We start from the raw sequence: 56,349 nt of genomic DNA on the forward strand, positions 1-56,349 counted from the left end.
GCCCCCGCCGGTGGTTGAGGTGCGAGGCCGCCCGCGGCCGAGCCCCCGCCGGTGGTTGAGGTGCGAGGCCGCCCGCGGCCGAGCCTCGAAACCACCCGCCCCGGTTCACCGGACTGTGCCGGGCACAGCCCGCCTCGTGGGGCCCGGAGGTTTCGAGGCTCGGCGCCGGGGCGCCCCGCACCCCAACCACCGGGAGTCCGGCGAAGCGAACCCAGGGCCTGCCGCCAGGCGGACTGTGCCATCCACCGGAGCCAACCGCGTGCGCGGCAGCGTGGTGCCCGCGCCGGAGGCGCGTCGAGGGCAAGTGCGGGCCGAGCCTGCGAGTGCCTGCGCGCCGCCCTCGACAGGCGACACGCTCGCGCCATCAGCCAGCGTGGCGCCCGCGCCGCAGGCGCGTCGAGGGCAAGTGCGGGCCGAGCTTGCGAGTGCCTGCGCGCCGCCCTCGACAGGCGACACGCTCGCGCAAATCAATCCAGGGGTGCCCCCGCCGGGACTCGAACCCGGAACTCGCCGCTTTTAAGGCGGCTTCCTCTGCCAGTTGGGATACGGGGGCGGGCGACGGCCGGGGCCGTGTCAGGTGTTCACAGGTAGGTCTGGCGGGGGTAGATCGCGTGGGCGCCGGCGACGCGGTCGAGGAAGAGGAAGCCGTCGGTGTGGTCGATCTCGTGCTGGAGGGCGCGGGCCTCGAAGGCGTCGGTGGAGAGCTCGACCTCCTCGCCGGTCAGCGGCAGCTGGCCGCGGACGGTGAGGCGGGAGGCGCGCTTCACGTCGCCGGTGAAGTCGGGGACGCTCATGCAGCCCTCGCGGGCCTTCTCGTTGCGGCTGGACGCGACGACCTCGGCGTTGCAGAGGACGAAGGTGCCGTGGTGGGTGCGGGTCTTGGGGTGCTCCGTGACGTCGACGCAGAACATCCGCACGCCGACCCCGACCTGGTTGGCGGCGAGGCCGACGCAGCCGGGGCTGACGCGCATGGTGGCGACGAGGTCGGCGGCGAGCTGGACCATGTCGGCCGCGGTGGGGTCGACGTCGGCGCCGCGCTCGGAGAGGACACCGGCGGGGGCCGTCACGACGTCGAGGACACGGCCCTCGACGCCGAGCTCGGCCTCGGTCCAGGCCGCGACACGTTCGCTGCTCACAGCTCGTCGGCCTCCACCGGGCGCAGCGTGGCGGTCACGCCGACCCGCTCCGCGGCGGCACGGATCGCGGCCTCGACGCCGGTGGCGTCGGCGCCCTCGGGCAGCGCGATCTCGGCGACGAGCAGGTAGAGGTCGCCGGAGAGGCGGGTGGTGAGGTCGGTGATGTTGCCGCCGGCCTGGGCGACCTGGCCGACGACCTCGGAGACGATGCCGGGACGGTCGCCGCCGTGGACGGTCAGCACCCACGAGGTGCCGCCGGAGCCCGGGGCGACCTCGTCCACGACCGGGCGGACCGACACGTCCAGGTCCCCGCCGGCGGCGAGCGGCGCGAGGGAACCCTCGACGTCGGAGGCCGCGACGGCGCCGCGGCACAGCAGCATCATCGCGAAGTGCCCGCGCAGGAGGGTCATCGTCGAGTCCTCGATGTTGAGGCCCAGCCCGGCGAGGCCCGCGGTGGTCTCGGCGATGATGCCCGGCCGGTCGTGGCCGATGACGGTGACGGCGTACAGGTCGTTGCTCACCGGGCCATCATCCCAGCCTCAGTCGCCGGCGAGCTCCCGGGCACGGCGGAACACCTCGTCGGTCATCGGCGCGGTGAGCCGGCCGGTGAAGGTGTTGTGCTGGCTGGGGTGGAAGCAGCCGAGCAGCGTCACCTCGCTGCGGCGGGTACGACGGGAGGCCGGTGCCAGCGCCACCTCGGCGCCGTGGCCGAACTTCGGGCGCGGGCGGGGCACGGTCCAGCCGGCCCGGCCGAGCGCGTGGAGGGAGGCGTTCCAGCCGATCGCGCCGAGGGCGACGACGACGCGCACCGACGGCGCCAGGATCGCCAGCTCGCGGTCGAGCCAGCCGGCGCAGCTCTCCCGCTCCTGGGGCGTCGGCTTGTTGGCCGGCGGGGCGCACCGCACGGGGGCGGTCATCCGCAGGCCGTGCAGCTCGAGGCCGTCGTCGATGCTGGTGCTGGTCGGCTGGTTGGCGAGGCCGACACGGTGGAAGGAGGCGACCAGCCAGTCCCCCGACTGGTCGCCGGTGAACATCCGGCCGGTGCGGTTGGCGCCGTGGGCGGCGGGAGCGAGGCCGATCACGAGGATCCGCGCGTCGACCGGGCCGAAGCCGGGGACGGGGCGGCCCCAGTACTCCTCGTCGGCGAACGCGGCCCGCTTCTCGCGGGCGACCAGCTCGCGCCAGGCGACGAGGCGGGGGCACTTCCGGCAGCGGACGACGCGCGCGTCCAGCCGCGCCATCGCCTCGCCGGGGTCGCTCACCGCAGCGACCAGGCGATCCCGTCGAGGATGTCGGTCTCGGCGACCCGGATCGTCGGCACGGCGACCTCGCCGVGCACCCGCGAGACGATGAGCGCGCCGGCGTCGATCACGTCGGCGCGGCCGGGGTGCATCCAGCCGAGGGCGCGCCGCTGGGCGACGCTCATGCCGAGCAGCCGGCCGACGAGGCGCTGCACGTCGGCGACGGCGAGCTCCTGGCCGTGGATGGCGTCGCGGTCGTAGGCGGGCAGGTCGAGCACGCCGGCGGCGATGGTGGTGCTCGTGCCGGCGACCGCGACGACCGTCGCGGCGGCGGCCGGGTCGACCGGGCAGGCGGCCAGCGCGGCCTCGACGTCGCTGACGACGTTGGCGATCTCCACCACGTCGATCGGGTCGTGCCGCACGTGGCGCTCGTGCAGCCGCACCGAGCCGACGTCCATCGAGTGCGCGGCGCTCGGCCCCGTGGCGGGGTCGCCGAGGATGAGCTCGGTGGAGCCACCACCGACGTCGACCACGAGCACCGGTCCGGCGAGGTCGGGACCGATGCCGCGGACGGCCCCGTCGAAGGCGAGCCGTGCCTCCTCCTCGCCGGAGAGCACCTCGGGCGCGACGCCGAGCCGGGCGAGGACGCCCTCGGTGAACTCGGCGGCGTTGCCCGCGTCGCGGGTGGCAGAGGTGGCGCAGAAGCGGACCTTCGTGGCCCCGGCGTCGCGGATGATCGCGGCGTACTCGTCGATCGCGGCGAACGCGCGGTCGAGCGCCTCGGGCGCGAGCACGCCGGTCGCGTCGACGCCCTGGCCGAGGCGGATCATCCGTGCCTCGCGGCGCACCCCGTCGGGATCGCCGGCGGGGTCGCCGACGAGGAGCTTGATGGTGTTGGTGCCGCAGTCGATCGCGGCGATCGGCTCGCCCATCAGCGGCTCATCAGTCGGCGGCGACGGCCTCGTCGACCGTCACGCACGGGCCCTTGGCCCACCAGTCGCCGAGCAGCTCGAGGACCTCGTCGCCGAGGGGGTTCACGCCCGGGCCGGCCGCGAGGGCGTGCGCGGCGAGCACGTGCAGGCACTTCACGCGGTTGGGCATGCCGCCGGCGGAGATGCCCTCGATCTCGGGCACGTCGAAGCCGCCGGCGCGGGCGACGGCGGCGCGGTCGGCGAGGTAGGCCTCGTGGGCCTGCTGGTACGCCGCGGCGAGCTCGGCGTCGGTGCCCAGCCGGTCCTGCATCTCCTTCATCACGCCCTCGGCCTCGAGGGTTCCGATGCGGGCGTTCGCGCGGGGGCAGGTCAGGTAGTAGGTCGTCGGGAACGGGGTGCCGTCGGGCAGCCGGGGCTCCGTGGTCACCACGTCCGGGTTGCCGCACGGGCAGCGGTGCCCGATGTCGTGCACCCCGCGCACGGGTCGACCGAGCTGGGCGGCCATCACCGCCTCGTCCTTCTCGCGCTCGGTCACTCTGACGGGTCCTCCAGGTCTTCCTTGGGCGCCCGGATCTCGTTCTTCGGGGCGGGCACCCTCGTGGGCGGGTTGCCGGCGACCTTCACCGAGTCCCAGGCGTCCTCGTACCACGCCCGCTCGTCGGGGTCGTCCAGCCGCGAGGGGTCGCTGAGCTCGGCGGAGGCGTCGATCGGCTTGCCGTCGGGCCCGATGGCGACGAACGGCGTCTCGCCGCGCGGCACGTACCCGAAGCGGGCGCGGGCCTGCTGGCCGACGTACGCCGGGTCCTGCCAGCGCTCTTTCTCGCGCTTGAGCTCGGCGATGTTCTCCTTGCGCTCGTCGATCTGCGCCTGGAGCTGGTCGATCTCCTCGCGCTGCTGCAGGTAGGCCCGCAGCGAGGACGCGTAGGAGACCGCCAGCACGGCGAGCACGAGCACCAGGATCGCCGCGCGGCCGGTGAGCCGGGAGCGGCGCTGGTGCTCGGCGCGGGCGCGGACGAGCGCGGCCTCCCGGTCGCGGGCGGCCTGCTTGCGCTGGGCCTTGAGGCGCTCGGCGTACCGCGGACCGGACCGCCCCGATGCGGGGCGGCCCGGCTTGCGGGACGTTCGGCGCTCGTCGGCCACGGCTGGCTCCGGGTCAGCCCTGGTAGCGCGGGAAGGCCGCGGCGCCGGCGTAGCGGGCGGCGTCGCCGAGCTCGTCCTCGATGCGCAGCAGCTGGTTGTACTTCGCGACGCGGTCGGAGCGGGCCGGGGCGCCGGTCTTGATCTGGCCGCAGTTGGTCGCCACCGCGAGGTCGGCGATCGTGGTGTCCTCGGTCTCGCCCGAGCGGTGGCTCATCATGTTGCGGTAGCCCGCCCGGTGGGCCAGGTCGACGGCGTCGAGGGTCTCGGTGAGCGAGCCGATCTGGTTGACCTTGACCAGCATCGCGTTGGCCTGGCCGCCGGCGATGCCGCGCTGGAGGCGCTCCACGTTGGTGACGAACAGGTCGTCGCCGACGAGCTGGGTCTTGTCACCGAGCTCCTCGGTGATGGTGCGCCAGCCCTCCCAGTCCTCCTCGTTGAGGGGGTCCTCGATGGAGACGATCGGGTAGGCGGCGACGAGCTCGGCGTAGTAGGCGGTCATCTCGGCGGCCGTGCGGGACTGGCCCTCGAAGGTGTAGGCGCCGTCGGCGTAGAACTCGGTGGCGGCCACGTCGAGCGCCAGCGCGACGTCGGAGCCCAGCGTGTAGCCGGCCTTGTCGATGGCCTCGGCGATCAGGTCCAGCGCCGCGCGGTTGGACTCGAGGTTCGGCGCGAAGCCGCCCTCGTCGCCCAGGCCGGTGGAGAGGCCCTTGGCCTTCAGCACCGACTTCAGCGCGTGGTAGACCTCCGCGCCCATCCGCAACGCCTCGCGGAAGGTCGGCGCGCCGATCGGGGCGATCATGAACTCCTGGATGTCGACGTTGGAGTCCGCGTGGGCGCCACCGTTGAGGATGTTCATCATCGGGACCGGCAGCAGGTGGGCGTTCGGGCCGCCGACGTACCGGTAGAGCGGGAGGTCCGCGGAGTCGGCGGCGGCACGCGCCACGGCGAGCGAGACACCGAGGATCGCGTTCGCGCCGACCTTGCCCTTGTTGGGGGTGCCGTCGGCCTCGAGCATGGTCTGGTCGATGAGCCGCTGGTCGGCGGCGTCGAGGCCCTCGATGGCCGGGCCGAGGGCCTGGATCACGCCGGTGACGGCCTGCTGCACGCCCTTGCCGGCGTACCGGTCGCCGCCGTCACGCAGCTCGACCGCCTCGAAGGCGCCGGTGGAGGCGCCGCTGGGCACCGCCGCCCGCGCGAAGGATCCGTCGTCGAGGAGGACCTCCACCTCGACAGTGGGGTTGCCGCGCGAGTCGAGGATCTCGCGGGCGCCGACGGCTTCGATGGCTGCCACTTCTCTTGTGCCTTCCGGTGCGGGGAACGTCGCACGCCAGCCTAGTGCTCCCGGGGCCCGCGTCCGGGAAGCGACCACCGCGCGTTCACCGGCGGGGTAACTTACCGACGAGTCACCCCTGCGAGGAGCTGCTGTGCACGACCTGCTCGACCCGATGAAGAACCCGGTCACCTACGCGGTGCCGTTCTTCTTCCTCACCATCGCCATCGAGCTGGCCGCCCTGAAGTGGCTGGACCACGACGACCCGGTCAGCGGCCGCGAGCCGACCGGCTACGAACGCCGTGACGCCCGGACGTCGATCTCGATGGGCGCCATCTCGCTCTTCTTCACGCTGGCCTTCAAGATCGGCTCGTTCGTCGTCTACTCGCTGGTCTTCGTCCACCTCGCGCCCCTCGAGCTGCCCACCGACGCGTGGTGGTACTGGCCGGCGGTGATCCTCGCCGTCGACCTCGGCTACTACGGCTCGCACCGGTTCGTGCACCGGGTCAACATCGGCTGGGCGGGCCACCAGGCCCACCACTCCAGCGAGTACATGAACTTCGGCACCGCGCTGCGGCAGAAGTGGAACCCCTGGTTCGAGTTCTTCTTCTGGCTGCCGCTGCCGTTCCTGGGCTTCGCCCCGTGGACGATCTACGTCGCGTTCGGCTTCAACCTGATCTACCAGTTCTTCGTGCACACCGAGACGATCGGGAAGCTGCCGCGGCCGATCGAGTTCGTGTTCAACACCCCGTCGCACCACCGGGTGCACCACGGCTCGGACCCGGAGTACCTCGACAAGAACTACGGCGGGATCCTCATCATCTGGGACCGGCTGTTCGGCTCCTTCCAGCCCGAGCTGCACCGGCCGACGTACGGACTGACGAAGAAGGTCGAGACCTACAACCTCCTCACGCTGCAGTACGGCGACTACGCGCAGATCACCCGCGACGTGCGGAGGGCCCGGTCCTGGCGCGAGCGGGCGGGCTACCTCTTCGGCCCGCCGGGCTGGACGCCGGAGCCGGTCGAGCACGCGGAGCAGGCAGAGCCGGCCGGGGCGGGCAGCCAGGGCTGACCGGGGAAGGAGCCGGGCTCAGGCGTCGAGGCCGAGCTCGCCCATCCGCTCCATGTGCCGCTCGGTGAGCCGGGTGAACATCCGGCCCATCGCGGCCAGGTCGAGGCCGGGGCGGTCGACCCCGCCGGAGAGCAGCGCGGTGAGCGCGTCGCGGTCGGCGGCGACCCGCTGGGCCTGGGTGAGCGCCTCCCCCATCAGCCGGCGCCCCCACAGGGCGAGCCGGCCGTGCAGGCGGTGGTCCTCGGCGATGGCCGCGCGCACCCGGTCGACGACGAACGCGGCGTGGGTGCCGGTCTCCATCGAGGTGATGACCAGGTCGCGGGTGGCCGGGTCGAGGTAGGCCGCGATCTCGCGGTAGAAGTCGTTGGCCAGCCCGTCGCCGACGTAGGCCTTGACGAGGCCCTCGTACCAGTCGGCGGGGGCGGTGTGGCGGTGGAACTCGTCGAGCGGCTCGCGGAAGGGCTCCATCGCCACGAACGGGTCGGCGCCGAGCTCGCGGATCCGGTCGGACAGCGCGTGCACCTTGGTGAGCTCGGTGCTCGCCATCGTCGCGAGGTCGACCTTGTCGGCCAGCGTGGGCGCCAGCTTGGCGTCCTCGGCAAGGCGCTCGAAGGCGGAGATCTCGCCGTACGCGATGACCCCGAGCAGGTCGACGACGGCCTCGCGGTAGGCCGGGTCGGCGTCGGCGGAGGACAGCGTCGCGTCGGCAGATTCAGCCATGGGAGCAGGCTACAAGTACACTGGAGGTCGGCGAGAGCCAGTCCGATCCCCCGATCCGGACCGGCACCGCCCGGGCACCCGCCCACGTATGTGCGCGGCTGAGTGTGAATCGGCCGCTTTGACTCTGGCGCCTGCCACCCCGGCCGACGACACTCACGAAAGCGAACAGAACACTGACTTCCAACGACATCACCGCTGCGTCCACCGAGCCCACCGAGACCGTGGAGACCACGGACCCGGCCGTGAAGCCCACCTTCCGCGACCTCGGTGTGATGCCGCAGATCTGCGACGCGCTCGACCGCGCCGGGATCACCCACCCGTTCGCCATCCAGGAGATGACCCTCTCCGTGGCGCTCATGGGCACCGACCTCATCGGCCAGGCCCGCACGGGCACCGGCAAGACCCTCGCCTTCGGCATCCCGGTCATCCAGCGCAGCATCGCGCCGACCGACCCCGACTACGCCGAGATCCCCGAGGGCAAGCCGCAGGCGCTCATCGTGGCCCCGACCCGCGAGCTCGCGCTCCAGGTCTCCAGCGACCTCCACCTCGCCTCGGCCGACCGCGGCCTGCGCGTTCTGACCGTGTACGGCGGCGTGGGCTACGAGCCGCAGATCGAGGCCCTCGAGACGGGCGTGGACATCGTGGTCGGCACCCCCGGCCGCCTGATCGACCTCGCGAACCGCCGCGTCCTCGACCTCTCCCACGTGCACGCCCTCGTGCTCGACGAGGCCGACGAGATGCTGGACCTCGGCTTCCTCCCCGACGTGGAGAAGTTGCTCCGGCTCACCCCCGAGACCCGCCAGACCATGCTGTTCTCGGCCACCATGCCCTCGGCGATCGTCGCGCTGGCCCGCATCCACATGCGCCACCCGATGAACATCCGCGCCGAGTCGTCGTACGAGAACGCGACGGTGCCCGCCACCGCGCAGTTCATCTACCTCGCCCACGACCTCGACAAGCCGGAGATCATCGGCCGGGTGCTGCAGGCCGAGGACGCCGGCAAGGTCGTCATCTTCACCCGCACCAAGCGCCAGGCCCAGCGCGTCGCCGACGACCTCGTCGAGCGTGGCTTCAAGGCCAGCCCGCTGCACGGCGACATGGCGCAGGTGGCGCGCGAGAAGGCGCTGACGAAGTTCCGCGAGGACAAGATCCAGGTCCTCGTCGCGACCGACGTCGCGGCCCGCGGCATCGACGTCGCCGGCGTCAGCCACGTCATCAACTACACCTGCCCCGAGGACGACAAGACCTACGTCCACCGGATCGGCCGCACCGGCCGCGCCGGCGCGTCGGGCATCGCGATCACGCTGGTCGACGCGACCGACGTGCACCGCTGGAAGATGATCAACAAGGCGCTGGACCTGCCGTTCGACGAGCCGGTCGAGACCTACTCCACCTCCGAGCACCTCTACCACGACCAGGGCATCGCGCCGGGCACGAAGGGGCGCATCGCTCCCCCGGCCCCGCCGGCTCCCCGTGGCGACCGCGGTGACCGTGGAGACCGTGGCGAGCGTTCCGGTGACCGCGAGCGTCGCTCCGGCGGCGAGCGCAACCGCAACCGGACGCGCACCCGGACCCGCACCCGCGGCGGCCAGCCGGTCGAGGGTTCGACCGAGGGCAGCGGCACGACCGAGGCGAAGGACGGCGGCTCCGAGCGACCCGCCGGCGCCAGCAGCAACCGTCGCCGTCGTCGCCGCAGCAGCGGTGGCGGCCAGGGCGGCCAGCAGCAGGCCCAGCAGCAGGCCCAGGGTGGTCAGGAGCAGGGCGGCTCCGCGGAGACGCAGTCGGCCTCGGCCTGACCTCCGGTCCTCCGGGACCACGAACAGCTGACCGCCCGGGGCTCCGGCCCCGGGCGGTCGTGTTTTTCCGGGTGCCGGGTCTGCCGGGTCAGGTCAGGGTCAGGCGGTGACGACGACCGTCGTACCGACCGGGGCGAAGTCCCAGAGCGCGATCGCGTCGCGGCGCGCCTGGCGGATGCAGCCGTGCGACTGCGGCGTGCCGAGCTCGGCGCGGGTCTGCACCGGCTTCCCGTCGTCGACCGGGATCGTGTGGAAGCCGATCGCCGCGCCGCCGGTGCCGTGGGTGAACCGCACGAAGTACTCCATCGTCCCGGAGTCGTCGATGCCGATCGCGTGGCGGCTGCGGGAGAACACCTCGTAGGTGCCCTCGAAGAGGTTGTCGGTCAGGCTGCCCGAGACGAGGTAGGTGCGCACGACCTTGCCGGCGTCGTCGACCAGCCACACCCGCTGCTGGCCCTCGCTGAACACGATGCGGCGGCCCTCGCCGGAGTCCGGCGGCAGGCTGGTCGTCCCGGACACCGCGGCGACGCGGGTGCCGTCGACGTCGACGAGCGCGCGGCTCGGCGTCGGCTTGCGGGTCTCCTCCGAGCGCGCGGAGGTGCCCGCGNNCCGCCACGGCGGTCACGGACAGGGCAGCACCGAACGCGGTGATCCGGCCGTAGCGCGGGCGGGTCCTGCTGGCCCTGCGCTTGCCGGCGACCGGCGCCTTGTGCCGCCCCTGCCGCGGGGCCCGGTGTGCACCCATCGGTCAGCGGGCCGCCCGGGCGAGGAGGGTGCCGGCGACCTCGCGGTAGGCCTGCGCGCCCTTGCTGGAGCGGCTCGTCGCGAGGATCGAGCGTCCGGCAGCCGGCGCCTCGGCGAACTTGATGGTCTTCGGGATCGGCGGCTCGACGACCTCGAGGTCGTAGGTCTCGGAGATCGTGTCGAGCACCGCGCGTGCGTGGTTGGTCCGGCCGTCGTACAGGGTCGGCAGCACGCCCCAGACCTCGAGGTCGCGGTTGGTGAAGCGCCGCACGTCGTGGACGGTGTCGAGCAGCTGGCCGACGCCGCGGTGCGACAGCGTCTCGCACTGCAGCGGGACCAGCACGCCGGTGGCGGCGGTGAGTGCGGCGACGGTCAGCACGCCGAGCGAGGGCGGGCAGTCGAGCAGCACCCAGTCGTAGTGCTTGCCGGCCGCGGCCAGGTCCTCCATGACCCCGCGCAGGACGTGCTCGCGGCCGGTGCGGGTGAGCAGGTCGGCCTCGGCGCGGGCGAGCTCGATGGTCGCCGGCAGCAGGTCGACGCCGTCGTCGGTGGAGATGATGACCTCGTCGACCGCGGTGCCCTTGGTGAGCACGTGGTGGACCGACAGCTCCAGGTCCTCGGGGTCGATGCCCAGCGAGAAGGTCAGGCACGCCTGCGGGTCGAGGTCGACCAGCAGGACCGACTGGTCGCGCTCGGCGAGCGCCGCACCGATCGACGCCACGGACGTCGTCTTGGCGACGCCGCCCTTCTGGTTGGCGACAGCCAGGACGGTGGTGCCGGGAGCCTTCGCGTTCATCGAGGACATCATGCCGGACGCCGCGCCGCCGCGGGCAGACGCCTCCGAACTCCGGTGGTGTTGACTTGGCCCATGCCGACCGCCCTCGTCACCGGCGCCACCGCCGGCATCGGACTCGAGTTCGCCCGCCAGCTCGCCGGCCGCGGCCACGACGTGGTCCTCGTCGCCCGCGACTCCGCCCGGCTGGAGGCGGTCGCGAAGGAGCTGCGCTCGACGTACGGCGTCGAGGCCGAGACCCTGTCGGCGGACCTCACCGACCTCGGGCAGCTCGCGACGGTCGAGGCCCGCCTCGCCGACCGCGGCCGGCCGGTCGACCTGCTGGTCAACAACGCCGGCTTCGGGCTCAAGGAACGCTTCCTCGACAACCCGGTCGACGTCGAGCAGGCCCAGCAGGACGTGCTCGTGCGGGCCGTGCTGCGGCTGACCCACGCCGCCCTCGGCGGGATGGTCGAGCGGCACCACGGCGGCGTCATCAACGTCTCCAGCGTCGCGGCGTACCTCCCCCGCGGCACCTACAGCGCCGCCAAGGCGTGGGTGAACTCGTTCAGCCAGTGGGCGCACGCCGAGTACCGCCGCGAGGGGGTCACCGTGATGGCGCTGTGCCCCGGCTTCGTGCGCACCGAGTTCCACGAGCGGCTCGGTGTCGACCGCGACTCCTCCGCCCCGCGGCCCCTCTGGCTCGACCCGGACCAGCTCGTCCGCGAGGCGCTGGCCGACTTCGACCGCGGCCGCGCGATCTCGATCCCCTCCAAGCGCTACAAGGCGATCGTCGGCGTCACCCGCCTCGTCCCCCGCTCCGCCCTCCAGGGCCTGCAGTCCCTCGGCCGCAAGTAACCCGTCGAGACGTCACTTCTGGCTCGTCGAGACGTCACTTGGGGCGGGTTGAGTGGTCACCTGTGGCGGGTTGAGTGGTCACCTGTGACGTGTTGAAGCGTCACCAACGGCCCGTCGAGTGGTCAGGCGCGTACGTCGGCGCGTCGTGACCACTCAACGGGCCTCATCTGACCAGTCGACCAGCCGGAAGTGACGTCTCGACCTGCCACAACTGACCACTCAACGAGCCAGAAGTGACGTCTCGACGAGTGGGGTGGCGCGGGGAGGGGCGGTCAGCCCTCGCCGGCGATGAAGGCGCGGACGGCGTCGGCGACGAGCTGGACGGCGATGGCGGAGAGCAGGAGGCCGGCGATGCGGGTGACGAGCAGGACGCCGCTCTCGCGGATCAGGCGCAGGATCGGCAGCGAGTAGCGCATCGCGGCCCACAGGGCGATGTGGACGAGGACGATGCCGATGGCGACCGACAGGCCGCTGCCCCAGTCGTCGATCTGCTTGACGAAGAGCATGACGGCGACGATCGCGCCGGGCCCGGCGAGCAGCGGGGTGCCGAGCGGGACCATCGCGATGTTGGCGTCGCCGCTGGCGGCGTACTCCTCCTCCTTGCCGGTCAGCAGCTCGAGCGCGATGAGCAGCAGCAGGAGGCCACCGGCGCACTGCAGCGCGGGCAGCGAGATGTGCAGGTAGTCGAGGATCTTCTGGCCGAAGAAGGCGAACATCGTGATGACCAGGAAGGACACCGCGACCGCCTGCCACGCCGCGCGCCGGGCCGTCGCGGGGGCGCGACCGGCGGTGAGCGACAGGAAGATCGGGACGGTGCCGACCGGGTCCATGATGACGAAGAGGGTCACGAAGACCTCGACGAGCAGCACGTGCTCGATCACGTCAGTTCTGCCTTTCCGATGAGAGTGGTGGGTGAGCCGAGGGACGCGGCGAGGTCGAGGATGCGCGCCAGCTGGTCCGGTGCGGTGGTCTCGCAGCCGAGGTCGTGCCCGGTCTTGCCGGTGCCGTGGTGGTCGCTGGAGCCGGTGACGACCAGGTCGAGCCGCTGCGCGATGGCGCGCAGCCGGTCGCGGGTCCCCGGGTCGTGGTCGAGGTGGTCGACCTCGATCCCGGCCAGGCCCTGGTCCCGGAGCCCGGCGATGGCCCGCTCGTCGAGCACGTGCGCCGAGCCGCGGCCCCACGGGTGCGCGAGGACGGGCACCCCGCCGGCCGCGCGTACGACGGACAGCATCGCGGGCAGCTCGGGCGCGTAGCGGTCCACGAAGGCCGGTCCGCCGTCGGAGAGGTACTCCGCGAAGGCCTGGTCGCGGTCGCGCACGACGCCGAGGCGCACGAGCAGGTCGGCCACGTGGGGCCGTCCGGTGACCTCGCTGTCGCCGGCGGAGGCGGCCAGCGCCTCCTCGGTGGCCGGGATGCCGAGCTCGCGCAGGCGGGCGAGCATCGTGGGCACGCGGTCCTCGCGGCCGCGGACGATGCGGGACAGCTCCTCCTGGAGCGCCGCGTCGCCGGCGTCGGGCAGGTAGGCGAGCAGGTGCACACCGGCACCGCGGAAGCGGGTGCTCACCTCGATGCCGCGGACCAGCGCGACGCCGGCCTCGACGGCCGCGGCGGCGGCCTCGTCCCACCCGAGGGTGGTGTCGTGGTCGGTGATGGCGACGACCTGCAGCCCCGCGGCCGCGGCAGCGTGCACGAGGTCGCGTGGGGACGCGGTGCCGTCGCTGACGCGCGAGTGGGTGTGGAGGTCGATCGTCACCAGACGAGGTTAGTGCCGCAGATTGTCTGACAACGATCCGTCGACGCGGTGAGCGTCGTCACCCTCCGCGAGCTCACCAGGGCGGTGCGGCGCCGCCGAAGGGCAGCGCGACCAGGCCCGGTCCGGTGGCGGACACGTCGCGCAGGATCCAGTCATCGCGCAGCAGCAGGATCGCCGACGCCGGCCGCAGCACGAGCCACAGCCAGCGCCCGCCAGCCTCCCCGGCGAGCACGGAGCGGTCCCACTCCCCCGGCATCGCGCTGACCGACACCGGCCACAGCCCGACCGGCCGCTGGTCGACGCGCACCCGCACCGGGGCAGGCCCCTCACCGACCTCGTGGCCGGGGTCGAGCCGCCCAGTGCCGTCGCCGGCCAGCCCCGCGACGCGCGCGCCGAAGCCGGTGCCCGGCTCCTCGCTGACGACCATCACGTCGACCGGGCCGTCGAGCTGGCTGGCCCCGGAGACGCAGGTCATCGTCGCGCGCGCCTCGCCGCCCTTGGTGGCGACGGCCGCGAAGTCGCTGACGGTCCAGCCCGGGCCGAGCGGCCACGGCAGGTAGGTCGGGAACGCGACCAGCCGCTGCAGGTGGGCGGCGAAGGCGTCGTACGACGCGGCGGCGGGCCGCCAGAGGGGGGCGACGACCCCGTGCTCGGGGCAGGACCACTGGCCGTCCCCGACCTCCGCGACCGGCGCAGGGCAGCGCGGGCACTCGACCCGCACGTCGCCGCCCGACTGCTCGCTCGACATGTCCGCAACCGTGCTGCGCACGGACGGGTTCGTCAAGTACCGCGGCCGCGTGCCGCGACCGCTAGGAGTTCCAGCGCAGCAGGACGGGGGTCTCCCGCTCGTGCCCGAGCACCGACACCGTGGAGGTGTCGAGCCGGAACAGCCGGCCCTCCGAGGCCGGCAGGCCGAGCCAGCGCGCCGTCAGTGCCCGCAGCACGTGGCCGTGCGCGAAGACGAGGACCGGGCCGGACGCGGCACGGACCCGCTCCACCACCCGGTCGCAGCGCGCGGCCACCTCGTTGGCGGTCTCGCCGCCCGGTGCGGGGTGGGTCCAGATCGACCAGCCGGGCACGTCCTCGCGGATCTCGGCGGTGGTGCGTCCCTCGTAGTCGCCGTAGGACCACTCCACGAGGTCCGGCACGACCTCGGCGTCGGGGAAGCCGGCCAGCTCGGCGGTCCGTCGGGCCCGCTGACGCGGGCTGGTGAGCACCTCGGCGAAGGCCGACGCCGCAAGCCGGGCCGCGACCTCCTTCGCGCCGCGCTCGCCCTCGGGCAGGAGCGGCAGGTCGGTGGCGGAGGTGTGCCGGCCGGACACGCTCCACTCGGTGGCGCCGTGGCGGACGAGGGTCACGGTGTCGGCCATGGCCCCATCCTGCCAGTCACCGGCGCACCGGCCCGGTGCGTGGCAGGATCCCGGCATGCCTGTCGCCGGGACGCCGCTCGCCCGCCGCCGCCTGGCCGTCGCCGCTGCCTTTGCGACCCAGGGCTTCGTGTTCATCGGCCTCACCACGCGCCTGCCGGACATCAAGGACCGCTGGGACCTCGGTGAGCTCGGCGTCTCGGCCGTGCTGCTCGCGATCGTGCTGCTCGCCGGCGCCGGCTCGGTGGTGGCGGAGCGGCTGGCGCCGCGCACGTCCAGCGCCCGCCTCCTGCGCGCCGGGCTGGTGCTCATCGGCACCGGTGCGGCGGTGATGCTGGCTGCTCCGGCGTGGCCGGTGTTCCTCCTCGGCGTCGGCGTGTACGGCGTCGCGCTGGGTGTCGTGGACGCCTCGACGAACATGCAGGCGGTCGCCATCGAGCGCGCCTGGGGCCGCCCGATCCTGCCGAGCTTCCACGGCGGCTGGACCTTCGGCGGCCTGCTCGGCGCGGCGACGACTCTCGCCACCGCCGGGCTCCCGCTGGGGTGGACCGCCCTGGTCGGCGTGGTCGGGCTCCTGGCCGCGACCGCCGGCTTCCTGCCCCGCGCCGCCAGCGCCGCCGCCGACCACGCGCCCGAGGCGGACCTGCCCGGTGTCCCGTGGCGCCCGATCCTGCTGGTCGGCCTCGGCATGGTCGTCTTCTACATGGTCGACACCGCCTCGCAGACCTGGGGCGCGGTCTACGTCGACGAGGTGCTCGACGCACCCTCGCGCTGGGTCGCGCTGGCGACGCTGCCCTACCTGGTCGCGAGCCTGCTGGTGCGCCTGGCCGGCGACCACCTCGTCGAGCGGTACGGCGCCGTCGCGGTCCTGCGGGTCGGGGCGCTCGTGGCGTGCGTCGGGCTCCTCGTGGTGACCCTCGCCCCGACCTGGCCGGTCGCGGTCATCGGGTTCACCGTCGTCGGCACCGGCATCTCGGTGGTCGCCCCGCTGAGCTTCTCCGCAGCGGGCCGGATCGCCGGCGGGTCGGTCGAGCGCGTGGACGCGGTGATCGCCCGCTTCAACCAGTTCAACTACGTCGGCGGGCTGCTCGGCGCCGTGCTCACCGGCGTGGTCGGCCAGGACCAGCTGCGCCTGGGGTTCGTCGTGCCGATGCTGCTCGTGCTGGCGCTGCTGCCGCTGGCCCGGTGGTTCGCCGCGGCGAGCGCCGACGTCACCCCCGCAGGTACGACGTCAGCGCGTCCCTGAGGCCCCGACGACCCTCGTCCACGTCGACGTAGCCGCCGAGGTCGCCCTCGACGTACAGGCCGCGCAGCGCGCCCGGCAGCAGGTGCCGCACGCGCATCAGCTTGTCCGCCTCGATGCCCAGGCCCGCGAACGACCGCTCGCACAGGGCGGCCCACTCCTCGTCCCACCGGGCGATGGCGCGGGCCGTGCGCGGGTAGGCCTGCTCGAGCTGCTCGCGGCGGTGCGGCAGGTTGGCCCGCAGCTGGTAGAACGCCAGCGCGCTGGGCTGCTGCACCGCGAACCACATCAGGTCGACGACCGCCTCCACCCGCCCGGCGACGGTCGGCTGGTTCGGCACCGGAAGGCCGCTGAGGCCGGTCTGCCCGGCGATGTGGTCCAGCACCGCGGCCCACAGTCCGTCGGCGTCGCCGAACTGGTGATGGATGGTCCCCCAGGTGGCGCCCGCGCGCCGGGCGACCGCGTTGGCGCTGACCGCGTCGGGGCCGCCCTCGGCCAGGCATTGGACGGCCTCGCGCAGCAGCAGCTGCCTGGTCTCGCGACCACGACGGTTGAGCCGGGTGCCCTTGGCGCTCAGCGCCGTGGGGAGTGCGGTGGTCGAGAGCTCCACGTGGCTGGACTCAGCCGCGCAGCGTGGGCCGGCACAGGCGGCACACGGTGAGGTGCGCGCCGCCGTCACCGACGGGGGCCAGGTCGTCGCGGTGGGAGATGAGCGAGCAGTCGCGGCGGTGCACGACCGAGCCGCCGCCGGCGGTCACCGGCACCGCGCCGAGGTCGGCGCCGTGCACGTCGGTGGCGCTGCTGCTCGCGCTCACCTCGGCGAGCAGGAGCAGGGTGTCGGCCAGCCGCCTGGACGACTCGCGCCCGTCCGCGGCGATCCGCGCCAGCCACGCCCCGAAGTAGAGGAAGCCGCCGCAGAAGGTGAGCCCGAGCCCGAGCAGGCCGCCGGAGACGAGGTAGGACAGCTGGTCGTACTGGTAGGGCGTGTTCGCGGCGCCGTACCAGCCGAGCACGATGACCACGAGGCCGAGCGGCAGCAGGATCGCGCCGACCCAGAACAGCACGACCTGGAGCAGCGCCGCGTTGTCGTTCTTCAGGGGCGCGATGCCCGAGCGGGACTGCCCGGCCCGCGGCAGGGCGCCGAGCGTGCCGGTGCGCGCACCGCTGGCGGGGGCCGCACCGGTGGTGGAGGACGAGACGGTCATGGCTCAGGCCTTTCTGAGGTCGGGGAGGCCGGTTTCGAGGCCGTGGGCACAGGGGGCGCCGGCACCCAGCGCGGCGGCGCCGAGGCGCCGGAACCAGCTGCCCGCGACGGCCGCGACGGCGAACGCGACGAGCAGCAGCATCCCGGGGATGGAGAACAGCTCCGGCAGGCCCGCGCTGGCCGGGGCCGCGTCGACGAGGTCGGTGACCGGGGCGTCGGAGGGTGCAGCCGGGGTCGCACCGGTCGGCGCGGGCGCACCCGCAGCCGGGGGTACGCCGACCGAGCCGGCCGCCGGGGCACCGCCGGACGGCGCCTCGCCGGACGCGGGCGGCGCCTGGCCGCCCCCGGTGACCGGCGGGATCGGTGCCGCCTCGATCGCGGGCACGGTGTCGACGCTGGCCCGGGCGGCGCCGATGGTGACCACGATCCGCGGCGACAGCGTCGACAGGCCGGACACGACGCCCTTGACCGGGCCGGCCTCGGCCGGGATCAGCTCGGCGAGGACGTTGAACGGCAGCGCCTTGAGCAGCGGGGCCAGCAGCTTGAGGTCGATGGTGATCCGGAGGCCGTCGTAGGCGCTCTGGGCGGCGTCGCCGTCGACGGTGCGGCCGGGCTTCGGGACCTCGAAGGTGATGCCGAGCTGCTCGAGCGCCTTGGCCGGCAGGTCCTGCAGCCCGGGGATCGGCATGGTCTTGCCGCTGACGATCGCGCCGTCGGGCCCGATGCCGAACTCCTGGCCGGCGATGGACATCTTGCCCCACACCGCCTTGCCGGTGGCCTTGCCCTTCGCGCCGTCGGTGGTGGCGCGGGCGACGGTCTCGACGCCGCCGAGGGTCACCAGGCCGCCGAGGAGGCGCACCTCGCCGAGCAGGGAGCGGGAGACGGCGGTGACCGGCCCCTTGGTGGCGTCCATCTTGCTGACCGACACGTAGCCGTCGACGTCGACGAGGGCGCCGAGCGGGTTGAGCGGTGCGGCCGCCACCTTCTTCTGGCCGGTCAGGCCGCCGAGCAGGCCCTGGAGGCCCTCGGTGAGGCCGCTGAGCGGGTTGGCGGCGCCGCCCTTGCCGTCCTCCTCGGTGTCGGGACCGAGAACCGCGCCGTCGGGCGAGAACCCGGTCTCGGCGATCGCCGTGTGCTCACCCGACGTGGTCTGCTGGATCGCGCCGGGGATCGTCGCGTCCTTCGCGGTCGGGGTGTCGCTGGGGTAGCGGGAGTTCACCTGGAACTGGTAGCCGTTGGCGGTGAGCGGGGTCTCCGGGAGGCCGAGCTGCTCGGCGAAGGTCTTCAGGCCCTCGCCGACCGGGTCGCCGGGCCAGAACAGGCTGGACCGCCCGCTCCACTCCCCCGAGTCGGCCTTCACCTTGCTGTAGCCCATGAGCAGCTCCAGCTGGGCGATGCCGGCGTCGGTCGGGATCGGCAGTGCAGGCTCGAAGACCTCGACGCGGACCGGGCTCGACCACGCCGTGGCCGTGTAGCCGCCGTACGACACCTCCCGCTCGTCGGCCGCCTGCGCGGGCGTCCCGCTCAGCGTGCCGCTGGTGAGGGGCAGGGTCGAGGCGAGGATGCCGCCGGTGACGAGCAGCCGTGCCCGGCGGCGCGGCTGCCGGGACGGCCGGGGTGCGGTGCGGGTCATGCTGCCCCTCCCAGGATGACGTCGGCCATGGTGTCGAGGACCTCCCCGGGCTCACCCGTGGCCACGATGCGGCCGCCGGACATGACGGCCGCGTAGTCGGAGACCCGCAGCGCGGTGCGGGCGAACTGCTCGATGCAGAGGATGGAGACACCGGACTCGGCGATGCGCGCCACGGTGTCGTAGAGCTCCTCGACGATGAGCGGCGCGAGGCCCATCGAGAGCTCGTCGAGGAGCAGCAGCGCCGGGTCGGAGGCCAGCGCCCGCGACATGGCCAGCATCTGCTGCTCGCCGCCGGACATGGTGCCGGCGAGCTGGTGGCGCCGCTCGTGCAGGCGCGGGAAGTAGGCGTAGGCGGTCTCCATGATGGCGCCGGCCGGCACGCCGGCGTACGACATCAGGCGGAGGTTCTCCTCGACGGTGAGGTTCGGGAACACCGAGCGTCCCTCCGGCACCGTGCACAGCCCGACCCGGGCGAGGTCCTCCGGACCGGTGCCCCGCGAGCCGGGGCGCACGTGCACGCCGGCCAGGTGGATGTCGCCGGAGGTGGGCTGCTTCTGGCCGCTGATGACCTTGACCAGGGTGGACTTGCCGGCACCGTTCGGGCCGAGCAGCGCCATCACCGCGCCCTTCGGGACCTTGAGGTCGACGCCGCGCAGGACCTCGATCCGCCCGTAGGCGGCGTGGAGGTCGACGACGTCGAGGATCGGCACGCTCACGACTGGACCTCCGGCTCCACGATCGCGGTCAGGTCGAGCTCGGCGGTGTGGTCGTCGCCGTCGGCGTAGCCGAGGTAGGCGCGCTGCACCGCCGGGTCGTTGCGGATCGCGGCCGGCGGACCGGACGCGATGATCTGGCCGAAGTCGAGGACGTGGATGTCGTCGCAGACGGCCATCACCAGGTCCATGTCGTGCTCGACCATGAGGATCGCGACGCCCTGCCGGGCGAGGTCCTTCAGCAGCTCCCCGAAGGCGTCGGTCTCGGTCTCGTCCAGGCCCGAGGACGGCTCGTCGAGCAGGAGCAGGTGCGGGTCGCAGGCGAGCGCACGGGCGAGCTCGAGCAGGCGCGCCGTACCGGTCGGGATGGCGTCGGCGCGCTCGTCGGCGTACTCACGGATGCCGACCCGGTCGAGCAGGATGTCGATCTCGAGGTTGCCCTTGCTCGTCGCCCGGGCCGCCGGGACGGCGGTGCGGGCCCAGGCCAGCGGACCGCCGCGGATGTCGCGGGCGACGCGGACGTTGTCGCGCACCGTGAGCGAGCCGAAGGCCTCGAGCCGCTGGAAGGTCCGGCCGATGCCGTGCTTCGCGCGCTTGTGGACCGGCCAGCGGGTGACGTCGCGGTCGCGGTAGCGGACCCGCCCCGACGTCGGCTTCTGCAGGCCGGTGATCACGTTGAAGCAGGTGGTCTTCCCGGCACCGTTCGGCCCGATCAGGCCGGTGATCTGTCCGCTGTCCGCGGTGAAGGTCGCGCGGTTGACCGCGGTCACACCGCCGAACTTCACGACGACGTCGTCGACCTCGAGCAGCGCCATCTCAGGCCACCCCCTTGGGCTCGTCGATCATCGTCTCGATGACCGTGTCGATGGAGTGTGCCGGTTCGGGCCGGCTGGGCTTCAGCAGGCCCTCCATCCGCTCACGCAGCTTCGCCTCCCAGCCGGGCAGGACGCGGGAGCTGCCGAGGCGTCCGAGCCGGAAGAGGTGGTTGGCGATGCCGTTGGGGTCGCGGCCGAGGAGCACCGCGCCGAACCCGAGGACGGCGAAGAGCAGCCCGGCGAGCTCCGGCGACGACTGCCACACCGGCAGCAGCATCAGGGCGGTGCCGCCGAGCAGTGCGCCGGTCACCGAGGTGACGCCGAAGACGACGGCGAGCAGCAGCACCAGCAGCGACTGGAAGTAGAGGAAGTCCGCCGCACCGACGGTGCCGCGCAGGCCCGCGAAGAGGGCACCGGCGACCCCGGCCATGCCGGCCGACAGCGAGAACAGGCCGACGCGGAACCAGCGCAGGTCCAGGCCCAGCGTGCCGCAGCCGGACGGGCTGTCACGGGACGCGATGAGGATCCGGCCCAGCGGACCGCGCCGCAGCCACAGCAGGAACAGGCCCATCACCACGAACGCGAGGACCATGAACCAGACGTAGGAGGTGTCGCTGCCGATCTGCACGCCGAGGATCGACAGCCGCTCGGTGGCGAGCGTCCCGTTGAACTTGAAGGCGTAGTCGGCCTGGAAGATCATCTTGTCCATCAGCACGGCGAACGCCATCGTCGACAGGGCCAGGTAGAGCCCGGTCAGGCGCAGCACCGGGAGCGCGACCAGCGCACCGACGCCCGCGGCGACCAGTGCCGAGAGGGCGAGGCCGACGAGGTTCGGCTGGTCGAGCTTGGCGTAGGCGAGGGCACCCACGCCGGCGAAGGTGAACTGCGCGAGCGAGACGTGGCCGCCGTACCCGGTCAGCAGGACCAGGGAGAGCATGACCATGGCGTACGTCGCGGCGATGCCGATGAGCAGCACGTCGGCGCGCGAGACGACGGCGATCAGCAGGAAGGCGAACCCCAGCAGGACGGCGCCGGAGCCCAGGCTCTTGCGCAGGTTCGGCACGGGTGCGGCGACGATGCCCTTGACCTGCCCGATGCGCAGCTGCGTCTGCGGCATCGCCACGACGACGGCGAACAGGAAGAGCGCCGGGATGACCGGGCGGATGGTCGACCAGAAGCCGTCGGTCGGCAGGTAGGCGACGGCCCACGCCTCGAGGATGCCCAGGCCCATCGCGCCGGCGAAGGTCAGCGGGAGGCTCTTGAGCCGGCCGAGCATGGCGGCTGCGTAGGCGTTGATGACCAGCAGGGTGAGCGCGTAGTAGTCGAGGCCGACGGCCGGGGTGAGCAGGATGCCGCCCAGCGCGGCCAGCGACATGCCGATCGCCCAGGCGATCGCAGCGACGGTGTCCGGCTTGCCGCCGAACAGGCGCAGCAGCTCGGGGTTGTCGACCGAGGCCCGCATCGCGGTGCCGGTGCGGGTGCGGTTGAGCAGAACGTAGAGCCCGCCCGCCACCACGATCGAGCAGATGATGGTGACGACCTGGTGCGCGGTGATGTAGGTGTCACCGAGCTTCCACCCGGTCTCGGCGTAGAACGGCAGCAGCACCCGCGGCTCGGGCGGCCAGATGTACTGCGCGACGCCGATGAGGCCGACGAGCAGGCCGACGGTGACCACGAGGGCGACCGACACCGGGCCCTCCCCCAGCCCGCGGGTCACGAACCGCTGGATGAACCAGCCGATCGCGGGCGCGACCACGCCCAGGACGAGGAACAGCGAGAGCAGGGTCGGCAGGCCCTGCCGCTGGGTGAAGTCCCAGAAGGTGAACGCGAGCACCATGCCGAAGGCGCCGTGCGCGATGTTGAACACGCGCGTGGTGGCGTAGGTCAGCACCAGGCCGCTGGCGACGATCGCGTACGCCGCCCCGGTGAAGAGGCCGAGCAGGGTGAAGGCGAACAGGGAACCCATCGGTCAGACTCCTCAGCCGCCGACGCCGGAGTTCTGAACCGGCCCGCACATGTAGTTGCCGGGCGAGACCTGGCTCCACCGACCGCCCTTGACCTGGGTGATCTTCACGCACCCGGGCGTCTGCGCGCTGCCGACCGCCATCGCGGTGTGCGCCCCGTTGCCGGTCCAGCCGCTGGTCTTGCTGAGCGAGTCCACCAGCGAGGCACGGGTCAGCTTGCCGCCCAGCGCGATGGACTTCTCGACGAAGAGCCGCGTCGCCGACCAGGCGTAGAGGCCGTAGTAGTTCGGGATGGCGCCGGGCTTCACCTGCTGCAGCCAGCGCAGGTAGAGCTGGACCTCGGCGTTCCTGGTGTTCTCGAAGAAGTCGTTGGCCGACCAGACGTAGGTGCCCTCGGCGACGCCCCCGGCCTGGTCGAGGTAGCGCTTGTCGTAGATGGTCGGGTCCTGGAAGAAGAAGTCGGGCTTGAAGCCCTGCTGCTGCATGGCCTGCTGCAGCTTGACCGTCATCTGGTAGGCGCCCATGTAGGTGACCGCCTTGACGCCCTTGTCCTTCATCTGCTGCACGTACGGCGCGTAGTTGAACTCCGCGACGTCGATGCCCTGCTCGTAGACGAAGTTCCAGCCCGCGCCCTTGCCGTAGGCCGCGGCGAGCGACTTGGCGTTGACCGGCGCGGCACCGGCGTTGACGTAGAGGACCGCGGCCTTCTTGACCGCCGCGGGGTACTTCTGGGCGAACCACTTCGCCCCGGCCATCGGGATCAGGTGGGTGGAGATGGCGTACGCCGCGAAGCAGGTCTTGCAGTTCTGGCGCTCCGGGCTCACGATCGCCGACCGGATGTCCGGCAGGCCGCAGGACTGCGCGGTGCCGGCACCGCCGGAGTCGAACGCGGACTGCGAACCGACGGCGGCGAAGGCCGACTCGCAGGCCTTGACGTAGGCCTGCTGGTCCGCGCCGGCGTCGGCGCGGCTGTCGAGGTTGACCAGGGACAGCTTGCGGCCGCAGATGCTGCTCGTCGAGTTGAAGTACTCGATGTAGGCGCGGGTCGCCTGCTGGGCCGACTCGAAGATGCCGGGCACCGGGCCGGAGATGTCGGAGATGTTCGCGAGGGTGATCGTCTTGTCGGTGATGCCGGTCTGGTTCTTGAAGCCGTCGCACGAGGCAGCCTTGACGCCGCCGGTGGCCGAGCCACCGCCCCCGCCGCCGGAGCCGCCCGAGCCACCGCTGTCGCCGCCCGAGCCCGAGCCCGAGCCCGAGCCCGATCCGGAGCCGGAGCCGGAGCCCGCGCCGGAGTCGCCGGTGCCGGCGTCACCGCCGGCCCCGACGTCGCCGCCCGCAGCGGGGTCACCGGCGGCGCCGCCGTCGACGAACTCACCGTCGACGACACCGTTGCCGCCGGAGCCGTTGGAGCCGCCGCCGGCCTGGGCGACCGTGTTCGGGTCGAGCCGGGAGCCGCAGGCGGCGAGGAGCAGGACGAGCAGCGACGCGCCGACCAGACGCGCGAGACGTACCAGAGACAAGACCCAAAACCCTTCGGGGAGCACTGCCGGGATCGAAAGTCTCGACGAGACCTCTATCAAACTAACGACAGCCTGTGACCCGGGTCACGCGACATGACCAAGGAATGAGAACACGTTTCACTTTTTACCCGCCGACCGCCCGTCCCCGGGGGGAACCGTGCGGGTCCGGGGGCCGTCACAGGCATCATGAAGCCCATGCAGATCCGACGCCTCGCCCTGCCCCTGCTCGCGACCACGCTGGCCCTCGGCGCGACCGCCTGCGGAGGGGGCGACGACACGGCGTCGGACCCGGCGGAGCGTCCGGCTGCGGGCACCACGACCGGTACGACGAGCGACGCACCGGACACGCAGCAGTGGCCGGCGTTCGCACCGACCGACTACACCTACCGCCTCGAGGTGGTGTGCTTCTGCCCGCTCACCGGCCCGGTCGAGGTGACGGTCGCCGACGGCGAGGTCGCCTCGGCGACGCGGCTGGAGAAGCCGGGCCGGGGCAAGCAGGCACCGGAGTTCGTCCGGTTGACCATCAACGACATCATCGACCGCGCGAACGACCCGAAGGTCCACGAGGCCGAGGTGACCTGGCCCGACGGCCAGGACCACCCCACGACCGTCGCGATCGACCAGATCGCGAAGGCCACCGACGACGAGGTGACCTACACGATCAGCGACGTGCGGGTCGGCCCCGTCAGCGGGGGATGAATGCCCAGTAGTCGATGTCGAGGAGCACGCCGGCGGCGTACTTCCCGTCCTCGCCGCGCAGCGTCATCGACTCGTCGCGGCCCTTGGTCGCCACCAGGCGCAGGCGCAGCGCACCGACGCTCGGGTGGGTCGTCTCCGCCTTGTCCAGCACCTCGGACCAGGCGTAGACGGTGTCGCCGGCGAACGCGGGCGAGGTGTGCGCACCGGCGTTGATCGCCGCGACCAGCTGGGCGTTGGCCAGGCCGTTGAAGGACAGGGCGCGGGCCATCGAGATGACGTGACCGCCGTAGATGAGCCGGTTGCCGTCGGGACGGGCCTCGACGTTGAAGTGCACCTTGGCGGTGTTCTGCCACAGCCGGGTGGCCTGCTGGTGCTCGGAGTCGGTCAGCGTGACGCCGTCGACGTGGTCGATCTTCTCGCCGACCTCGTAGTCGTCGAAGCGGTGCGGCTCGCCGGCGGCGGCGAAGTCGTAGCCGGAGAAGTCGAGGCCGGACGGGAGCACGAGGTCGGCGGCGGCGACGGCCGGGGCGAGCTCGGGGACGACGGTCTCCGGCGCCGGGGCGTCGACGTCGCGCTTGTGGACCATCACCCAGCGGGCCCACTCCAGGGCGACCTCGCCGCGCTGGTTGGTGGCGGTGGAGCGCACGTAGACCACGCCGCTCCTGCCGTTGGAGTTCTGCTTGAGGCCGATCACCTCGGACGTCGTGGAGAGCGTGTCACCGGGGACGACCGGCTGGTGGAAGCGGCACTCGGCGTAGCCGAGGTTGGCGACCGCGTTCAGCGAGATGTCCGGGACGGTCTTGCCGAAGGCGATGTGGAACGCGACCAGCTCCTCGACCGGGTGGGGGTCGAGGCCGACCGAGGCGGCGAAGGTCGCCGACGACGGCACGGCGAACCGGGTCGGGTAGAGCGAGCCGTACACGGCACGGTCACCCTCGGTCACGGTGCGCGGCGTCGCGTGGACGATGCGCTGGCCGACGGTGAAGTCCTCGAAGAAGTTCCCGGGGTTCGTCTTGGTCACGATCGCCCATTCTTCCGCCACCACGTCTTCTTGCCGTCACCGGCTCCAAGGCGTGAGAGGGCCTCGCCCACCGGGCCGGCGGGCTTGCAGACCCCGAAGAGGTCCTTGGGCTGCCCGGCCAGCCCGGCGAGCGCGGCGGCGAGCTGGTCGCGGCTCTCCAGCGGCTGCGGGACGTGGGTGCCACGGTCGGGGTCGACCTCGACCAGCAGGCCGAGCTCGCGCAGGGTGTCGAAGTCGTCCTGCGTGGTCGCCTCGAAGATCCGCATCAGGTAGCGCTCGCGCAGCTCGGGGGTGAGCGGCTTGCCGACCAGCGCCTGCACGGCGGCCTTGGTCCGCTCGCGCACCGGCCGGAGGCTGATCTGCGGTCCCGCAGCCAGCATCGCGCTCCACTTCCGCACGAAGTCCTCGCCCGAGTAGGACTCGTAGTGCAGCACGTTCAGCCCGGGCGCGGTGAAGTGCGGCACCTCCTCGCGCTGCTCGTCGACGGTGCGGTGGATGGTCAGCCAGCGGTCGAGCCGCGGCCGGGTGGCGGTCTTGCCCTCGACGTGGCCGTGGAAGTAGTGCCCGTTCGCGGGCTTGCCGATGACCCCGAGCACCTCCAGCAGCTGGAGGTCCGGCTCGTCGAGCAGCCGCTTGAACCAGGTCGGGCTGGCGTCCCACTGCGGGCGGCTGACCGCCTCCAGCGGCGCGAGCCGCACGGCGTCGTACGACGCGGGGACGGCGTCGATCGCGGCGCGGTCGATCTGGCAGATCTCGTCGGCGTCGACGTGGAAGAGCCAGTCGACGCCGGGGACGACGGTGAGCACCGCCTTGACCAGGTTGGCCGAGATCCGCTGCCGGTCGTTCAGGTCGGCCGGCCGGTCCCCCCACCAGGCCTCGTCGGCGACCACGTGGGTGACGTGCTCCTGGCCGGCGAGCCACGCCTCGACCTCGGGGTCGGGGGCGTCGAGCAGGACGACCATGTGGTCGACTCCCCCGGCGAGGTTGCCGCGCACGAAGCGCTGGACGTTGGCGAGCGTGTCCTTGACGGTGCTGACGGTCGCGATCACGCGGCGACACTACCGAGCACCGGCTGCCCACCGACGCACCGAGGCCCGCCGCGACCGCGGTGGTCGGGGCGGGCCTCGAGGAGCGGCAGGCTCGGCAGGTCAGAGGCGGTAGTCCTTGAGCAGGCTGCGGCCGATGATCATCTTCTGGATGTCGGAGGTGCCTTCACCGATGAGCATGAACTTGACCTCGCGCATCAGCCGCTCGATCTCGTACTCCTTGGAGTAGCCGTAGCCGCCGTGGATCCGGAAGGAGTCCTCGACGACCTCGTTGGCGTACTCGGAGGCGACCATCTTGGCCATGCCGGCCTCGACGTCCATGCGCTGTCCGGTGTCCTTGAGGCGGGCGGCGCGCACCATCATGTTGTGCGCGACCTCGACCTTGGTCGCCATCTCGGCGATGCGGAAGAGCACCGCCTGGTGGTCGGCGATCGGCTTGCCGAAGGTCTTGCGCTGCTGGGCGTAGGAGATACCGAGCTCGAAGCCACGCCAGGCCAGGCCGCAGGCGCGGGCCGCGACGTTGACGCGGCCGACCTCGACCCCGTCCATCATCTGGAAGAAGCCCTTGCCCGGCTCGCCACCGAGGATCTGGTCGGCGCCGATGCGGTGGTCCTCGAGGATGAGCTCGGTCGTCTCGACGCCCTTGTAGCCCATCTTCTCGATCTTGCCCGGCACGGTGACGCCCTGGGCGGTCTCGCCGAAGCCGGCTTCCTTCTCGACCAGGAAGGTGGTCATGTTCTTGTAGACCGAGTCGGCGCCCTCGTCGGTCTTGGTCAGCAGCGCGACCAGGGTGGAGGTGGCGCCGTTGGTCAGCCACATCTTCTGGCCCGTGATCGAGTACGACCCGTCGTCGAGCCTCGAGGCCTTGGTCGAGACCGCGGACACGTCCGAGCCCAGGCCCGGCTCCGACATGGAGAACGCTCCGCGCACCTCGCCGGTGGCCATCCGGGGCAGGTACTTCTGCTTCTGCTCCTCGGTGCCGTGCTGCATCAGCAGGTAGGCCACGATGAAGTGGGTGTTGATGACGCCGGAGACGCTCATCCAGCCGCGGGCGATCTCCTCGACCACCAGCGCGTAGGTCAGCAGGGACTCGCCCAGGCCGCCGAACTCCTCGGGGATGGTCAGGCCGAAGACGCCGAGCTCCTTGAGCCCGTCGATGATCTCCTGCGGGTAGGTGTCGGAGTGCTCGAGCTCCTGGGCTACCGGGATGATCTGCTCGTCCACGAAGACCCGGACGGCCTTGAGGATCTCGGACTGGACCTCGGAGAGACCCTCGGTCTGACAGAGCTTCGGCATCGCTTCCCTTTCGCTGGTGCTAGCGGCGTTCGCACTGTACCCGCGAGTAGGGTTCTCCCACCCCCTCGAACAGGGGACGAGACCGGGACCTGTGAGCGATGTCACCGGACCCCCGGGAGGTGGGCTCCGGGCGAGCGGTCAGGCGTCCCCGCGGGGGCGCCGCACCCGTCCGGCCCAGCGTCGGAGGCGGGCGGCCGCGGCCGCGCGTACGCCGCCGGCAGGCTCGCCGCTGCGCACCTGGAGCCGCTGCTCGCAGCGCTCCTCGACCACCTCGCCCAGCGCGCGCGTCGCGACCGCCAGCACCTCGGTGTCCGACGGGCCGGAGCTGTCGGCGAAGACGGACGGGTCGGGCACCAGGTCGGCCGGGTCGCCGACCACGTCGCAGCCGAGCTCGGCGAGCACGTCGATCGACTCCCGGGCGATCTCGCGGCACCACTCCTCGTGGGCGCGGCCGAGGCGGATCGGTGCGGAGCCGCCGCGGGCCAGGATGCCCATGGCGAGCCAGCGCTTGCCCACCTCGCCGTAGGGGACCCGGCGCCGGTAGCGCTGCGGGACCTGCGCGTTCACCCGGCGCAGCAGCTCGGCCTCCGCCTCGCCCAGCCCCGGGTTGCCCGGACCGGCCTTGGCCGGGTCCAGGGCGGCAGGGTCGACGCCGAGCACCGAGCAGTACCGCTCGAGCAGGGCCTCGCGCGGGCCGCCGGGGCCGGGGACCGTCACGACGTGGATCCGTTCGGCCGGCACCTCCGCCGCCCACCGGCGCAGCACGCCGGCCAGGTCGAGGCGGCGCCACACGTTGCCGGTCCGCTTCCCGGCGGAGCGCAACGCCGCGACGTACTCCTCCAGGGTGTCCTCACGACCGACCTTGAGCCCCTCCTGCCACAGCGAGGGGACCTGGCGGGCGATGTCGCGCGCTGTGACCACCACGTGCACCTCGTGCCCGGCGCACGCCTCGAGCAGCCGGCGGACCTGGCGCGGCGAGGCCGAGCCGAGGGTCTCGTGGCTGACCAGGGCGCTGGCGGTCCCGACCTCGGCGAGCTGCCCGGGGAGCATCTCGACCGAGCGACCCACCCGGGGTGAGTCGTGCGGGTCGATCCGGCCACGGACGTCGAGGGCGAGCCAGAAGGTCTGCAGCCGGCCCGGCGGCGTCATGGTGACGCCCTGGTCGCGCAGCTCCGGCTCGGAGGACCAGCACACGTTCTGCAGGTAGGAGGTGCCCGTCTTCTGCAGCCCGATGTGGAGGAATACCTTCGTCACGCCCCCATGTCTACCGGACCCGGGCTACTTGAACTGGACCCGGATCCCGTCCCGGATCCGGACGAAGTCCGCCCGCTCGACCGTGAACTCCCCGCGGGCCTCACGGCTGTTCATCGCGCCGTTGAGCGGCTGGTCGACCTGGATGCCGAGCAGCTTCACCCCGGCCGAGCTGGTGAACAGCACGGCGGTGGCGGGCAGGCCGGCAGCCTTCGAGTAGCTGCGCCGGATCATGAACGACGGCTTGCCCTTCGTCCCGCCGATCGCCTTCTGCAGCAGCTGCTCCTGCGTGGTGGCCTTCGCACTCCAGGAGACGACCCGCACCTTCACCCCGCGCTGGTGGGCAGCCACCAGGGCGTTGCGCATGCCGGGCCCGTCGAGGCGGGCGGTCGCGAGGAGGATGGTCGACCCGGCCGGGGCCTGCCGGACGGCCTTGAGGACCCGCGTCGTGACGGCACGCCGCCCGGCGGAGATCGGGGAGTCCGGGATGTTGACGACGTGGCCGCGGATGAAGCTCATCGACGGTCGCGCAACGGTGACGCCGGGCTTGAGCACGAGGTCGGCGACGACGGCGTGGTGGTCGGAGTTGAGGTCACGGGTGACCTGCTTGGCCACGGTGAACTGCGAGGCGTTGCGCACGAAGATGTGGTCGATCGTCGCCTTGCCGTGGGTGACGAGCACCTTGCCGGTCAGGTCCCACGTCGGGGTCATCTGGTACGACGTCAGCAGGTCGCGCGGGTACAGCGGACCCTTGATGTGCTGGTTCATGTCGCCACCGAGGATCACCGGCCCCTCGGTCGCGAGGTGCGTGGCGAGGCCGCCGAGCTTCTCGACGGACGGGATCAGCAGGTTGCCGATCGGCTGGGTCTTCGGCGCGACGTGGTAGGAGACGACCGACAGCGTCTGGCACCCGTCGGCCGAGCGGACGGTCACCCAGTTGGCGTACCGGAGGCCGAGCTCGGTGGTCTGGTTCTTGGTCTTGCCGCCGACGTTGGTGACGTAGATCGTCCCCTTCGCCACCGGGTTCCAGCGGTCGGTGCGCCACACGACCGGGTTGGCCCCGGTGTAGCGACCGGGCGTGCGCCAGATCCCGTAGCCGGCCGGGGCCAGCAGCGAGTCGGCCCGTCCGGCGACCTCGTTGAGGGTGACGAAGTCGGGCTGGTCCTTGAAGACCTTCTTCAGGTCGGCCTTCGTCTGGGCCTTGGTCATCCCGGCCTTCACGTTGGCCTGCACGACCTGGAAGGCGCGGTTGGCCGCGCAGGTCTTCTTCGCCGCCAGGCGCACCGGGTCACCGCCGGCCGGCACCGCGCCGGGGGCGAGGGCCAGGAGCGTGGTCGCCGCGGCCGCCCCGGCGACGAGGCGGCGTGCCCGGACGAACCGGCGCCGGTGGGCGCTTGTCTGCTCCCGCATGTGGATGAATTCCCCTCATAAAGACAATCCCGAAACAACAGTCACACGAATCTCACCAGTCACCGGGAAATGCGGCAACTCATTCCGATTAACTACAGAGCTGTAATTCGGATAATCACAACGATGTAATTCGACCGGCCCGAGAAAGGCAGAAAATGCCGGACCGGTCCTCATCGGCAGGGCCGTCGAGGACGTGAGGACTCGTGCCGGAACCGGCCCGGAAGCTCCGCTCGGGAGCGGGTCGGCTCGTCAGCGGATGCCGAGGGCCGCCGCGAGCGGGCCGGCCAGCCGCGTGGCGTACTCGACGGTGACGTGCTCGCGGTCCCGCAGCGGCACGGTGCGCCCGATCACGGCCGGGCAGCGGCCGTCGGCGCAGAACCAGCGGCGCGCGTCGACCCAGGTCATGCCGAGGTCCTCGACGGTCTCGCCGAACTCGACCTGGAGCCGACCGACCGCGGGCATCGGCCGCTGGAGGCAGTCACCCAGGCTGGCGCCGCGCGCGGTCAGGCAGGTGCCCGGCGCCGCGGGCAGGCGCGGGCTGTTGCCGATCATCGCGACCCGCCCGGCCAGCGGGCGCAGCAGCTCGAGCTGCTCGCGCAGGCCGTCGACCTGCTCGGCCTGCATCTGCGGGGTCCGGTAGGCGTTGTTGGCGACCACGACGAGGTCGGGCTCGAGCTCACGCACCTGCTCGAGCGCCCACTGCTTGAACTCCGCGCACTCGGTCCACTCCTCGCCGCCCACGCGTCGGGTGACGGTGGTGGCCGGGCAGCCGCTGTAGACGAAGGCGTAGACCGCGTAGCCGTGCTCCTCGCCGATCGCGGTGAGCGCGGGGCTCCAGTGGCGCGCGTGCGAGTCACCCATCACCACGATGGTGCGCTCCGCGTCCGGGTCGCCGAAGGGGCACAGCTCCCGGGTCCCGGTTCGGTAGTCGCACTCCCCCAGCGGCGCGACGGACTCGCGCACCGCCCCCAGCTCCGGCCTGACCCCGCCGGGCACCGGCCGGTCCTCCTCGGCAGCGAGCACCGACGCCTCGACCAGCGCGACGGCCGGGTCGCGGCTCAGGTCGTCGCGGCCGTAGTCGCTGACGGAGATGCCGGGGTTGTCGGCCAGGTCGGCCAGCCGGGCGTCCACCCACGCCTGCGAGCCCAGCGCGGTCGCGACGACCAGGACGAGGCTGACCGGGTACAGCGTGATCGCCCGCATCCGCGGGCGCCAGCGCACGCCCTGGCGGAACGGCTGCTCCACGAGGTAGTAGCTCGCGGCGCTGAGCGCGAAGATCACGACCAGCGCGACGAGCAGGTGCGGCTTCGAGAGCCGGGGCTCCTCCCAGTACTCCTGGGCCAGGCGCAGCACCGGGAAGTGCCACAGGTAGAGCGAGTAGGACCAGTCACCCACGACGCGCGCCGGCGCGATCGAGAACAACCGGAAGAGGTACGTCGACGACGCGCCCGTCGTGCTGCCCGCGACCAGCATGAGCACGGCTCCCAGCACCGGGACCAGCGCGGCCGTGCCGGGCATCGCGGTCTGCTCGTCGAAGCGGAGCGTCGCCCACGCCACGAGCACCAGGCCAGCCGCGAACAGCGCCTCGGTGGGCCACCGGCCCAGCCGCGGCGCGCGGCCCCAGACCAGGGTCGCCGCGAGCCCGCCGAGGCCGAGCTCCCACGCTCGGGCGGGGGTGGAGAAGTAGGCGGCGGTCGGGTCGTTCGCGGTCACGACGACCGACCACACGAGCGAGGCGAGGGTCACTGCCCCCAGCACGACGAACACCGTCCGGCGCACCAGGCGTGTGCGGCTCGCGCCCGCGGCGTCACCGGCGCGGCGTCGTACCCACAGGGCGACGAGGAGCAGCAGGAGCGGGATCGCGATGTAGAACTGCTCCTCGACCGACAGCGACCAGTAGTGCTGGACCGGGGAGGGCGGCTCGCCCTGGGCGAAGTAGTCGGTCTCGACGAGGCTGAACCGGATGTTGGCGCCGAAGAAGGCTGCCCACACCGAGTCCTTGATGACCTCGGTGCTGCGCACCAGCGGCAGGACGTACGCCGCGGCGACGGCGGTCACGACGAGCACCACCGTCGCGGCCGGGATCACCCGCCGCGCCCGACGGGCGTAGAAGTCGAGGATCGAGATCCGCCCGGTGTCGCCCGCCTCGCGCACCAGCAGGCCGATGATGAGGAAGCCGGAGATCACGAAGAAGACGTCGACGCCGACGAACCCGCCGGAGGCGGTGCGGAAGCCCGCGTGGGCGAGGATGACCAGCCCGACGGCGAGGGCGCGCAGGCCCTGGATGTCGGAGCGGAAGGACCGCGTGCCCGTCACCGCGATCCTCCTCCTGTCGTGGCCTCGTCGGGGCCGTCGTCGTGCTCGTGCGGGGTCTCGTCGACCCCGCGATCAGGCGGAGCCTCGGGTACGATACCCGCCATGCCCGACCACTCTGCTGCGCGCCGGCGCGCGGCGCGGTCGGACCTCGTCCCGGTGGTCGCCGTGGTGGTCCTCAGCGCCCTCCTCCTCGGCCTCGCCTTCCTGTGGGGCGACGAGCCGGAGGCCGCGTCCGACCCGGTCCAGGCCCGTGCGGACATCGCGCGCGCCGTCGACACCTCCCGCGCCCGGCACGACGCCGAGGACCGCGAGGTCAGCGGCGAGCTGATCGAGCCGTTGAGCGACGAGGCGGCCAGCGTCCCCCGCACGAAGGCGAAGCCGAAGAAGCAGGACGAGCGGGCCAGCGACCTCGAGGACCTGCGCGTCGCAGCGGAGTCGCAGGTCACGAAGATCCACGAGGTCTCCTTCGGCATCGCCACCTTCAACGTGCTGGCGAGCAAGCACACCGACGGCGGCGCGCGGTCGTCGTGGCCCGGCTCCGGCTGGCGCACCCCGCAGGCGGCCGCCTACATCCGCAGCTCGGGCGTCTCGGTGGTCGGCCTGCAGGAGGTGAAGTCCGGCCAGCTGTCCGGGCTGACCTCGAGCCTGGGCTTCCAGGCCTGGCCGGCCGGTTCGGACCCTGACAACTCGGTGATCTGGGACCCGGCCGTCTTCGAGCTGGTCTCGGGCGACGCGTTCTACATCAAGTTCATGCACGGCACCCGGATGCAGCCCATCGTCCGGCTGCGCCACAAGAAGACGAACCTCGAGTTCTACTTCCTGAACATGCACGCCTCCGCCGGCGGTGGGCCGCACGCCGCCAGCCGGGCCGCCGGCCACAACACGGCGGTCGCGACGGTGAACCGGCTCAAGGCCGAGGGCATCCCGATCTTCCTGACCGGCGACATGAACGACCGCGAGGCCTTCTTCTGCCGCGTGCTGCCGCCGACCGGCATGGTCGCAGCCGTGGGCGGGTCGACCGCGGGCGGCTGCCGCCCGCCGGGCCAGATGCCGGTCGACTGGATCGTCGCGACGCCCGACGTCTCGTTCAGCGGCTTCGTCAACGACAAGTCGACGGTGGCGCGACGGGTCAGCGACCACCACTACGTCTGGGCGACCGCCACCGTCCAAGGCGCTTCCTGAGCCGGTCCGCCAGGCCGGGGGCAGCCTCCGCTCCCCCGCGGCGGGCGGCGTTGCGCAGCTCGCGCACGTCGCCGAGCAGCACGGCGACCAGCTCCGTGGCCGCAGCCGCAACCTCGGCGTCGGTCACCGAGTCCGGCGTACGACGCTCGGGCAGCTCGTCGGGGACCCGCAGGTGGTCGACGTCGCCGACGACGTCGACCCCGTGCTCACGCAGGTAGTCGATCGCGGCGAGCGAGCGCCGGCGGCACTCCTCGACCTGGTCGGGGTAGGGCCAGAACTTCTCGCCCTTGCGCGGCACGAGGCGCTCGTCGGCGAGGAAGGTGCGGATGTAGACCCCGCGGTCGAAGGCCTTGTCGAAGGAGTCGAGGTGGGCGTTGACCCGGCGCAGGAGCTCGGCCTCGACCACGCCCATCGACTCGTTCGGGAAGGACTGCGACAGGTCGTAGTCGGCCGTCGGGAGCCCGAGCAGACCGCCGAAGCGGTGCCAGATCTCGTCGCGCGGCGCGGTGCGGTCGAGCGGAAGCACGTGGATCCGGTCGTGCGGCACGGCGGCCGACCAGCGCTCGAGGACCAGGCGGAGGTCGAGGGTGCGCCAGTTCCAGATCGCGCCGGGGTTCGGTGACTCCGCGCGGGAGTAGTCCGCCATCGGCGTGGTCGACCGGTTCTTCAGGCTCTCCTGCCAGCTGGCCGTGAACAGGCCCAGCGGCTCGCGGGCGGTGACCACGACCTCCACCTGTGCCGGCGCGAGCGCCTCGACCATCCCGACGGCCTGCTCGCTGCTCGCAGCTGCGAAGAACTCGTGGCTGACCAGCCCGTCGCCGTCCCAGTCGGCGAGCTCGGCACGCAGGCGCTCCCACGAGGTGCGCTCGTGCTCGGCGCGGCGCGCGATGCCGTCGCTGCCGCGCACCACGCGGCTCGCCCAGAGGTGGTCGCGGCGCTCACGGCCGGGCAGCAGCAGGCCGTCGGCGCGCAGCTGGTCACGCGAGGACCACAGGATGGTCTGGAGGTAGCTGGTCGCCGTCTTGGGCAGCCCGATGTGGATGAAGACCCGACGTGCCATCAGCGCACGCCTCGCTCAGAGACCCTGCTGGAACTTGTCGATCGCCGCGGCGATCCGCTCCTCGTCCCGCGCGGCCACCGGCAGCAGCAGCTCCTGGACGAGGTCGGTCAGCTCGGCGAGGCGCAGGTGGTGACGGCGCAGCTCCGCGATGGAGGCCTCGAGCTCGGCGACCCGCGCCTGGAGCTCCTTGAGCTCGGCCTGCTTCGTCATGCCCACTGCACCACCCATCGTCGGACCTGGTTCGGGGCGTCACCGTCGGTGACGTCCTCCGCGGAGAGGATCGTTCCCCCGTGCTGCTCGAGGAGCGCTCGCAGGTGGTCGACCTCGACCGGACGGACCCCGAACGGCGGCTCACCGCGTCCCGTCCAGGTGTCAGCATAGAGCGTGCCGCCGCCGCGCAGCGTCATCGACGCGAAGCGCACGAGGCCCTCCCGACCGGTGCGGTTGGTCGCGTCGAGCACGTGGCGGGCGAGGATGACGCGCTTGCCCGGCTCCCGCGGCTCCCGCGCGACGCGGGCACCCTCGGAGAGCACCGAGCGGAAGTCGGTGAGGTTGAGCGGGCGCGTGGTCAGGTCGAAGCCGCGCTTGCTGGCCGAGGCCACCGCTCCCCTGCTGCCGCGCGGGACGTAGTCATAGGCGACGACCTCGCGGCCCTGGCTGGCCAGCCAGAAGGCGTCGCGGCCGAGGCCGGCGCCCACGTCGAGCACCTGCGCGTCGGCCGGGACCTGGTCGAGCACGGTCCTGGCGAGGCCGGACGGCGCGACGCGCGGGGCCTTGCCGCCGGCGCCGACGAGGCGGCGCTCCCACTCGCGGCGGTAGACGGTCATGCCGCGGAACCAGTCGTTGAGCCGACGCGTCGTCGACCTCGGCGTCTCGAACTTGAAGGCCGGGTCCGGCACCTTCCAGGACGGCCCGTACATCGCCTCGAGGAGCTTCTCGGGCTTCGCCGGGGCGGGGTACTCCCGGCCGGCGAGGGTGCAGGTGGTCAGCGGGAAGAGCCACGACTCGTCGTACGGCGTGCCGACCTCGCCCATCAGGTAGAGCCGGCCACCGTCCATGAAACCGCCGAACAGGTCCAGCCCGCGCACCGAGCCGTCGCTCTCGCGCACGTCGATCCGGAAGGCCGCGCCGCTGTAGCGGTAGGTCGAGAAGCCGCGCTCGATGACGGCGCGCTGCAGGTGGTAGGACTCGGTGATCACGTCGACCGGGGTGCTGTGGCGCGAGACGTAGCCGAGGTCGGCGTCGGAGTCGTGGCCGAGGAACTGGCCCTCGCGGACGGCTCCGAGCAGCGTGCCGTAGGCCGGGAACGCCTCGACGCCGAGCTCGCGCAGCATCGCGATGACCGTGTCCATCGCGTCGAGCAGCGGCCGCAGGTGCTCCTCGCTGCGCCCGCCGAAGGTGGGGCTGAACCGCCCCGACTTGTCGAGGCTGATCTCGAGGCCCTGGGAGTTCACGAAGCGCACCCGGCCCGGCTCCTCGCCGAACTGGTGCTCGCCGTGGAAGAGGTCGGTGCCGGCGACGTGCTCGCGGACGACGAGCTCGGTGCCGCCCTTGAGGTAGCGGCGCATCCGCTCGGGCCACTCGACCGTGCGGTGGACGAGGTGTCCCTCGACGCGCTCGGTGTCACGCAGCAGCCAGAACGACCAGATCCGGCGGCCGTCGAAGAGGACGTCGACCACGCGGTCCTCGCCGTGCACGACGAGCTGGAGCCCGGAGTCGTCGACCCCGGTGACGCGGGTCCGGCCACCCCGCGCGAGGACCCAGCGGGCCGCTCCCGCGGCCCGCGAGGTCAGCTCGGCCACCTCAGTCCATCTCCATGTTGGCGTAGGGGTCGAGGTTCTTCGGGACCAGGCTCGGCACGACCGGGCGGCTGCGCGGCGGGTTCTTGAACCAGTACTCGATGTGGCGCTGGTACTTCATCGTCACGGCCTTCATCCGGAAGATGCCGATGTTCTCGTCGGAGACCTTCGACAGCGCGGAGATGTTGGACGAGCCGTTCATCGTCCAGTAGGCGCGCTTGTCGTCACCGATCACACCGTTGACCGTCCACGCCTTGAGGTGGAAGTACTTGTCGAAGACCTTGTCGCCGTTGACGTCGGAGACCAGGTGCTTCATCGGGACGGGGCCACGCTTGCCACCCTTGTTGAGCAGGATCTTGCGGGTGCTGACGCCCAGCACGGTGTAGCCGATCTTGACGTCGCATCCGGCGCGCCACAGGTTCCGCAGCCGGGTGGCGACCTTGTCGGCCCACGCGCCGCGCATCACGTCGGGCGCGGAGCGGATGACGGTGCGCCCACTGGAGGTGTTCACGGCGCCGCTGCACTTGACCTTGTTGAGCGTGCCGAGCAGCGGGTCGTTGGGTGTCGTGGTGTTGACCTTGTCCTTGATCCGCGGCGCGAAGTAGAGGTCGAAGTTGGCGGAGCGGTAGCCCTCCCAGGTGGGCGCGACGTTCCTGTCCTGCCACATCTGCATGTGGATGCGCCGGGCGAAGTCGTAGACGCCCTTGCGGTTGACGTAGGTGTAGATGTCGTTCCACTGGTTGTTGGCCGAGGCCTGCGTCAGGTTGGCCGAGCCCTGGATCAGCACGTGCTTGGTCTTGCCGACTGCGGAGAACAGGAAGAACTTGGCGTGCGAGGACGCGGTGTTGCCCCGGCGGCACGCGCCCTGGCAGGTCTTGGCGTAGCTGCGCTTGTCCTTGCGGACGTTGTGCTTCTTGTTGAAGGCGGCAAGGCCGGAGCGGAGGCGCTTGAAGCTGGGGTTGGCGACCTGCGTGAGGTTGGTGTTGTCCATCAGCACTATCACGCGCACCCCGCGGTGCTGCGCGCGGAGCAGCTCGGTGGCCGCGGTGTCCGACATGATGTTCCAGGACATGATCCGGATCTCTTCGCCGGCCGGCGTCTTCCGGATCGCACCGAGGATCTTGTTGACGATCTTCTGCTTGGCAGCCTTGGTGCCGGTGGCGGAGTTGAACGTCACGCCGCCGGAGAAGGCGCAGGTGCGCGTCTTCAGCCAGCAGTCGTACTTGCCCTTCTTCGCCTTCGCCAGCACCGGCGGCGCCGTGTCGGCGACGGCCGGGCTGTCAGCGACGGCCGGGCTGTCCGCGACGAGCGGACTGGCTGAGGACGGCACCACCTGGCTGAGCGGCAGGAACAGCATGACGGCGACAAGCACCGGGAGCAGGCGACGCACGACTCAGCAACCTCCGATGGTCCGTTCGGGTACCGGGATGGCAACTCCATGGCTGCCCGAAGGGCCGGACCGGGCCCTCCCACGCCCGCCACCCTAACTCACTGTGACTGGTGGGACCGTCATCCCCGGCAGATGGCGACCTGCTCGGTGTACTCCTCCGAGTCCGCCAGCGGAGTCTCGCCACCGGCGATCCGGCCGCCGCGAACGGCCCAGAACCGGTCGTCGTACCGCACCAGCGCCTGGCCCGACGAGCAGCCGAGGCGGTCCGGCTTGACCAGCGCACCGTCCTGCGCGCAGCCCTTGTAGCCGCGCGGCAACGTCGCGCCGGCCGACCAGACGTCGGCGCACTCGGGGGTGCCGGCGGGGACCTGCTCGGCCACCGGGGACTCCGAGGCGGCGTCGCTCGACGACTCGGTCGCGCTGGGCGACGTGGAGTCGTCGGCAGTGCCGCTGTCGTCCGACCCGCAACCCGCCAGCAGCAGCGTGGCGGCGGCCGCGAGGCCCGCCCACGCCGTCATCCGTGCACCCATGCGGCAAGGGTAGACCCTCTGCCGGGGCGGCAGCCCGGAGTTGGCCCACTCCGACGGTAGCGTTGTCCGACGTGAGCTCCACCCCCTCCCGCGTGTTCGCGGCCAGGCTGGTCGGACTCCCGATCTTCGACCCCCAGGGCGACCAGGTCGGGAAGGTCCGCGACCTCGTCGTCGCCATGCGCACCGAGGGGACGCAGCCGCGCGTGCTCGGGATGGTGGCCGAGGTCTTCGGCCGGCGCCGGATCTTCGTGCCGATGACACGGGTGACCAACATCGACAGCGGCCACGTCTACACGACCGGCCTGCTGAACATGCGCCGCTTCGAGCAGCGCTCCACCGAGACCCTCGTCATCGGGCAGATGCTCGACCGCCAGGTGACGATCAAGGACTCCGGCATCACCGGCACCGTGTACGACGTGGCGATGGAGCCGGCCCGCAACCGGGACTGGGTGCTCAGCCGGGTCGCCGTGCGGGAGCCGTCGAAGGGCTTCCGCCGTCGCGGCCAGACCCACGTGGTCGAGTGGCGCGACGTGATCGGCCTGACCCGCACCGACGAGGCGCAGGGCGCGACCCACCTGATCGCCGCGCTCAACGAGATGCGCCCGGCCGACGCCGCCAACATCCTCCACGACCTGCCGCCGGACCGACGGACCGCCGTGGCGCTCGCGCTCGACGACGAGCGCCTCGCCGACGTCCTCGAGGAGATGCCTGACAAGGACCAGGTCGAGATCCTCAAGCGGCTCGACTCCGAGCGTGCGGCCGACGTCCTCGAGGAGATGTCGGCCGACGACGCCGCCGACCTGGTGCGGGACCTGCCGCCGGAGACCGCCGAGATCCTGCTCGAGCTGATGGAGCCCGAGGAGGCGGAGGACGTGCGCCGGCTGATGTCCTACGTCGAGGACACCGCCGGCGGCATGATGACGCCGGAGCCGGTGATCCTCGGCCCGGACGCGACGATCGCCGACGCCCTCGCGCACGTGCGCAACCCCGACCTGACGCCCGCGCTGGCGGCGCTGGTCTACGTCTGCCGCCCGCCGCTGGAGACCCCCACCGGCAAGCTCGTCGGCGTGGCGCACATCCAGCGGCTGCTGCGCGAGCCCCCGTCCACGCTCGTCGCGGGCGCCCTCGACGACTCCCTCGAGCCGCTGCGCGCGGAGGCGAGCATCGACGAGGTCGCGGCGCACCTGGCGACGTACAACCTGGTCGCCGCGCCCGTGGTCGACGAGAACGGCCGCCTGATCGGCGCGGTCACCGTCGACGACCTGCTCGACCACATGCTGCCGGCCAACTGGCGCGACCGGGCCCGGGCGAGGGGGCCCCGATGAGCGACACCCACCGCAGCCGCGAGCGGCTGGACACGCCGAGGGAGGAGCGCCGCCCGTGGTTCCGGCGGCGCCCCGAGCGCGAGGACACCTTCGGCGTCTTCGCCGAGCAGTTCGCCCGGTTCATGGGCACCGCACGCTTCCTCATCTACATGACGCTCTTCGTGGCGCTGTGGATCGTGTGGAACACGATGGCCCCCGAGGGCCTGCGCTTCGACAAGTACGCCTTCATCTTCCTGACGCTGATGCTGAGCCTGCAGGCGTCGTACGCCGCCCCGCTGATCCTGCTCGCGCAGAACCGCCAGGAGGCGCGCGACCGGGTGATCGCCGAGCAGGACCGACAGGCTGACGCCCGGGCGCACGCCGACATGGAGTTCCTCGCCCGCGAGGTCGCGTCGCTGCGCATGGCGATGGGCGAGGTGGCCACCCGCGACTACCTGCGCTCCGAGCTGCGCTCCCTGCTCGCCGAGCTCGACGAGCGGGCGGAGGAACGCGCCGGGGACCGTGCGACGTCTCACGAGGACGCCGACGACCGCGCGCAGCCGCCCACGACCTAGACTCGGCCGACGTGAGCAGCGTGCAGCAGTCCCCGTCCGTCGAGCAGGTCATGACGGCCCTGAGCCGGGTCAACGACCCGGAGATCAAGCGGCCCATCACCGAGCTCGGCATGGTCGACTCCGTCGACATCGCGCCGGGCGACGGCGGCTCGGTCGTCAGCGTCAAGGCGCTGCTGACGGTGGCCGGCTGCCCGCTCAAGGACACGATCACCCGCGACGTCACCGCAGCCGTCTCCGCCGTGCCCGGCGTGACCGGCGTCGAGGTCGAGCTGGGCGTGATGAGCGCCGAGCAGCGCCAGGGCCTCCACGAGACCCTGCGTGGCGGCCAGGCCCAGCGCGAGATCCCGTTCGCCCAGCCCGGCTCGCTGACCAAGGTGTTCGCCATCGCGTCCGGCAAGGGCGGCGTCGGCAAGTCGTCGGTGACCGTCAACCTCGCGCTCGCCCTGGCCCGCGCCGGCCGCAAGGTCGGCGTGGTCGACGCCGACATCTACGGCCACTCGGTGCCCGCCATGCTCGGCGTCGCCGACTCGCGCCCGACCCAGGTCGAGGACCTGATCATGCCGGTCCCGACGGCGTCCGGCGTCTCGGTCATCTCGATCGGCATGCTCAAGCCGCGCCGCGACCAGGTCGTCGCCTGGCGCGGCCCGATGCTGGACCGGGCCCTGGTGCAGATGCTCGCCGACGTCTACTGGGGTGACCTCGACGTCCTGCTGCTCGACCTGCCGCCGGGCACCGGCGACGTCGCGATCTCGCTCGGCCAGCACCTGCCGGGCGCCGAGGTGGTCGTGGTGACCACGCCGCAGGAGGCCGCCGCCGAGGTCGCCGAGCGCGCCGGGACGATGGCCTCGATGATGCACCAGCGGGTCGTCGGCGTCGTCGAGAACATGAGCTACCTCCCCTGCCCGCACTGCACGGCGGAGGGCAAGGACCACAAGCTGGAGATCTTCGGCGCGGGCGGCGGCGAGCGCGTCGCCGAGACGCTGTCCCAGCGCTTCGGGTACGACGTGCCGCTGCTCGGTCGCGTCCCCCTCGACGTGTCGCTGCGCGAGGGCGGCGACGCCGGCAAGCCGATCGTCGAGTCCGACCCGACCTCCGCCTCCGCGTCCGCGCTGACCGCGATCGCCGACCGCCTCGACGGCCGCACCCGCGGCCTGGCCGGCCTGCAGCTCGGCCTGACCCCCACCAGCAAGTTCTGACCCGGGCCGACCAGGCGACACGGGCAGCTCAGGCGACGCAGGCGAGACGGGGCGGGCACGCGCGATGTTCGGGATCGGCTTCGGCGAGCTGGTGGTCATCGCCTTCCTCGCCGTGCTGGTGTTCGGCCCGGACAAGCTGCCCGAGCTCGCCCAGCAGGCGGGCCGCTTCCTGCGCCAGCTGCGCCGGTTCGCGACGAGCGCCCGCGACGAGCTGCGCGCCGAGCTCGGCCCGGAGTACGCCGACCTCGAGCTGACCGACCTCGACCCCCGCGCGATCGTCCGCAAGCACATCGCCGAGGCGATGGCCGAGCTCGACGAGCTCGAGGACGTCATCCGCGAGGACCCGGCCGACGTCGTCCACCACGAGCCGCTGGCGGAGGGCGAGCTCCCTCCGTTCGACGTCGACGCGACCTGACGACTGCAGGAATCCCCGCTCAGCCGGGGATTCCTGCGCTTGTCGGCCGTTGCAACGGTCGACAAGCGCGAGAAACCGTCACCAGGTTCGCGACTGCGCGGCGGCCAGCGCCGTGAAGGCGACCAGGACGGTACGCCGCTCCTCGCCCTCGACGAGCTCGCAGAAGTCCGCGCCGACGCGGCGCAGCACGCCCTCGTGACGGGTGCCGTCGCGCAGGTGAAGGACGCACTCCTCCCCCGCCTCGGCGATCCGGCGCAGCGCCGAGCCGAGCCCGAGCCGGGTCAGCGGCGACCAGGCGACCTCGGGGACGGAGCGCACGGACGCACCCTCGACGGTCGCGACCGCGCCGGTGGCGACCACCCAGTCGTGGTCGCCGGCGGAGAGCAGCAGCCAGCCGTCAGCGACCCGCTCCAGCGTGCCGGCGACGCGGCCGGCCCCGGTGATCCCGAGCGTGACGGAGGTCCCCGCGCTCGCCATCAGCCGGCTGGCGAGGGTGACCTGCTGGTACTCCGCACGGGCGCGGTCGGCGACCTCGGCGCTCCGCTCGGCGGCGTGGAGGGCGCTGGCCTGGTCCTCGAGGTCGTCGAAGAGCGCGAACAGCTCGTCCTCCCAGCCCATGGGGCCACCCTCGCACGCCGTCGGCAAGCTGGCCGCCGCAGGCTGTGGAAGACTGATTGACGAAGCCGGCCAATCAGGCGCATGCTGACGCAAACGCAAGCAAACGCAAAGGTCCTCGGGATGCGTGGTGCGACGACGAGCGTCCGGCAGCGGGCGGCGGCGCTGTGGCTGGCGGTGACGGCCGCGGTGACGGCGGCGCTCGCGCTCGTCGGCCCCGCGGCGGCGCGTCCGCTCCGGGAGCCCTCCGACGCCGAGTTCGCCGACCTGGTGGTCGCCGCCTGCGGCGCCGCCGCGGTCGTTGCAAGCCTCCTGCTCTGGACGAGTGCCACGGACGTCGCGTGGAGCCTGCTGCGCGCCCCGGGCGGCACCGGCCCCGGCGGGCGTCGGGTCGGACCCGTCCGGACCGCCCTGCTCGCCCTGTGCGGGGTCGCCGGCGTCGCCGTCACCGCGGCACCGGCGACCGCGGGCGGCGGCGACGTGCCGGCGCCCGGCCTGGCCGGCCTGCCGCTGCCCGACCGCGCGAACGGAACGGACCAGCCCCGCCACACCCCTCGGGCCGCCGACCACGCCGACCACGCCGACCACGCCGGCCACACCGTCCGGGTCCGTCCCGGCGACAGCCTGTGGTCGATCTCCGCCCGCGTCCTCGGCCCCGCCGCGACGGCGGGCGCCGGGGGGCCGGACTGGCAGCGGCTGCACGCGCGCAACGCCTCCACCATCGGCGTCGACCCCGACGTCATCCACCCGGGGCAGCAGCTCCGGCTCCCACCGAGTGAACGCTGACAGGAGACCACGATGACGGCAGCACCTTCCGCCCTCGGCCACCGCGAGGCCGTGCCGGTCGCGGCGACCCAGGGCACCCTCGCGCTCGCCCTGCTCCCCCGCCAGGCACCGCCGGTCGCCGCCCCGCCCCGCCGCCCGGGTGCCGCCGTGGTGTCGATCGACCGCCGGCTGCGCCGCACGATCGAGGAGTGGACGCACCGCTTCGCGCAGGCCGTCGTCGAGATCGTCGGCGGCGACCGCCCGGTGTCCCAGCTCGTGCGGTGGACCACCCCGGATGTGTACGCCGACCTCCGACTGCGCGCCCACCTCGTCGCGCGCGCAGGCGGCCACCAGCCCGGGCTGGCGCAGGTGCAGGCGGTGCGGCCGAAGGTGCACAGCGTGCACGCCTGCTTCGTCACCGACCGCGTCGTCGAGTGCGGCATCCACGTCCGCCACGGCGAGCGGTCCCGGGCCCTCGCTGCCCGCTTCGAGCGCACCGGGCAGCGCTGGGTCTGCACGGCCCTCGACTTCTCCTGACCGCCCGCCCCGACGGCCGGGCTGCCGCGTCGGACGAACGCGACTCTTGTTCACGTGTGACCTGCGTCACTACTGTCCGTCCATGATCCGTGCACTCGTGGCCTCGCTGGCCGCCCTCGGCGCGACGCTCGTCGCCCCGCTCACCGCGTCCCCCGCCCACGCCGACGGACCCGGGGTCGGCAGCCCGTGGGTCGTCTCCGTCGGCGACTCCTACATCTCCGGCGAGGCCGGCCGCTGGGCCGGCTCGTCCAACAGCAGCAGCGCCCGCGCCGACGCCCTCGGCCCGACGGCCTACTACGACAACGCGAGCGGGACCGGCGAGGCGATCAACCGCTGCCACCGCTCGCGCAGCGCCGAGATCCACATCGGCGGCGGGGTGAACAGCCTCAACCTGGCCTGCTCCGGGGCGAAGGCCGCCACCGCGACCGGCTCGGAGTTCAAGCCCGGCCTCGACTTCTACAGCGGCAGCCAGGGCGTGGGCCAGGCCCGCGCCCTGCAGACCTTCGCCACCACCCACAACGTGCGGATGGTGGTCGTCTCGATCGGCGGCAACGACTTCAACTTCGCCGGCATCGTCCAGCAGTGCGTCCAGGACTTCCTGCTGTCGCCGTCGTGGTGGAAGGACTACTGCTACGACGACAGCAGCGTGACCAGCAACTTCACCACGAGCAACGTCACCACCGTCCGCACCCGGATCGCGAACGCCCTGCTCAACGTCCGCACCGCGATGCGCAACGCCGGCTACGCCGACGGACAGTGGACGATGCTCGTGCAGACCTACCCCTCGCCGATCCCCACCGGCTCGGGCCTGCGCTACAGCCAGAGCGGCTACACGCGGCAGAGCACCGGCGGGTGCGGCTTCTGGAACGCCGACGCCGACTGGGCCAACAACACCGCGCTGCCGAAGATCAACGGCACCGTCACCAGCGCGATCAGCCAGGCCGGCGTCACCAACGCGAAGGTGCTGGACCTGGCCCGCGCGCTCAACGGCCGCCGGTTGTGCGAGAGCGGCGTCGGCCTCTACGAGGAGGTCGGCATCGCGAGCTGGACCTCGCCGGGTGCGGTCGACCGCACCGAGTGGGTCAACCAGATCCGCACGGTCACCACCATCGGGAACAGCCCCTACTACATCCAGGAGTCGCTGCACCCGAACTACTGGGGCCAGCTCGCCGTGCGCAGCTGCGTCCGCCAGGCGTGGAACGGCGGGTCGCCCCGCGGCGGCACCTGCGTCCGCTCCGCCAACGGCCTGCTGAACGGCGAGCCGCGGATGGCGCTCAACTAGCACTCGACTAGTCCGTCCGGCGCCACCCGGCGTTTCCCGGACGCACGACGCCCCCTCCCGGACCCGGGAGGGGGCGTCGTCGCGTCCTGCAGGTGCGCAGCCGGCTCAGCTGACCCGCGCGGTGGTCCCGGTGGGACCGCCGGGGGCGCCGTGGCACCGCTTGAACTTCTTGCCGGAGCCGCAGGGGCACAGCGCGTTGCGGCCCACGTCGGCGTACTCGTCGCCCGCGTTGGTCACGGTGCCGCCGCCGCGGACCTCCTCGTGCCCGGTCTCGTCGGGCGCCGAGTAGGCGAGGTTCTGCGGCTGCTTCGGGGTGTCGAGTCCCTTGGCGCGGACCTTCGGCCGCGCCGCGCCGCCGTCGAGCTCACCGGCGATCTTGTCGAGGCTGACGCCACCCTGGACGACGCCGACCGGGGGCTCGGCGAACGCGCCCTCGTGCATCGGACCGGCGTGACGGCTGCCGTCGGCGTGGTAGTGGAACTCCTCCTCTTCCTCCTCGACCTGGACCTCCAGGTTGAAGAGGAAGCCGACGGTCTCCTCCTTGATGCCGTCCATCATCGCGGCGAACATGTCGTAGCCCTCGCGCTGGTACTCGACCAGCGGGTCGCGCTGCGAGTACGCGCGGAGGTAGATGCCCTCACGGAGGTAGTCCATCTCGTAGAGGTGCTCGCGCCACTTGCGGTCGAGCACGGAGAGCAGCACGCGGCGCTCGAGCTCGCGGGCGACCTCCTCGCCGACCTCCTCCTCGCGACGGTCGTAGGCCGCGTGGGCGTCGGCCTTGAGCGCCTCGATCAGGTCCCGCTTCTCCAGCGCGGCCTGCGAGCCGGCGTCCTCGACCAGGTCCTTCCACGAGATCGAGACCGGCCAGAACTGCTTGAGGTCGGTCCACAGCTGCTCGAGGTCCCACTCCTCGGAGAACTCGTCGAGCGCGCCGTTGACGTAGCCGGCGACGACGTCGTCGATGAACCCGCGGATCTGCTCCTCGAGGTCGACGCCCTCGAGGACCTCACGACGCTCGGCGTAGATCACCTTGCGCTGGCGGTCCATGACGTCGTCGTACTTGAGGACGTTCTTGCGGGACTCGAAGTTCTGCGACTCGACCTGGCTCTGCGCGTTGGCGATCGCGTTCGTGACCCGCTTGTTCTCGATCGGGACGTCGTCCGGGATCTTGAGCAGCAGCAGCACCCGGTCGACCCAGTCGGACTTGAACAGCCGCATCAGCTCGTCCTGGAGGGACAGGTAGAAGCGGCTCTCGCCCGGGTCGCCCTGGCGACCGGAACGACCGCGGAGCTGGTTGTCGATGCGGCGGGACTCGTGGCGCTCGGTGCCGATCACGTAGAGGCCGCCGAGCTCCTTGACCTCGTCGTGCTCGCGCGAGACCTGGTCCTTGAACCGCTCGACCATGGCCGGCCACGCGGCGTCGTACTCCTCCGCGGTCTCGCCGGTCGGCTCGAGGCCCTGCTTGCGCAGCTCCTGGTCGGCGAGGAACTCGTAGGAGCCACCGAGCATGATGTCGGTGCCTCGACCGGCCATGTTGGTCGCGACGGTGACCGCGCCCTTGTGACCGGCGAGCGCGACGATCTTCGCCTCCTCGGCGTGGACCTTCGCGTTGAGGACCGAGTGCGGGATGCCGCGCTTCTTGAGCAGGTTGGAGAGGTACTCCGACTTCTCGACCGACACCGTGCCGACGAGGATCGGCTGGCCCTTGGCGTGCCGCTCGGCGATGTCCTCGGCGACGGCCTCGTACTTCGCCTCCTCGGTGCGGTAGACGAGGTCGGGCTGGTCCTTGCGGAGCATCGGCTTGTTGGTCGGGATCGGGACCACGCCGAGGTTGTAGATCTTGTCGAACTCCGACGCCTCGGTGAGCGCCGTACCGGTCATGCCGGAGAGCTTCTCGTAGAGGCGGAAGTAGTTCTGCAGGGTGATGGTGGCGAGGGTCTGGTACTCCTCGCGGACCTTCACGCCCTCCTTGGCCTCGATGGCCTGGTGGAGGCCGTCGTTGTAGCGGCGGCCGGCCAGCATGCGGCCGGTGTGCTCGTCGACGATGAGCACCTCGCCCTCCATGACGACGTACTCCTTGTCGTTCCGGAACAGCTCCTTGGCCTTGATGGAGTTGTGCAGGAACGAGATCAGCGGAGTGTTCGCCGACTCGTAGAGGTTCTCGATGCCGAGGTGGTCCTCGACCTTGGTGATGCCCGCCTCGAGGACCGAGATCGTCCGCTTCTTCTCGTCGACCTCGTAGTCGACGTCGCGGGTGAGCTTCTGCGCGATCTTGGCGAACTCGGCGTACCACTTCACCTCGTCCTGGGTCGGGCCGCTGATGATCAGCGGGGTCCGGGCCTCGTCGATGAGGATCGAGTCGACCTCGTCGACGATGGCGAAGTTGTGGCCGCGCTGCACGCACTCCTCCAGCGAGGAGGCCATGTTGTCGCGCAGGTAGTCGAAGCCCAGCTCGTTGTTCGTGCCGTAGGTGATGTCGCACGCGTACGCCGCACGGCGCTCGGCCGGGCGCATGCTCGGCAGGATCACGCCGACGGACAGGCCGAGGAAGTGGTGGACGCGGCCCATCATCTCGGACTGGAACTTGGCCAGGTAGTCGTTGACGGTGACGACGTGGACGCCCTTGCCCTCGAGGGCGTTGAGGTACGCCGGGAGCGTCGAGACGAGGGTCTTGCCCTCACCGGTCTTCATCTCGGCGATGTTGCCCATGTGCAGCGCGGCGCCGCCCATGACCTGCACGTCGAAGTGGCGCTGGCCGAGCACGCGGCGCGCGGCCTCGCGGACCGTCGCGAACGCCTCGGGCATGATGTCGTCGAGCGTCTCGCCGTCCTCGAGGCGCTTGCGGAACTCGTCCGTCATGCCCTGCAGCTCGGCGTCGGACATCGCCTTGAAGTCGTCCTCGATGGCGTTGACCGCCTTGGCGATCCCCTCGAGCTGGCGGAGGATCTTGCCCTCCCCGATGCGGAGGAGCTTGTCGATGATCACAGGCACCCCGCCACTCTACCGAGCGGTCGTCACTCGCCCGATTCCCGGCGCCGGTCGTACTCCGCGAAGGCCTCCGCCCGCTCCCGCTCGATCTTGGCGCCGAGGCGCCAGGCGGTGATCCAGAGCACGGCGAACACGCCGCCGACGAAGTACATCAGCGGGGCCAGCAGGCCCAGGGCGATCGCGGCCGGCTGGAGCAGGTGCCCGAGCAGGTAGGCCTGGGGACGGCGCAGCGCCCCGGCGACCAGCACGCACAGCAGGGCCAGGCCCAGGCCGAGCGACAGCGCGAGCGCCGGGTCGACGTCGGAGAGGGTGATCATCACCGGTGTGGACAGCCCGACGGCGATCGCCTCGAGGGTGAGCACGGCGGCGCACATGCTGCGCCGCGGCGACTTGGTGCGCTCCGGGTCCAGGGCCGGGTCCACGGCAGGGTCCACGGCAGGGTCCACGGCGGGATCTGCGGCAGGGTCCACGGCAGGGTCCACGGCGGGATCTGCGGCAGGGTCCGGCTGCTGGTCCTGCTGGCTCACTTGCGACCTCCCAGGAGCGCGCGGGCCTCGCCCACGGTGACGACGGAACCGGTGACCAGCACCGCCCCGGAGCTGAGCGCGTCCGAGCCGGCTGCCTCCGCACGCGCGGCGGCCTCGTCGATGGCGTCCGCGAGCCGGGGCACGACGCTGACCCGGTCCTCCCCGAACACCTCCCGGGCGGTCTCGGCCAGCTGGTCGGCGGGCATGGCGCGGGCGGTGGAGTTCTGGGTCACCACGACGTGGGCCAGGTGGGGCTCGAACGCCGCGAGCAGGCCCTCGGCGTCCTTGTCACCCATGACCCCGACCACGCCGACGAGCGGGTCGAACTGGAAGGAGTCGTCGAGCGCGGCGGCGGTGGCCTCGGCGCCGTGCGGGTTGTGCGCGGCGTCGAGCACGATGGTGGGGCTGCGGCGCACGACCTCGAGCCGGCCCGGCGAGGTCATCTCGGCGAACGCCCCGCGCACCACGTCGTCGCCGAGCGGCTCGTCGCCGCCGACGAACGCCTCGACGGCAGCGAGGGCGGTGGCGGCGTTCTGCGCCTGGTGGGCGCCGTAGAGCGGGAGGAAGACGTCGTCGTACCGGCCGCGCAGGCCCTGGAGGGTGACGACCTGGCCGCCGACGGCGGCCGCGCGGGTCACGACGCCGAACTCGAGGCCCTCGCGGGCGACGGTCGCGCCGACCTCGGCGATCCGCTCGAGCAGGACGGGTGCGACCTCGGCGCTCTGCTGGGCCAGCACGGCGACCGAGCCGGGCTTGATGATGCCGGCCTTCTCGCGGGCGATCGCGGCGGCGGTGCCGCCGAGGTAGTTGGCGTGGTCGACCGCGATCGGGGTGACCACCGCGACGTCGGCCTCGATCACGTTGGTGGCGTCCCAGGAGCCGCCCATGCCGACCTCGACGACGGCGACGTCGACGGGCGCGTCGGCGAACGCGGCGTAGGCCATGCCGACGACGGTCTCGAAGAAGCTGAGCGGGTGGGCCTCGGCCTCGTCGACGAGGTGCGTGTACGGCGCCACGTCGTTGAAGGCGCGGACGAAGGCCTCGTCGTCCAGGGGCTCGCCGTCGATGCTGATCCGCTCGGCCATCCGCTCGACGTGCGGGCTGGTGAACCGGCCGGTGCGCAGGTCGAGGGCGCGCAGCAGGCCGTCGATCATCCGGGAGGTCGACGTCTTGCCGTTGGTGCCGGTCAGGTGGATCGACCGGTAGGCGCGCTGCGGGTCACCCAGCAGCTCGGTGAACGCCTGGATCCGGTCCAGGGAGGGCTCGAGCCGGGTCTCCGGCCACCGGGACAGCAGCGCGTCCTCGGCCTCGGCGACGGTCTCGGCAGGGCGCGCGGCAGGCTCAGTCATGGCGCGGAGAGTCTATGTTGTCCGCTCGGGAGGGAGGGAAAGCATGACGACTGGTCGACGGGTCCGGGTGCTCGCCGCCGGCGCGCTGGCCGTGGCGGTCGCGCTCGCCGGCTGCAGCAGCGACGGCGACGGCACGCCGCAGGCAGGCCCGAGCACAGCGCCGACGTCGTCGGACGCTCCCCTCATCCCGGAGCCGACGGAGGTGCCGACCGAGCTCCCGGAGGACCTGCTCGTCGGCGAGATGCAGGACCTCGCGAAGCTCGCCGAGCGGTTGGCCCAGCAGCTGCCGGCGCCGGTGGTCGTCGCCGGCGGCAGCGAGCAGTGGCGCGCCGGGGTCGCCTACCGCGGCTACTTCGCCGACCCGGACGTGGTGCGCGCGAACGGCCGCTGGTACGCCTACGCCACCAACACCGCCGGCCTGCGGCTGCCGACCCTGGTCTCGCGCGACCTGGTGACGTGGACCCCGCTCACCGACGGGGCAGGCCAGGCGGTCGACCCGCTGCAGCCGGCCGGCTGGGTGCGCTCGCGCGGTCGCGGCAAGAGCCTGTGGGCGCCGGGCGTCGACAAGGTGGGCAACGGCTGGACAGCGGCGTACGCCGCCCCGGCCGGCACCAGCGGCGGCGAGCGGCACAACTGCATCGGGCTCTCCCGCGGCCCCTCCCCCGCCGGCCCGTTCCGGCCGGTCGGTGAGCCGCTCTGCTACGGCCAGGCCCAGCTCGGCGTGATCGACCCCGACGTGTTCGTCGACGAGACCGGGGTCCCGTGGTTGCTGTGGAAGTTCTCCGGTGTGGTGAACCGGCGCCCCGCGGGGTTGTTCATCCGCCAGCTCAACCGCGACGGCACCGGTTTCGCCGAGGGCTCCGAAACCCGCGAGCTGCTCACCCTCTCCGAGCGATGGGAGGGCGACACCATCGAGAACCCGTCGATGGTGCAGTTCCGCGGGGTGACCTACCTCTTCTACTCCGGCAGCTCGTGGGAGCGGGCCGACTACGCCACCGGCTACGCGATCTGCGCCGGCCCGCAGGGGCCGTGCGTACGGCAGAACCAGGGCCTGCCGCTGCTGTCGACGGCCACGACCGGTCACCCCGGGCCGGGCGGGGCGTCGGCGATCGTCACCGGCAAGTCGCTGCGCCTCGTCTACCACGCCTGGGACCGGGTCGGCGGGCTGCGCCGCCTCCACGTCGCTGGGCTGTGGCAGCGCGAGGACGGGACGCTCGAGGTCGTCCACCCGGGCTGAGCGGACTGAGCCGGGCTAGGGCCGCGGGGACTCGCCGCGGGCCCGCTCGACGAGCATCCGCATCCACCCGGCGACCTGCCTCATGGCGGGCTCCGCGGCGTCGAAGACCGTCACGTGCCGCCAGTAGCCGTGGACCTGGCCGAGGTAGCGGGTGCCGACGACCTCGACTCCGGCCTCGGCCAGCAGGTGGACGAGGTGCTCGCCCTCGTCGCGCAGCGGGTCGTGCTCGGCGGTCGTGACCAGCGTCGGCGGCAGGGTGTGGAGCTTCCCGGACAGCAGCGGCGCGAGGTCCGGGTCGGTCAGGTCCGCCGGCGAGGCGGCGTACTGCTCCCAGAACCAGGCGGCCTCGGCAGGGTCGAAGCCCTCGGCGGCGGTGCGGTAGGAGTCGAAGGACGCCGCCGGGTCGAGGAACGGGTAGATCAGCGCGACGCCGGTGAACCGGCCCGGGTGGCGCAGCGCGGCGACGAGGGCGAGGTTGCCGCCCGCGCTGTCGCCGTGGGAGAAGGTCGGCAGGTCGGCGAGCCCGGGCTGGGTGTCCAGCCACCCGATCGCGGCGGACAGGTCGTCCGGCGCCGCCGGGAACCGGTGCTCGGGCGGGCGGCGGTAGTCGACGCTCAGCACGGCGACCCGGGCGATCGTCGCGAAGCGGCGCACCGCCGCGTCGTGGACCTGCACGTCGTTGAGGACGAAGCCGCCGCCGTGCGCGTGCACGACCACCGCGTCGTACCCCTCCGGCAGGTAGAGGCGGGCCGGCACACCGCCGGCGTCCACGTCGCGCACCTCGGCGACCGGGACCTTCTCCAGCTTCGCCGCCTCGGCCCGGTCCTGCTGACGCGCGGCCGCGATGTCGTAGTCGGGGTCGGTCACGGGCATCTCGCCGGCGGACGCCTCCACGGCGCGCCGGGCCTGGGGGTGCAGGGCCATGCCCGCCACGGTAGTGGTCAGGTGATGGCGAGCTGGACGGTGTCGACGACCGGCTCGAAGCCCAGGGCCCGGTAGAGCTTGTTGGACGTCGGGTTGGCCTGGTCGGTGAACAAGGTGACCCGGTCGCCGCGGTCGGCGAGCCGGCGGCACACCTCGGCGACGGCGGCGCCGCCCCAACCCCGGCCGCGGTCCACAGCAGGCGTGTAGACCGGGCCGATGCGGCTGACGCCGTGCGCGGGCGGATTCGCACCCGTCAGGTGCACCGGGCGGTCGTCCTCGTCGACCCAGAACCACAGCACGCCGTCGCCGATGCACCGCTGCACGTCGTCGAGGGAGAAGGCCGTCGCCTCCGTGAGGTGCCCGGCCGCGCGGCCGGCCTGGGCGTCGGCGTCGCGGAAGAACTGCCGGATCCACCCCAGCGCCAGGTCCGCCTCGTCGGGACGCACGTCGCGCAGCCGCCCGGGGACGGGACGGGGGTCGACGAGGGTGCGCAGCTCGAAGAGCCGGTTGTGCAGGTGCACCTCGACGTGGCGCCCGGTCGCGTCGGCGACGGCTGCGGCGAACACGTCGGCGGCCGGGCGCAGGCCGCCGACGCCGGCGACGTCGGCGCCGCGGTCCAGCACCGCCCGCGCCAGCGCGGTGGCCGCGGCGTCCGGCATCGCGAGGAGGTACGGCGGCCACGGCTCGAACGGCGCGGTGCGCATCGCGAGCCCGGCGACCGAGCCGTCCGCACCGGACACGACCGCGAACCACGCGTCAGGCACTCCCGGGGGAAGCCCGTGGCGGGCGCAGCGCCGGGCCATGGAGGCGACCACGGTGGCGGTCACGGGGTCCCGGGCCAGCTCCTCCCCGGCGCGGGCGAGGAAGGTGTCCGCGTCGGTGGTGAACCACACGTCGTACGCACTGCCGGCGGGGTCCGTGGGAGCCGGTGCCGTCGGAGCCATGCCAGATCGTCGCCCGGGCGCGGGCGGGCCCTCAACCGGTTTTCGGCTCCAGCTTGTAGTGCAGGCGCATCGCGGTGGCGCCCCACATCCGCAGCACGTGGTCGGTGCGCAGCACCCCGTGGTCGTCGACGTGGACGTGGAAGCTCTCGTGGACCGGCGCACGGGAGGCGTGGGTCCGGCCGCCGTCGGCGACGACCACGTAGGCGCCGTCGGCACCGAACCCGCCCGGCGGCGACTCGAGGCGGAGGGAGCCGTCGGGCTGGACCTCCGGGCGCAGGAAGACCTGGACGTTGCCGGACTCGAGCGGGAAGGCGACGTGCACCGAGGGCCGGTCGGCGCCCGGCAGGGCACGCGTGGAGTAGCAGCCGCTGAAGACGAACTCCCCCGTGGCGCGCAGCGTGCGCAGCCAGCCGGCCGCGACCTGGCCGCCGGCGCCGTCGCGGATGACAGCGACGCGGGAGTCCATGCCGTGGGCGACGTCGAGCGGGCGCGTCGGGAGCGCGAGCTGCTCGACCCGCTTGCCGAAGAGGCGCGAGACGAGCTCGCCCGCCGGCCACGCCCACGGCGCCCACGCGCTCCACACCTCGACGTGCCAGTCCGAGGTGTGCTCGTAGAAGGCGCGCACCTGCGGCAGCAGGTCGGCGGCCCGGAAGCCGGGTCCGTCGAGCTCGGCCATCGAGGCCAGCAGCCCGGCACCGGGGGTCGCCTCGTCGACGTACCCGCCGTGCCGCTCGGCCTCGGCCGCCAGCCAGCGGTCCCGGACGACCGGTCCGGCGCTGCTCGGGGCCCGCAGCCAGGCGTGCTCGCCGGCCAGGTCGACCGGTCGGCCGGCGGCCCGCCAGAACTTCCGGGTGCCGAGGTCGGCGAGCGGGCCGAGCATCAGCCGCCCAGCCGGGCGAGCTCCTCGTCGACCACCGAGGCGTCGAGCTTGGTGAAGACCGGCGTCGGCTTGGCGACCGGCCGGCCCACCTCGACCGGCTGCCGGCCCCAGGCGGGCACGGCGGTGTAGTCGCCGGTGATCACGGGGTAGGACCGCGACGGGTCGTCGAGGTCGGTGACGTCCTCGATCCGCGGCATCGGCGCGACCGCGCCGGCCCCGCCGAACGCCTTGTCGACCTCGTTGGCCGAGAACGGCAGGAACGGGCTGAGCACCACGTTGAGGTCGGCCACGCACTGCGCCATGACGTGCAGGACCGTGCCGAGGCGATCGCTGTCCTCCTTGATCTTCCACGGCTCGGTGTCGGAGACGTACTTGTTCACCTCGGCGACCGCCCGCATCGCCTCGCCGATGGCCTGCTTCTGGCGGKGGCGGCCGATGAGGTCGCCGACGACGCCGAAGGCGGCCTCGGTCGCGTCGAGGACGGCCTGATCCTCGGCGGTGAGCTCGCCGGCCGGCGGGATCTCGCCGAAGTTCCTGGCGATCAGGTTGGCGGTGCGGTTGACCAGGTTGCCCCAGCCGGCGACCAGCTCGTCGTTGGTACGACGGACGAACTCGGCCCACGTGAAGTCGGAGTCCTGGTTCTCCGGGCCGGCGGCGGCGACGAAGTAGCGGAAGGCGTCGGGCTGGTACCGGGCCAGCAGGTCGCGCACGTAGATGACGACCTTCTTCGACGAGGAGAACTTCCTGCCCTCCATCGTCAGGAACTCGCTGGACACGACCTCGGTCGGCAGGTTGAGCACGCCGTACTCCCGCGGCTCGCCGCCCTTCGACCCGCGGCCGGCGTAGGCCAGCAGCTCGGCGGGCCAGATCTGGGAGTGGAAGGTGATGTTGTCCTTGCCCATGAAGTAGTACGACAGGGCCTCCGGGTCGTTCCACCACTCGCGCCACGCGTCGGGGTTGCCGCTGCGGCGGGCCCACTCGATCGACGCCGAGAGGTAGCCGATGACGGCATCGAACCAGACGTAGAGCTTCTTGGTGGGGTTCTCGCGCCAGCCGTCGAGGGGGACGGCGATGCCCCAGTCGATGTCGCGGGTCATCGCCCGCGGGCGGATCTCCTCGAGGATGTTCTTCGAGAAGCGGATGACGTTGGGCCGCCACAGCCCGGTCGCCTCGCGGCCGTCGAGCCACTCGGTGAGCGCCTCGGCGAGCGCCGGCAGGTCGAGGAAGAAGTGCTGGGTCTCGATGAACTCCGGCTTCTCGCCGTTGATCTTCGAGCGCGGGTCGACGAGGTCGTGCGGGTCCAGCTGGTTGCCGCAGTTGTCGCACTGGTCACCGCGCGCGCCGTCGTACCCGCAGATCGGGCAGGTGCCCTCGATGTAGCGGTCGGGCAGGGTGCGCCCGGTCGACGGGGAGATGGCGCCGTAGGTCGTCTGCTCGACGAAGTAGCCGTTCTCGTAGACGCCCAGGAACAGCTCCTGCACGACCGCGTGGTGGTTGCGCGTGGTGGTGCGGGTGTAGAGGTCGTAGCTGACGCCGAGCCCGACGAGGTCCTCGACGATGAGCCGGTGGTTCTTGTCGGCGAGCTCCTGCGGGGTCATCCCCGCCTCGTCGGCCGCGATCAGGATCGGCGTGCCGTGCTCGTCGGAGCCGGAGACCATGAGGACGTCGTTGCCCGCCATCCGCTGGTACCGGCTGAACACGTCGGAGGGCACGCCGAAACCGGCCACGTGGCCGATGTGGCGCGGCCCGTTCGCGTAGGGCCAGGCGACAGCGGAGAGGACATGCGTCATGGTCGAATCCTATTGACCCGGCGCCGGGGCCGCGCACCCGGCGCGGGCGCGAGGAAAGCACAGCCCCGGAATGACGGGCCCGGAGGTTTCGAGGCTCGGCGCCGGGGCGCCTCGCACCTCAACCACCG

General features: G+C 72.4%; 54 protein-coding genes and 1 tRNA gene. 14 read left to right on the forward strand and 41 right to left on the reverse strand.

The genetic code is table 11. The features are described 5' to 3' along the window. Positions 1-479: 479 nt before the first annotated feature. The 8 genes from L615_RS14995 to eno form a co-directional block, all read right to left on the reverse strand. Positions 480-553, reverse strand: a tRNA-Leu gene (locus tag L615_RS14995). Positions 554-581: 28 nt separating this feature from the next. Next, positions 582-1,136 (reverse strand): peptide deformylase, encoded by a 555-nt coding sequence (def, locus tag L615_RS15000; protein WP_028657305.1) that lies wholly within the window; start codon positions 1,134-1,136, stop codon positions 582-584. Next, complete coding sequence (locus L615_RS15005; protein ID WP_028657306.1) at positions 1,133-1,657, reverse strand: glycine cleavage system protein R; 525 nt, start codon at positions 1,655-1,657, stop codon at positions 1,133-1,135. Before L615_RS15005 ends, def begins: the two co-directional genes overlap by 4 nt. An 18-nt stretch (positions 1,658-1,675) precedes the next feature. Further along, entirely contained in the window at positions 1,676-2,398 is a 723-nt protein-coding gene (locus tag L615_RS15010) for a uracil-DNA glycosylase (protein WP_232221867.1), read from the reverse strand. Then, positions 2,395-3,309, reverse strand: a complete 915-nt coding sequence (locus tag L615_RS15015) for an exopolyphosphatase (protein WP_145725595.1) — start codon at positions 3,307-3,309, stop codon at positions 2,395-2,397. The genes L615_RS15010 and L615_RS15015 overlap by 4 nt, the downstream gene beginning before the upstream one ends. 10 nt (positions 3,310-3,319) lie before the next feature. Then, positions 3,320-3,814: a DUF501 domain-containing protein gene (locus L615_RS15020; RefSeq protein ID WP_051486318.1), complete on the reverse strand. Its 495-nt coding sequence runs from the start codon at positions 3,812-3,814 to the stop codon at positions 3,320-3,322. Positions 3,815-3,840: 26 nt separating this feature from the next. After that, entirely contained in the window at positions 3,841-4,449 is a 609-nt protein-coding gene (locus L615_RS15025; RefSeq protein ID WP_145725596.1) for a septum formation initiator family protein, read from the reverse strand. Positions 4,450-4,462: 13 nt separating this feature from the next. Beyond that, positions 4,463-5,740, reverse strand: coding sequence for a phosphopyruvate hydratase (eno, locus tag L615_RS15030; RefSeq protein ID WP_145725597.1), 1,278 nt, complete (start codon positions 5,738-5,740; stop codon positions 4,463-4,465). Positions 5,741-5,873: 133 nt separating this feature from the next. Here eno and L615_RS15035 point away from each other — a divergent pair, with 133 nt between their 5' ends. Then, on the forward strand, positions 5,874-6,791 hold the full coding sequence (locus L615_RS15035; RefSeq protein ID WP_028657311.1) for a sterol desaturase family protein: 918 nt from the start codon (positions 5,874-5,876) through the stop codon (positions 6,789-6,791). 18 nt (positions 6,792-6,809) lie between these two features. Here L615_RS15035 and L615_RS15040 read toward each other — a convergent pair whose 3' ends face one another. After that, on the reverse strand, positions 6,810-7,511 hold the full coding sequence (locus L615_RS15040; protein ID WP_028657312.1) for a ferritin-like fold-containing protein: 702 nt from the start codon (positions 7,509-7,511) through the stop codon (positions 6,810-6,812). 272 nt (positions 7,512-7,783) lie between these two features. Here L615_RS15040 and L615_RS15045 point away from each other — a divergent pair, with 272 nt between their 5' ends. After that, positions 7,784-9,307: a DEAD/DEAH box helicase gene (locus L615_RS15045; RefSeq protein WP_145725634.1), complete on the forward strand. Its 1,524-nt coding sequence runs from the start codon at positions 7,784-7,786 to the stop codon at positions 9,305-9,307. Between the two features lie 99 nt (positions 9,308-9,406). Here the strand turns inward: L615_RS15045 and L615_RS15050 are convergent, their stop codons facing one another. Together L615_RS15050 and L615_RS15055 are read right to left on the reverse strand one after the other, a co-directional pair. Beyond that, positions 9,407-9,826 (reverse strand): L,D-transpeptidase, encoded by a 420-nt coding sequence (locus L615_RS15050; RefSeq protein WP_145725598.1) that lies wholly within the window; start codon positions 9,824-9,826, stop codon positions 9,407-9,409. 229 nt (positions 9,827-10,055) lie between these two features. Then, a complete protein-coding gene (locus L615_RS15055) occupies positions 10,056-10,847 on the reverse strand; it encodes a ParA family protein (RefSeq protein ID WP_145725599.1) in 792 nt (263 codons plus the stop codon). Positions 10,848-10,919: 72 nt separating this feature from the next. Here L615_RS15055 and L615_RS15060 point away from each other — a divergent pair, with 72 nt between their 5' ends. Beyond that, entirely contained in the window at positions 10,920-11,681 is a 762-nt protein-coding gene (locus L615_RS15060) for an SDR family oxidoreductase (RefSeq protein WP_145725600.1), read from the forward strand. Between the two features lie 272 nt (positions 11,682-11,953). Here L615_RS15060 and L615_RS15065 read toward each other — a convergent pair whose 3' ends face one another. The 4 genes from L615_RS15065 to L615_RS15080 all read right to left on the reverse strand — a co-directional run bounded on the left by L615_RS15065 (position 11,954) and on the right by L615_RS15080 (position 14,804). Next, positions 11,954-12,562, reverse strand: a complete 609-nt coding sequence (locus L615_RS15065) for a MarC family protein (RefSeq protein WP_028657315.1) — start codon at positions 12,560-12,562, stop codon at positions 11,954-11,956. Beyond that, a complete protein-coding gene (locus L615_RS15070) occupies positions 12,559-13,434 on the reverse strand; it encodes a PHP domain-containing protein (protein ID WP_145725601.1) in 876 nt (291 codons plus the stop codon). Before L615_RS15070 ends, L615_RS15065 begins: the two co-directional genes overlap by 4 nt. Before the next feature lie 73 nt (positions 13,435-13,507). After that, positions 13,508-14,182 carry a DUF6758 family protein gene (locus L615_RS15075; RefSeq protein ID WP_051486307.1) on the reverse strand — a complete coding sequence of 225 codons (675 nt, stop codon included), beginning with the start codon at positions 14,180-14,182 and terminating at the stop codon, positions 13,508-13,510. 61 nt (positions 14,183-14,243) lie between these two features. Then, positions 14,244-14,804 (reverse strand): histidine phosphatase family protein, encoded by a 561-nt coding sequence (locus L615_RS15080; RefSeq protein WP_145725602.1) that lies wholly within the window; start codon positions 14,802-14,804, stop codon positions 14,244-14,246. Positions 14,805-14,859: 55 nt separating this feature from the next. On the opposite strand from L615_RS15080, the gene L615_RS15085 reads away from it, so the two are divergent. Next, positions 14,860-16,047 (forward strand): MFS transporter, encoded by a 1,188-nt coding sequence (locus tag L615_RS15085; protein WP_028657319.1) that lies wholly within the window; start codon positions 14,860-14,862, stop codon positions 16,045-16,047. Here L615_RS15085 and L615_RS15090 read toward each other — a convergent pair. Genes L615_RS15090 through L615_RS15120 form a run of 7 tightly spaced genes read right to left on the reverse strand, consistent with a single transcriptional unit; the run spans position 16,013 to position 23,893 of the window. After that, complete coding sequence (locus L615_RS15090) at positions 16,013-16,654, reverse strand: TetR/AcrR family transcriptional regulator (RefSeq protein ID WP_145725603.1); 642 nt, start codon at positions 16,652-16,654, stop codon at positions 16,013-16,015. The two genes, L615_RS15085 and L615_RS15090, sit on opposite strands and share 35 nt — an antisense overlap. Before the next feature lie 10 nt (positions 16,655-16,664). After that, on the reverse strand, positions 16,665-17,249 hold the full coding sequence (locus L615_RS15095; protein WP_145725604.1) for a hypothetical protein: 585 nt from the start codon (positions 17,247-17,249) through the stop codon (positions 16,665-16,667). Between the two features lie 3 nt (positions 17,250-17,252). After that, positions 17,253-18,881 carry a choice-of-anchor P family protein gene (locus tag L615_RS15100; protein WP_145725605.1) on the reverse strand — a complete coding sequence of 543 codons (1,629 nt, stop codon included), beginning with the start codon at positions 18,879-18,881 and terminating at the stop codon, positions 17,253-17,255. Beyond that, complete coding sequence (locus tag L615_RS15105; protein WP_028657323.1) at positions 18,878-19,597, reverse strand: ABC transporter ATP-binding protein; 720 nt, start codon at positions 19,595-19,597, stop codon at positions 18,878-18,880. The genes L615_RS15100 and L615_RS15105 overlap by 4 nt, the downstream gene beginning before the upstream one ends. Next, entirely contained in the window at positions 19,594-20,409 is an 816-nt protein-coding gene (locus L615_RS15110) for an ABC transporter ATP-binding protein (protein ID WP_028657324.1), read from the reverse strand. The genes L615_RS15105 and L615_RS15110 overlap by 4 nt, the downstream gene beginning before the upstream one ends. Before the next feature lies 1 nt (position 20,410). Beyond that, on the reverse strand, positions 20,411-22,375 hold the full coding sequence (locus L615_RS15115) for an ABC transporter permease (RefSeq protein WP_145725606.1): 1,965 nt from the start codon (positions 22,373-22,375) through the stop codon (positions 20,411-20,413). A gap of 12 nt (positions 22,376-22,387) precedes the next feature. Then, positions 22,388-23,893, reverse strand: coding sequence for an ABC transporter substrate-binding protein (locus L615_RS15120; RefSeq protein WP_145725607.1), 1,506 nt, complete (start codon positions 23,891-23,893; stop codon positions 22,388-22,390). 195 nt (positions 23,894-24,088) lie between these two features. On the opposite strand from L615_RS15120, the gene L615_RS15125 reads away from it, so the two are divergent. Then, the gene (locus L615_RS15125) at positions 24,089-24,592 is read left to right on the forward strand and encodes a DUF6174 domain-containing protein (protein WP_051486309.1); all 504 of its coding nucleotides are present in this window, start codon (positions 24,089-24,091) and stop codon (positions 24,590-24,592) included. On the opposite strand, the gene L615_RS15130 is transcribed toward L615_RS15125, so the two are convergent. The 6 genes from L615_RS15130 to L615_RS15155 all read right to left on the reverse strand — a co-directional run bounded on the left by L615_RS15130 (position 24,579) and on the right by L615_RS15155 (position 32,932). Next, on the reverse strand, positions 24,579-25,613 hold the full coding sequence (locus L615_RS15130) for a MaoC family dehydratase (protein ID WP_145725608.1): 1,035 nt from the start codon (positions 25,611-25,613) through the stop codon (positions 24,579-24,581). The genes L615_RS15125 and L615_RS15130 overlap by 14 nt on opposite strands. After that, complete coding sequence (locus tag L615_RS15135; RefSeq protein ID WP_145725609.1) at positions 25,610-26,662, reverse strand: glycosyltransferase family 2 protein; 1,053 nt, start codon at positions 26,660-26,662, stop codon at positions 25,610-25,612. Before L615_RS15135 ends, L615_RS15130 begins: the two co-directional genes overlap by 4 nt. A 99-nt stretch (positions 26,663-26,761) precedes the next feature. Beyond that, on the reverse strand, positions 26,762-27,955 hold the full coding sequence (locus L615_RS15140; protein ID WP_145725610.1) for an acyl-CoA dehydrogenase family protein: 1,194 nt from the start codon (positions 27,953-27,955) through the stop codon (positions 26,762-26,764). Positions 27,956-28,093: 138 nt separating this feature from the next. Then, positions 28,094-29,209 (reverse strand): hypothetical protein, encoded by a 1,116-nt coding sequence (locus tag L615_RS15145; protein ID WP_051486310.1) that lies wholly within the window; start codon positions 29,207-29,209, stop codon positions 28,094-28,096. Between the two features lie 24 nt (positions 29,210-29,233). Then, positions 29,234-30,616 (reverse strand): endonuclease/exonuclease/phosphatase family protein, encoded by a 1,383-nt coding sequence (locus L615_RS15150; protein ID WP_028657329.1) that lies wholly within the window; start codon positions 30,614-30,616, stop codon positions 29,234-29,236. 249 nt (positions 30,617-30,865) lie between these two features. Beyond that, positions 30,866-32,932, reverse strand: a complete 2,067-nt coding sequence (locus tag L615_RS15155) for an acyltransferase family protein (RefSeq protein WP_145725611.1) — start codon at positions 32,930-32,932, stop codon at positions 30,866-30,868. Positions 32,933-33,034: 102 nt separating this feature from the next. Between L615_RS15155 and L615_RS15160 the strand changes: the two genes are divergently transcribed. Beyond that, positions 33,035-34,114: an endonuclease/exonuclease/phosphatase family protein gene (locus L615_RS15160; protein WP_028657331.1), complete on the forward strand. Its 1,080-nt coding sequence runs from the start codon at positions 33,035-33,037 to the stop codon at positions 34,112-34,114. Here L615_RS15160 and L615_RS15165 read toward each other — a convergent pair. The 5 genes from L615_RS15165 to L615_RS23410 all read right to left on the reverse strand — a co-directional run bounded on the left by L615_RS15165 (position 34,062) and on the right by L615_RS23410 (position 38,893). After that, positions 34,062-35,174 (reverse strand): hypothetical protein, encoded by a 1,113-nt coding sequence (locus L615_RS15165; protein ID WP_028657332.1) that lies wholly within the window; start codon positions 35,172-35,174, stop codon positions 34,062-34,064. The genes L615_RS15160 and L615_RS15165 overlap by 53 nt on opposite strands. A gap of 15 nt (positions 35,175-35,189) precedes the next feature. Then, positions 35,190-35,384 (reverse strand): DUF6752 domain-containing protein, encoded by a 195-nt coding sequence (locus tag L615_RS23405; protein ID WP_157515027.1) that lies wholly within the window; start codon positions 35,382-35,384, stop codon positions 35,190-35,192. Next, positions 35,381-36,976 (reverse strand): bifunctional 2-polyprenyl-6-hydroxyphenol methylase/3-demethylubiquinol 3-O-methyltransferase UbiG, encoded by a 1,596-nt coding sequence (locus L615_RS15175; protein ID WP_145725613.1) that lies wholly within the window; start codon positions 36,974-36,976, stop codon positions 35,381-35,383. Before L615_RS15175 ends, L615_RS23405 begins: the two co-directional genes overlap by 4 nt. Position 36,977: 1 nt before the next feature. Beyond that, complete coding sequence (locus L615_RS15180) at positions 36,978-38,363, reverse strand: phospholipase D-like domain-containing protein (RefSeq protein WP_028657333.1); 1,386 nt, start codon at positions 38,361-38,363, stop codon at positions 36,978-36,980. Positions 38,364-38,482: 119 nt separating this feature from the next. Continuing rightward, positions 38,483-38,893 (reverse strand): hypothetical protein, encoded by a 411-nt coding sequence (locus tag L615_RS23410; protein WP_186449883.1) that lies wholly within the window; start codon positions 38,891-38,893, stop codon positions 38,483-38,485. Positions 38,894-38,964: 71 nt separating this feature from the next. On the opposite strand from L615_RS23410, the gene L615_RS15190 reads away from it, so the two are divergent. From L615_RS15190 to L615_RS15205, 4 genes are all read left to right on the forward strand, one after another. Then, entirely contained in the window at positions 38,965-40,218 is a 1,254-nt protein-coding gene (locus L615_RS15190; RefSeq protein ID WP_028657335.1) for a magnesium transporter MgtE N-terminal domain-containing protein, read from the forward strand. Further along, positions 40,215-40,772, forward strand: coding sequence for a DUF1003 domain-containing protein (locus tag L615_RS15195; protein WP_145725614.1), 558 nt, complete (start codon positions 40,215-40,217; stop codon positions 40,770-40,772). The genes L615_RS15190 and L615_RS15195 overlap by 4 nt, the downstream gene beginning before the upstream one ends. 50 nt (positions 40,773-40,822) lie before the next feature. Next, positions 40,823-41,968: an Mrp/NBP35 family ATP-binding protein gene (locus L615_RS15200; RefSeq protein ID WP_036519564.1), complete on the forward strand. Its 1,146-nt coding sequence runs from the start codon at positions 40,823-40,825 to the stop codon at positions 41,966-41,968. Positions 41,969-42,032: 64 nt separating this feature from the next. Continuing rightward, a complete protein-coding gene (locus L615_RS15205; protein ID WP_145725615.1) occupies positions 42,033-42,383 on the forward strand; it encodes a sec-independent translocase in 351 nt (116 codons plus the stop codon). Between the two features lie 78 nt (positions 42,384-42,461). Here L615_RS15205 and L615_RS15210 read toward each other — a convergent pair whose 3' ends face one another. Next, positions 42,462-43,001 carry a hypothetical protein gene (locus L615_RS15210; protein WP_028657339.1) on the reverse strand — a complete coding sequence of 180 codons (540 nt, stop codon included), beginning with the start codon at positions 42,999-43,001 and terminating at the stop codon, positions 42,462-42,464. A 120-nt stretch (positions 43,002-43,121) separates the two neighbouring features. Here L615_RS15210 and L615_RS15215 point away from each other — a divergent pair, with 120 nt between their 5' ends. The 3 genes from L615_RS15215 to L615_RS15225 all read left to right on the forward strand — a co-directional run bounded on the left by L615_RS15215 (position 43,122) and on the right by L615_RS15225 (position 45,582). Further along, positions 43,122-43,784 (forward strand): LysM peptidoglycan-binding domain-containing protein, encoded by a 663-nt coding sequence (locus tag L615_RS15215; RefSeq protein WP_186449884.1) that lies wholly within the window; start codon positions 43,122-43,124, stop codon positions 43,782-43,784. A gap of 12 nt (positions 43,785-43,796) precedes the next feature. Beyond that, positions 43,797-44,300: an Rv3235 family protein gene (locus tag L615_RS15220; protein ID WP_051486313.1), complete on the forward strand. Its 504-nt coding sequence runs from the start codon at positions 43,797-43,799 to the stop codon at positions 44,298-44,300. Positions 44,301-44,382: 82 nt separating this feature from the next. Further along, positions 44,383-45,582 carry a hypothetical protein gene (locus L615_RS15225; RefSeq protein ID WP_145725617.1) on the forward strand — a complete coding sequence of 400 codons (1,200 nt, stop codon included), beginning with the start codon at positions 44,383-44,385 and terminating at the stop codon, positions 45,580-45,582. Between the two features lie 105 nt (positions 45,583-45,687). Here L615_RS15225 and secA read toward each other — a convergent pair whose 3' ends face one another. From secA to L615_RS15240, 3 genes are all read right to left on the reverse strand, one after another. Beyond that, the gene (secA, locus tag L615_RS15230; RefSeq protein WP_145725618.1) at positions 45,688-48,573 is read right to left on the reverse strand and encodes a preprotein translocase subunit SecA; all 2,886 of its coding nucleotides are present in this window, start codon (positions 48,571-48,573) and stop codon (positions 45,688-45,690) included. Between the two features lie 23 nt (positions 48,574-48,596). Further along, positions 48,597-49,004: a DUF4233 domain-containing protein gene (locus L615_RS15235; protein WP_261376718.1), complete on the reverse strand. Its 408-nt coding sequence runs from the start codon at positions 49,002-49,004 to the stop codon at positions 48,597-48,599. Positions 49,005-49,093: 89 nt separating this feature from the next. Continuing rightward, the gene (locus tag L615_RS15240) at positions 49,094-50,446 is read right to left on the reverse strand and encodes a folylpolyglutamate synthase/dihydrofolate synthase family protein (RefSeq protein WP_145725619.1); all 1,353 of its coding nucleotides are present in this window, start codon (positions 50,444-50,446) and stop codon (positions 49,094-49,096) included. Positions 50,447-50,489: 43 nt separating this feature from the next. Between L615_RS15240 and L615_RS15245 the strand changes: the two genes are divergently transcribed. Then, positions 50,490-51,683: a glycoside hydrolase family 43 protein gene (locus L615_RS15245; RefSeq protein WP_186449885.1), complete on the forward strand. Its 1,194-nt coding sequence runs from the start codon at positions 50,490-50,492 to the stop codon at positions 51,681-51,683. Between the two features lie 15 nt (positions 51,684-51,698). Here the strand turns inward: L615_RS15245 and L615_RS15250 are convergent, their stop codons facing one another. From L615_RS15250 to metG, 4 genes are read right to left on the reverse strand one after another with little or no spacing between them, the layout of a single operon-like run. Further along, positions 51,699-52,607 carry an alpha/beta hydrolase gene (locus tag L615_RS15250; RefSeq protein ID WP_051486314.1) on the reverse strand — a complete coding sequence of 303 codons (909 nt, stop codon included), beginning with the start codon at positions 52,605-52,607 and terminating at the stop codon, positions 51,699-51,701. Positions 52,608-52,624: 17 nt separating this feature from the next. Next, on the reverse strand, positions 52,625-53,551 hold the full coding sequence (locus tag L615_RS15255) for a GNAT family N-acetyltransferase (protein WP_145725621.1): 927 nt from the start codon (positions 53,549-53,551) through the stop codon (positions 52,625-52,627). Positions 53,552-53,582: 31 nt separating this feature from the next. Beyond that, on the reverse strand, positions 53,583-54,431 hold the full coding sequence (locus L615_RS15260) for a hypothetical protein (protein WP_036519517.1): 849 nt from the start codon (positions 54,429-54,431) through the stop codon (positions 53,583-53,585). After that, positions 54,431-56,221 (reverse strand): methionine--tRNA ligase, encoded by a 1,791-nt coding sequence (gene metG, locus L615_RS15265; protein ID WP_145725622.1) that lies wholly within the window; start codon positions 56,219-56,221, stop codon positions 54,431-54,433. Before metG ends, L615_RS15260 begins: the two co-directional genes overlap by 1 nt. Positions 56,222-56,349 lie beyond the last annotated feature (128 nt).

The sequence above is a fragment of the Nocardioides sp. J9 genome, from assembly GCF_007829375.1.
Taxonomy (GTDB): domain Bacteria; phylum Actinomycetota; class Actinomycetes; order Propionibacteriales; family Nocardioidaceae; genus Nocardioides.

What these genes read in the sequence shown, in the direction of transcription:
- L615_RS15020 (WP_051486318.1), bottom strand. Translation starts at nt 3,814, where the DNA reads ATGGCCGCCCAGCTCGGTCGACCCGTGCGCGGGGTGCACGACATCGGG.
- L615_RS15040 (WP_028657312.1), bottom strand. Translation starts at nt 7,511, where the DNA reads ATGGCTGAATCTGCCGACGCGACGCTGTCCTCCGCCGACGCCGACCCG.
- L615_RS15045 (WP_145725634.1), top strand. Translation starts at nt 7,784, where the DNA reads ATGCCGCAGATCTGCGACGCGCTCGACCGCGCCGGGATCACCCACCCG.
- L615_RS15055 (WP_145725599.1), bottom strand. Translation starts at nt 10,847, where the DNA reads ATGAACGCGAAGGCTCCCGGCACCACCGTCCTGGCTGTCGCCAACCAG.
- L615_RS15060 (WP_145725600.1), top strand. Translation starts at nt 10,920, where the DNA reads ATGCCGACCGCCCTCGTCACCGGCGCCACCGCCGGCATCGGACTCGAG.
- L615_RS15075 (WP_051486307.1), bottom strand. Translation starts at nt 14,182, where the DNA reads ATGTCGAGCGAGCAGTCGGGCGGCGACGTGCGGGTCGAGTGCCCGCGC.
- L615_RS15080 (WP_145725602.1), bottom strand. Translation starts at nt 14,804, where the DNA reads ATGGCCGACACCGTGACCCTCGTCCGCCACGGCGCCACCGAGTGGAGC.
- L615_RS15085 (WP_028657319.1), top strand. Translation starts at nt 14,860, where the DNA reads ATGCCTGTCGCCGGGACGCCGCTCGCCCGCCGCCGCCTGGCCGTCGCC.
- L615_RS15095 (WP_145725604.1), bottom strand. Translation starts at nt 17,249, where the DNA reads ATGACCGTCTCGTCCTCCACCACCGGTGCGGCCCCCGCCAGCGGTGCG.
- L615_RS15100 (WP_145725605.1), bottom strand. Translation starts at nt 18,881, where the DNA reads ATGACCCGCACCGCACCCCGGCCGTCCCGGCAGCCGCGCCGCCGGGCA.
- L615_RS15110 (WP_028657324.1), bottom strand. Translation starts at nt 20,409, where the DNA reads ATGGCGCTGCTCGAGGTCGACGACGTCGTCGTGAAGTTCGGCGGTGTG.
- L615_RS15115 (WP_145725606.1), bottom strand. Translation starts at nt 22,375, where the DNA reads ATGGGTTCCCTGTTCGCCTTCACCCTGCTCGGCCTCTTCACCGGGGCG.
- L615_RS15125 (WP_051486309.1), top strand. Translation starts at nt 24,089, where the DNA reads ATGCAGATCCGACGCCTCGCCCTGCCCCTGCTCGCGACCACGCTGGCC.
- L615_RS15140 (WP_145725610.1), bottom strand. Translation starts at nt 27,955, where the DNA reads ATGCCGAAGCTCTGTCAGACCGAGGGTCTCTCCGAGGTCCAGTCCGAG.
- L615_RS15150 (WP_028657329.1), bottom strand. Translation starts at nt 30,616, where the DNA reads ATGCGGGAGCAGACAAGCGCCCACCGGCGCCGGTTCGTCCGGGCACGC.
- L615_RS15160 (WP_028657331.1), top strand. Translation starts at nt 33,035, where the DNA reads ATGCCCGACCACTCTGCTGCGCGCCGGCGCGCGGCGCGGTCGGACCTC.
- L615_RS15165 (WP_028657332.1), bottom strand. Translation starts at nt 35,174, where the DNA reads ATGGCACGTCGGGTCTTCATCCACATCGGGCTGCCCAAGACGGCGACC.
- L615_RS23405 (WP_157515027.1), bottom strand. Translation starts at nt 35,384, where the DNA reads ATGACGAAGCAGGCCGAGCTCAAGGAGCTCCAGGCGCGGGTCGCCGAG.
- L615_RS23410 (WP_186449883.1), bottom strand. Translation starts at nt 38,893, where the DNA reads ATGGGTGCACGGATGACGGCGTGGGCGGGCCTCGCGGCCGCCGCCACG.
- L615_RS15195 (WP_145725614.1), top strand. Translation starts at nt 40,215, where the DNA reads ATGAGCGACACCCACCGCAGCCGCGAGCGGCTGGACACGCCGAGGGAG.
- L615_RS15200 (WP_036519564.1), top strand. Translation starts at nt 40,823, where the DNA reads ATGACGGCCCTGAGCCGGGTCAACGACCCGGAGATCAAGCGGCCCATC.
- L615_RS15205 (WP_145725615.1), top strand. Translation starts at nt 42,033, where the DNA reads ATGTTCGGGATCGGCTTCGGCGAGCTGGTGGTCATCGCCTTCCTCGCC.
- L615_RS15210 (WP_028657339.1), bottom strand. Translation starts at nt 43,001, where the DNA reads ATGGGCTGGGAGGACGAGCTGTTCGCGCTCTTCGACGACCTCGAGGAC.
- L615_RS15215 (WP_186449884.1), top strand. Translation starts at nt 43,122, where the DNA reads ATGCGTGGTGCGACGACGAGCGTCCGGCAGCGGGCGGCGGCGCTGTGG.
- L615_RS15220 (WP_051486313.1), top strand. Translation starts at nt 43,797, where the DNA reads ATGACGGCAGCACCTTCCGCCCTCGGCCACCGCGAGGCCGTGCCGGTC.
- L615_RS15225 (WP_145725617.1), top strand. Translation starts at nt 44,383, where the DNA reads ATGATCCGTGCACTCGTGGCCTCGCTGGCCGCCCTCGGCGCGACGCTC.
- L615_RS15240 (WP_145725619.1), bottom strand. Translation starts at nt 50,446, where the DNA reads ATGACTGAGCCTGCCGCGCGCCCTGCCGAGACCGTCGCCGAGGCCGAG.
- L615_RS15245 (WP_186449885.1), top strand. Translation starts at nt 50,490, where the DNA reads ATGACGACTGGTCGACGGGTCCGGGTGCTCGCCGCCGGCGCGCTGGCC.
- L615_RS15250 (WP_051486314.1), bottom strand. Translation starts at nt 52,607, where the DNA reads ATGGCCCTGCACCCCCAGGCCCGGCGCGCCGTGGAGGCGTCCGCCGGC.
- L615_RS15255 (WP_145725621.1), bottom strand. Translation starts at nt 53,551, where the DNA reads ATGGCTCCGACGGCACCGGCTCCCACGGACCCCGCCGGCAGTGCGTAC.
- L615_RS15260 (WP_036519517.1), bottom strand. Translation starts at nt 54,431, where the DNA reads ATGCTCGGCCCGCTCGCCGACCTCGGCACCCGGAAGTTCTGGCGGGCC.